This is a genomic window from Sphingomonas sp. Leaf208, assembly GCF_001421415.1.
In the GTDB taxonomy this organism is placed as follows: Bacteria; Pseudomonadota; Alphaproteobacteria; order Sphingomonadales; family Sphingomonadaceae; genus Sphingomonas.
Genome location: NZ_LMKH01000001.1, coordinates 556,617 through 612,052 on the forward strand (window position 1 = coordinate 556,617; position 55,436 = coordinate 612,052).

The following is a 55,436-nucleotide window of genomic DNA, read 5'->3' on the forward strand; positions in this document are numbered from 1 at the left end:
CTTCACCCGCGGCGACCGTCAGCACGAACATCGCGAACACCTGTCCGACGAGATCGTGGAGGAACGCCGAGAACGCGACGAGATTGATGTTCACTGCCAACAGGATCAGCTCGATCGCCATCAGGATGACGATGAGGTTCTTGCGGTTCAGGAAGATGCCGAGCACCCCCATCGTGAACAGGATCGCCGCGACGACCAGATAATGGACGAGACCGATCGTCACAGTTCGACTCCCTGCCCGACGACCGGGCTCGTGTTGCGCGTGGCATCCTGCGGACGACGCGCGTTCTGACGGCTGATGTTCTGCGCCTTGACGCCGCCACGCTGGCGGTGGGTCAGCACGATCGCCCCGATCATCGCGACCAGCAGCACCAGACCGGCACCCTCAAACACGAACAGATAGCGCGTGTAGAGCAGGTTACCGATCGCCTGGATGTTGGGCACGGTGTCATCGATCGGTGCGGCACGACGTGCGAGCTGGATCGGACCCGTGCTCCACGCGCCGATGGCGATCATCACTTCGGCGGCGAGCGCGACGGCCAATGCGAGACCGATCCCGAAATACCGGGCGACGCCCGCGCGAAGCTCGGTGAAGTCGATGTCGAGCATCATCACCACGAACAGGAACAGCACCGCGACCGCGCCGACATAGACGATGACGAGCAGCATCGCGATGAACTCGGCGCCGACCAGGATCATGAGACCCGCCGCGTTGAAGAACGCGAGGATCAGCCACATCACCGAATGGACCGGGTTGCGCGACGCGATCGTCAGCGCGCCCGACAGGACGACGACGAAGGCGAAGAGGTAGAAGGCTAAGGCCTGAATCACGATTGCGGCCCCTTAGACGCCCACGAGGAGAATGAGCGCGCCATTAACGGTACGGCGCATCGGCGGCAAGGTTCGCCGCGATCGCGCTTTCCCAACGGTCGCCATTATCGAGCAGCTTCGACTTGTCGTAGATCAGCTCTTCGCGCGTCTCGGTCGCGAACTCGTAGTTCGGCCCCTCGACGATCGCATCGACCGGGCACGCCTCGGCGCACAGGCCGCAATAGATGCACTTGGTCATGTCGATGTCGTAGCGCGTCGTACGGCGCGAACCGTCGTCGCGCGGCTCGGCCTCGATCGTTATCGCCTGCGCGGGACACACGGCCTCGCACAGCTTGCATGCGATGCACCGCTCTTCGCCGTTCGGATAGCGACGCAGCGCATGCTCGCCACGGAACCGCGGCGACACCGGATTGCGCTCGTACGGATAGTTGATCGTCGCCTTTTCCTTGAAGAAATAGCGAAGCGTCAACGCGTGCGCCTTCACGAATTCCCACAGGGTAAACGACTTGATGATCTGAGCGACGCTCATGAACCCACTCCAACGCGCGTCAGCATGAGATAGCCCGACACGAGGAAAACCCAGAACAGCGAGACGGGGAGGAAGACCTTCCAGCCGAGCCGCATCAGCTGATCGTAGCGATAGCGCGGCACGGTCGCCTTCACCCAGCTGAACAGGAAGAAGAAGAATAGGATCTTGGCGAACAGCCAGATAATCCCCGGCACGTAGTATAGCGGCGCCCAGTCGACCGGGGGCAGCCAGCCGCCCCAGAACAGCGTCGCGTTGAGCGCGCACATCAGCAGCACGTTGGCGTACTCGCCGAGCCAGAACAGCGCGAACGACATCGACGAATATTCGGTCTGGTACCCGGCGACGAGCTCGCTCTCCGCCTCGGTCAGATCGAACGGCGCACGCTGCGTCTCGGCCAGCGACGAGATGAAGAACATCACCGCCATCGGGAACATCAGCGGGTTGAGGATGTACCCGTTAAAGAACCAGACGTGCGACTTCTGCGCCATCACGATCGCCGACAGGTTGAAGCTGCCGGTCCACAGTACGACCGAAATCAGGATGAAGCCGATCGCGACTTCGTACGACACCATCTGCGCGGCCGCACGAAGCGCCGAGTAGAACGGGTATTTCGAGTTCGACGCCCAACCCGACAGGATGATCCCGTACACGCCGAGCGACGAGGCCGCGAGCACGTAGAGCAGCCCGACGTTGATGTCGGCGAGGACGACGCCGACCCCGAACGGCACTACCGCCCACACGATCAGCGCGACCGTGAAGGTGATGATCGGCGCCAGCAGGAACAGCGTGCGGTTGGCGGCTGCGGGGACGATCGTCTCCTGCAGGAACACCTTCAGGCCATCGGCAAAGCTCTGCAGCAGACCGAACGGCCCGACGACGTTGGGACCACGCCGCAACGCCATCGCCGCCCAGATCTTGCGGTCGGCATAGATGATCATCGCCACCGCCAGCATCAGCGGCAGCGCGATCACGAGGATGTCGATGATCGTCGCGAGGAAGAACGCCCAGTCGTAACCGAGCGAGGATTCGAACCAGGAGATCATTCGGCTGCCTCCGCGTAGTCTTCCCCGTGGAGAAGTTCGGCCGAGCAGCGCTGCATCGTCGGCGACGCACGGCAGATTGCGTTGGTCAGGTAGAAGTCCTTGATCGGATAGCCGGCGAGGACACCCTCACCTGCACCGTTGAGCGAAGGCGGGTTCCACTCGAACGTCGCGAGCGCCTGATGACGGAGCGCAGGAACATCCGCGTACATTTCCTCGCGCAGCCCCTCGAAGCTGTCGAACGGCAGCGTGTGGCCGAGCGTGTCTGACAGCGCGCGGAAGATCGACCAGTCGTCACGCGCGTCGCCCGGTGCGAATACCGCACGCTCGCCGCGCTGGACACGGCCCTCGAGATTGACCCACGTCCCAGACTTCTCGGCGTAAGTGACACCCGGCAGGATGACGTCGGCAGCCGCCGCACCCTTGTCGCCGTGATGCCCCACGAACACCTTGAAGCCTGCGAACTTCGAATAATCGACCTCGTCCGCGCCGAGGAAGAAGCCGAGCTTCGCCCCCATCACGTCGGCGATCCCGCCCTTCTGCGCGTAGCCGAGCATCAGCCCGCCCATCCGCGAGGCCGCCATGTGGACAACGTTGAAGCCGTTCCAGCCGTCCTTCACGAGACCCAGCGTATCGACGAGCTTCAGCGCAGCCGCATGGCCACCCTTCAGCGCGCCGCCACCGACGATCACCATCGGACGCTCAGCCTTGCCGAACGCCTCGGTCACCGCCTCAGGAAGAGCGCCGAGCATCGCGAGATCCTCGCCGAGCCACTCGACCTTGTACGTCAGGTCCGTCTCCGGCCCGATCGCAAAGACCTTCGCGCCCTTCTTGATGGCTTTCCGCACCCGCGTGTTCACCAGCGGCGCTTCCCAGCGCAGGTTGGTGCCCACCAGCAGGATCGCGTCGGCACGCTCGGTGCCGGCGATCGTCGTGTTGAAATTGACCGCGGCGATGCTCGTCGCGTCATAGTCCATGCCGGTCTGACGGCCTTCGAGCAGGCTCGAACCCATCTTCGCGAGCAGCGCCTTGGCGGCGTACATCGTCTCGCAATCGACCAGATCGCCAGCGACGGCCGCAACGCTCGACCCGGCGTTCACAGCCTTGATCGCCGCAAATGCTTCGTCCCACGTCGCGGGAACCAGCTTGCCGTTCACCCGGACATAAGGCTTGTCGAGACGACGACGCACGAGACCATCGATCGCATGGCGCGTCTTGTCGGTCGCCCACTCCTCGTTCACGTCCTCGTTGATCCGCGGCACGCAGCGCAGCACCTGACGACCACGGCTGTCGAGCCGGATGTTGGTGCCGACCGCGTCCATCACGTCGATCGTCAGCGTCTTGCGCAATTCCCAAGGACGCGCCTCGAACGCATACGGCTTCGACGTCAGCGCGCCGACCGGGCACAGATCGACGACGTTGCCAGAGAGCTCGCTCTTGACCGCATTCTCGAGATACGAGGTGATCTGCATGTCCTCGCCGCGGAAGATCGCACCGATCTCCTCGACGCCTGACACTTCCTCGGCGAACCGGATGCAGCGCGTGCACTGGATGCAGCGGGTCATGACCGTCTTGACGATCGGGCCCATATACTTCTCGGTGACCGCGCGCTTGTTCTCGTCGTAGCGCGAATGACCGCGACCGTACGCGACCGACTGGTCCTGAAGATCGCACTCGCCGCCCTGATCGCAGATCGGGCAATCGAGCGGATGGTTGATCAGCAGGAATTCCATGATGCCCTCGCGGGCATTCTTCACCATCGGCGAGTTAGTGAAGATCTCCTGCTTGTCCGCCGCCGGCAGCGCGCACGACGCCTGCGGCTTGGGCGGACCAGGCTTCACCTCGACCAGGCACATCCGGCAATTGCCGGCGATGCTCAGGCGCTCATGATAACAGAAACGCGGGATCTCCTTACCGGCAAGCTCGCACGCCTGCAGCACGGTGGCGCCCTGGGGCACCTCGATCTCTACGCCATCGACTTTGACTAAGGGCATTACTCTGCGGCTTCCATCATCGGCGGGGTGTCACCACCACGTTCGCGGATACGGCGTTCCATCTCTGGGCGGAAATGCTTGATCAGGCCCTGGATCGGCCATGCGGCTGCGTCACCGAGCGCGCAGATCGAGTGACCCTCGACCTGTTTAGTGACCTGCTGGAGCATGTCGATCTCGGACAGCTCGGCGTCGCCGGTGCGCATCCGCTCCATCACGCGCCACATCCAGCCGGTGCCCTCACGGCACGGCGTGCACTGGCCACAGCTCTCATGCTTGTAGAAGTAAGAGATGCGGCTGATCGCGCGGACGATGTCGGTCGACTTGTCCATGACGATGATCGCCGCGGTGCCGAGGCCCGAACCGACTGCCTTCAAGCCGTCGAAGTCCATCGCGCAGTCCATGATCTGCGCGGCGGGCACCAACGGCACCGAAGAGCCACCGGGGATCACGGCGAGCAGATTGTCCCAGCCGCCCCGGATACCGCCGCAATGCGTCTCGATCAGGTCGCGGAACGAGATGCTCATCTCCTCCTCGACCACGCAGGGCTTGTTCACATGGCCGCTGATCTGGAACAGCTTCGTGCCGCGGTTATTCTCCGCGCCGAAGCTGGAAAACCACGCCGCACCACGCCGTAGGATCGCCGGCGCGACCGCGATCGACTCGACGTTGTTGACCGTCGTCGGGCAGCCATAAAGGCCGGCGCCTGCCGGGAAAGGTGGCTTCAGCCTCGGCTGACCCTTCTTCCCCTCGAGGCTCTCGAGCATCGCGGTCTCTTCGCCGCAGATGTACGCGCCCGCGCCGCGGTGCACGAACACGTCGAAGTCGTAGCCCGACCCACACGCATTCTTGCCGATGAAGCCGCGATCGTACGCCTCTGCGACGGCTGCGAACAGTGTCTCGGCCTCGCGGATATATTCGCCGCGGATGTAGATGTACGCGGCGCGCGCGCGCATCGCGAACCCGGCGATCAGCGCACCCTCGATCAGCTTGTGCGGATCGTGGCGGATGATCTCGCGATCCTTGCAGCTGCCCGGCTCGGATTCATCGGCGTTGATGACGAGGAAGTTCGGCCGGTCCGGCTTCGGCTCCTTCGGCATGAACGACCATTTGGTGCCGGTTGGAAAACCCGCACCGCCACGGCCGCGTAGTCCCGACGCCTTCATCACGTCGATGATCGCGTCCTGGCCGAGCGCCATCAGGTCCTTGGTATTATCCCAATCGCCGCGCATGATCGCCGCGTCGATGTTCCACGGCTGGAAACCGTAGACGTTGGTAAAGATGCGGTCCTTGTCGGCGAGCATCAGGCCCACTCCCCCCGGTAATCGTGGTTCGCGTCGACCATCGCCTTAAGCGAGGTCGGGCCGCCTTCGGGGCAGCTCGCGCGGCGACCGAATTGCGGACCCGGCGTCGGGTGCCCGCCATTGGCCAGCGCCTCGAGGATCTCGGTCGTCTTGTCGTAATCGAGGTCTTCGAAGTTATCGTCGTTGATCTGCACCATCGGCGCATTCGCGCACGTGCCCAGACACTCGACCTCGGTCAGCGTGAACATGCCGTCCGGCGTCGTGCCACCCTTGACCAGCCCGCGGTTCTTGCACGCAGCCAAAACATCGTCCGACCCACGCAGCATGCACGGCGTGGTGCCGCAGACCTGGACGTGGAAGCGACCGACCGGCGCGAGATTGAACATCGTGTAGAAGGTCACGACCTCATACACACGCATGTACGGCACGCTGATCTGACGCGCGACGAACTCGATCACCGGTACCGGCAACCAGCCCTGCGTCTGCGTTTCCGCACCGACCTGGCGCTGCGCCAGATCAAGCAACGGGATCGATGCCGACTGTTCTCGACCCTTCGGATAGCGCCCGAGAATCTCGTTCGCCTTCACCTGGTTCCCGTCCGTCCACGCGAACGAGCCCCAGCGTGCGCGGGTCTCGGCCTCGTCGGGAATTTTGGGTGCTTCAGCCATCAGCCGTGATCCGTAAGTTCTAGGCGACGTTCGATCCGCTCGACACGATCGGACATACGATCGAGCCGCGAATTGACGCCGGAAATCGCGATGATCGAACTGCCGAGATGCTCCTCGACCATCGTCATCCGCGTCTTGAGATCGCGGACGTCGAATTTCATCTCGGACATATCGCCCTGCATCTTCTGCAGAACCGAATAGATCAGCTCGTTGGTGACTGCGCCGTTCTGTGCAGGGGTCATCGGTCGCACTCGCCGAACACGATATCCATCGCGCCGAGGATCGCGGTCGTATCCGCCAGCATGTGGCCCTTCGCCATGAAGTCCATGGCTTGCAAATGCGAGAACGCGGTCGGGCGGATCTTGCAGCGGTACGGCTTGTTCGAGCCATCGGCGACCAGATACACGCCGAACTCGCCCTTGGGGCTCTCGGTCGCGACATAGACGTCGCCGGCGGGGACGTGGAAGCCCTCGGTGTAAAGCTTGAAGTGATGGATCAGCGCTTCCATCGACTGCTTCATCTCAGCCCGCTTGGGCGGCACGACCTTGCGGTCGAGCGACGCGATCGGCCCCTCGGGCATGTCGCGCAGGCACTGCTTCATGATCCGAGCGGACTGACGCACTTCCTCGACGCGCACCATGAACCGGTCATAGCAATCACCGCGCGTGCCGACCGGCACCTCGAAGTCCATCTTGGCATAGGCGTCATAGGGCTGGGACTTGCGCAAATCCCAGGCGATACCCGAGCCGCGGATCATCGGACCCGAAAAGCCCCATTTGATCGCATCGTCGCGGCTGACCACGGCGATGTCGACGTTGCGCTGCTTGAAGATGCGATTGTCCGCGACCAGCGAGATCGCATCCTCGAACAGCCGCGGCAGGCGCGTGTCGAGCCAGTCGCCGATGTCGGCGAGCAGCTTCAACGGGGCATCCTGATGCACGCCACCGGGACGGAAATAGTTCGAATGCATGCGCGCGCCCGAGACGCGCTCGAAAAAGTTCATGCAGTCTTCGCGGATTTCGAACAGCCACAGGTTCGGCGTCATCGCGCCGACGTCCATGACGTGCGAACCCAGGTTGAGCATGTGGTTCGAGATGCGCGTCAATTCGGCAAAGAACACTCGCAGATACTGTGCGCGCTCGGGCACTTCGAGGTCGAGAAGCTTCTCCACCGCGAGCACCCAGCTATGCTCCATGCACAGCGGCGAGCAGTAATCGAGACGGTCGAAATACGGCAGCGCCTGCGTGTACGTCTTGTACTCGATCAGCTTTTCGGTGCCGCGGTGGAGCAGGCCGACATGCGGATCGACGCGCTCGACGATCTCGCCGTCGAGCTCCATGACGAGGCGCAACACGCCGTGCGCGGCCGGATGCTGCGGACCGAAGTTGATCGTGTAGTTCTGGATCGTGACGTCGCCGGTCGTCGGATCGGCTGCGTTGGCTTCACCCAGAAGCTCCTCTACGTAGAGACTCACTGGTTCTGTCCCCCGGTTCCGTTGACACCCTTGCTCGGGATCACATCCGACTCCACGGGCTTGTCCTGCTTCTGGTTGCCCGGATCAGGCTCGCCCGCACCGCTTTGACCGGAATGCTTGACGTCCTTCTTGCCATAAGGCTCGCTCGGCGCGGCAGGCGCCTGCGTCGGCGACTGCGCGGCGTCCGCCTTGACGATCGTGTCGGCCTTCAGCGGCGTCGGCGCACCCTTGGTCTCGGGCAACGCGCCCTTCTCGTCGCCGGGGAGCACGTAGTTAGCACCCTCCCATGGACTCATGAAATCGAACGTGCGGAAATCCTGCGCGAGCTGCACGGGCTCGTACACGACGCGCTTCGACTCTTCCGAGTAACGCAGCTCGACATACCCGGTCAGCGGGAAGTCTTTCCGCTGCGGGTGACCGCGAAAGCCGTAGTCGGTCAGGATGCGCCGCAGGTCCGGATTGCCACTGAACAGCACGCCGTACATGTCGTACACTTCGCGCTCGAGCCAGCCGGCGACCGGCCAGATGTCCGTCACCGACGGTACCGGCTTCTCCTCGTCGGTCGCGACATGCACGCGCAGGCGGTGGTTCCGCGTCAGCGACAGCATGCAATAGACGACCTCGAACCGCTCGGGCCGATCCGGATAGTCGACGCCGGCGATCTCCATGAGCTGCTGATAGGCCAGCCCTGGCGTGTCGCGCAGCGCGATCATCGCATCATACAGGTCCTCGCGACGAACATGCAAAGCGACTTCGCCGACATGCTCGACCGCGTCGAGCAGCATGCCGCCGAGCGCAGCGCGGGCGCTGTCGATGACGCCGTCATTCGACGTGTATGCTGGTGCGGGAGCCCTCAACGCTCGATGCTCCCGGACCGCCGGATCTTCCGCTGCAGCTGCATGATGCCGTACAGCAGCGCTTCAGCCGTCGGCGGGCACCCGGGGACGTAGATGTCCACCGGCACGATGCGGTCGCAGCCGCGTACGACGCTGTAGCTGTAATGATAATAGCCGCCGCCGTTCGCGCATGATCCCATCGAGATCACGTACTTAGGCTCGGACATCTGGTCGTAGACCTTGCGCAGCGCCGGGGCCATCTTGTTGCACAACGTGCCGGCGACGATCATCACGTCCGACTGGCGCGGGCTCGCGCGTGGTGCGGCGCCGAAGCGCTCCAGATCATAGCGTGGCATGTTGACGTGGATCATCTCGACCGCGCAGCATGCGAGCCCGAACGTCATCCACCACAGCGAGCCGGTTCGCGCCCACTGGAACAGCTCCTCGGTCGACGTGACCAGGAAACCCTTGTCCGTCAGCTCACCGTTCAATCCGTCGAAAAAGCCCTGATCGGGTGGCACCAGCGAACTGGGCGAACCGGGTGCGGGCTGAAGCTCTACTCCCAATCGAGTGCTCCCTTCTTCCATGCGTAGACGAGGCCGAGGGCCAATTCGCCGATAAAGATCATCATCGAAATCCACGCGGTCCAGCCGAGCGTGAAGACCGAGACGGCCCAGGGATACAGGAACGCGGCCTCAAGATCGAAGATGATGAAGAGGATGGCGATCAGGTAGAAGCGTACGTCGAACTGGCTCCGCGGATCCTCGAATGCGGGAAAGCCGCACTCGTATTCGCTGAGCTTCTCAGGCGTAGGCTTGTGTGACCCCGTGAGGCGCGAGACGGCCATCGGCAGGAACACGAACGTGCTCGACAATGCGATGGCGATCCCGAGGAACAGGAGGATCGGAAGATAGTGCGACAGGTCGACCAAATTGCTTCTCGCAAGTGCGAACGGAACGGGGCCGCTTTAGGCCGATGGGGGGTGATGGGCAAGGCGTGGAGGGTGTGAGAATCACTCGCAAGTGGAGGGGCCGAGGTGATGGGAAACATGCGTTACTTGGCGCGCCGGGATTCAGACGGGGGCTGCGAACTAGCGGCAACATCACCAAACCCACTCCGTCACCCCGGACGGGTTCCGGGGTCCACGGCGCCGCAAACCAACGGCGCGCGAGAATGCGGAACGGTGGATGCCGGAACGAGCCCGGCATGACGGGCTGGGGTAGAGTCCGCGCCTTAGGATCAGGCTCTTAGAACTTTCGCGGCCACCGCCTTCATCCGTCACCCCAGCGAAAGCTGGGGTATCATGGTTGGCGAGCGCGCCGGCTATCACGGGGATACCCCAGCTTTCGCTGGGGTGACGGATAGGACGTGAGTATCACCTTCACCAGCGTGAACGGATTGCTCTCCGACCTCACGATCCTCCCCCGCCAGGGGGAGGTGTCGCCGAAGGTGACGGAGGGGAGGACACGGAACAGAGGTCGCCCTGCCCTCCCCCTCCGTCAGGCAAACGCCTGCCACCTCCCCCTGGCGGGGGAGGATCGTTTGCAAGGCTTAGCGCAGCGCGCCGGCCACTAGCTTATGCAGCCGCGAATGCAGCGCGTCGTTCGCCGCAAGAAACTCGTTGCGCTCCATCGCACGGTCGCCACCGCGGAAGTCGGTGACAAAGCCGCCGGCTTCTTTCACCAGCAACATGCCCGCAGCAACATCCCAAGGCTTCAGGTTCGTTTCCCAGAAGCCATCGAAACGCCCCGCTGCAAGCCAAGCCAGATCCAACGCCGCTGCCCCAAGGCGACGAATACCCGCGACCTCAGGCGCAACCGCCCCGAAGATGCGACTCCACTGCGCGAAGTCGCCATGCCCCAGGAACGGAATCCCCGTCGCAATCAGCGATTCGGACAGATCGCGCCGCGACGACACGCGCAGGCGCTGGTCGGTGAGCCAAGCGCCCCGGCCCTTCTCGGCCCAGAAGCTTTCGTCGGTCAGCGGCTGATACACCAACGCCGTGGTGACCTCACGCTTGCCGTTCGGCATCGGCTCCTCGACCGCGATCGAGATGCAGAAATGCGGGATACCGTGGAGGAAGTTCGACGTCCCATCCAGCGGATCGACGATGAACCGCGGCTTGTTGGGATCGCCCTCGACCTCGCCGCGCTCCTCCATCAGCATGCCCCAATCGGGACGCGCGTGCGACAGCTCTTCGAAGATCGTCTGCTCGGCGCGCTGGTCAGCCTGGCTGACGAAGTCGGCGGGACCCTTGCGGCTCACCTGGAGCTGCTGGACCTCGTTGAAGTCGCGGCGCAGGCGCGGCGCGGCCTTGCGGGCGGCGCGCTCGATGACGGTCATGATGCCGGAATGGCTGGGCATTGTTTTTACCTTAAGCCCTCTCCCCTCCGGGGAGAGGGTTGGGAGAGGGGCTGTTCTGGGCGGTATTGTTTGGGGCCGCCCCTCACCCCGGCCCTCTCCCCGGAGGGAAGAGGGAGCAGAAATCAGTCCGCGCGGCGCACGTACGTCTGCTCGTACACATCGACGACGATCCGCGTTCCCGCGCCGATATGCGGCGGCACCATCACGCGCACGCCGTTCTCGAGCACGGCAGGCTTATACGAAGACGAAGCCGTCTGCCCCTTCACGACGGCATCCGCCTCGACGATCAGCGCCTCGATCGTGTCGGGCAGCTGGACCGAGATCGGCCGCTCTTCCCAGAGCTCCATCACGACGTCCATGCCGTCCTGCAGGAACGCCGCGGCGTCGCCCAGGATGTCGGCGTCGAGCGAGATCTGCTCGTAGTTGATCTTGTCCATGAAGGTGAGCATGTCGCCTTCGCGGAACAGGAACTGGAAGTCGACGGTCTCGAGCCGCACCTTCTCGACGCTCTCGGCGGAGCGGAAGCGGGTGTTGTTCTTGCGGCCGTCGATGAGGTTCTTCATCTCGACCTGCATATAGGCACCGCCCTTGCCGGGCTGGGTGTGCTGAATCTTGACGGCGCGCCAGATGCCGCCCTCATATTCAAGAATGTTGCCGGGACGAATCTCGACCGCGTTGATCTTCATGACCGATTCCTGCTGGAAAGAGCTAGGGGCCGTCCGCGAAGCATAACCCTGGGGGCGGGACTCTGCGGAAACCCGAAGCGGCGGGCTTTAGCGGGACGACCCCGTTCCGGCAAGCAGCGGGTACGGGTTCACGTTCTCGCCCTGCCACCAGCGCTCACCCGGCTGCATCTTGGTCAGCCCGAAATGCAGGTGATAATTGCCCGCCCCGGCGTCGCCGGTATCGCCGACATAGCCGAGCGTGTCGCCCGTCTTGACCGCCATCCCCTCGCGGATGCCGGCCGCGTACCCGGCAAGGTGCGCATAATAATAGGTCCAGCGCCGGTCGGGCGAACGCACGTACAGCGTGATCCCGCCAAGCCCACTCTGGAACAGTTTCTCGACCCACCCCGGCGCCGCCGCGACCACGGGCGTGCCACCCGGTGCCATGATATCCGTGCCATGATGGCCGCGCAGACCGCCGCCCCGCGCATCGTTCCAGCTATTCGCTATCGCCTTGCGTGGGACGCCCGCCACCGGGACAGCCAGTGCCCCCGGCGTCACGGTAACAGCAGCGACTTCTGCGGGAGGCACCGGCTTGCGCCAAGGCACCCGTCGCTCGAGGCCGCTGCCGCTGCTCCCGAACGACATCATCGACGCAAAGCCACCGACCACGACCACGATCAGCCCAAGAATGATCCAGAACGTCCGCGTCATCGCCTTACGCCTGGAAGACGGCCTTGGTCCCCGGCTTGATCATCATGGACAGCCGCGCCGCATCCCAGTTGGTCAGGCGGATGCAGCCATGGCTCTCCGCACGCCCGATCGTCTCGGGGTTGGGCGTGCCGTGGATGCCGTAATGCTCCTTCGACAGATCCATCCAGACGACGCCGACCGGACCATTCGGCCCCGGCGGCAGCATCTCCTTGGTCTGCCCCTTCTTCGCATCCCAGAACAGCGCCGGATTGAAGTGGAACTTCGGATTGTAGTCGGATCCCTTGATCGTCCACGTGCCGAGCGGCAGGGGATCGTGGCTCGACCCCATAGTTGCGGAGAATTGCGCGATCAGCTTGTCGTTCGCGTCCAGCACGCGGAGCACGCCGTCCGACTTGTCGACCACGACATGGTCCGCCTGCGGCTGCTTCGCATCGACGTTCAGCATCGTGAGCGTCGCGATCCAGTCCGGCTTCAACTTCGAATCATACGCGCGGGACGTCGGCAGCGCGTTCGGAAACACGACCTTGGTGCCCGGCGCCAGCTTCGTCGTCGGCGAGTTCAGCGCGACGATCACCGCCGGCGTCGTGTGGAACATCTCGCCAAGCTTCTCCATGACGGTCTTGTAACCCAGCGACGGGAGTTCGGCCTGCTTAGCCGGATCCTTGGGGAACGGATTGACGAACGGCCCCGCCAACATCTCGGGCGTCAGCGCGACCGTCACGGTCGGCCGAGCAGCGCGGTACGGATACAAAGCCTGCAACGTCCGCGCGTCAGACTTGCCGGTAATCGGCAGCCCCTTCGTCTCCTGAAACCCCTTCAGCGCGGCGACCAGCGACTGACCGCCGCGCCCGTCGAGCACGCCCGGCCCAAAGCCGAGATGATCGAGGATCACCTGCACGTGAAGCACATTGCGGTCGATTGGTACGGGCTTGGCCGGCGCTGTCTGCGCCAATGCGGGCGACGCGGCACCCAGCAGGCATGCCGCAAGAACCGAAGCCTTCATCGCAAATGCCGTCATGCCCATCATCCCAAATCGTTACGCTGCTGCATCAAACGGTCGGGACGACGGTTGTTTCCAACGGCTCAGCGCTTCGCAAGAACCTCGGCAAACGCCTTAACCGCGGCGACCTCATCGCCACCCCAAACGGCACCGGATACGGCAATGAAGTCCGCCCCGGCGGCAACCAGCGGCGCCGCATTCTCCGGCGTAATTCCGCCGATCGCGACGCACGGCATCTCGAACAGCGTCGACCACCACGACAGGATCACCGGCTCGGCCATATGCTCGACCGTCTTCGTCGTCGTTGGATAGAACGCCCCGAACGCGACGTAATCGGCCCCGGCCTCGCCCGCTTCCATCGCCAGATGGCGGCTGCCGTGACAGCTCACGCCGATCTGCGCATTGGGCCCGAGTTGCGCCCGCGCCTCGCGCGGATCGCCATCGTCCTGCCCGAGATGCACGCCGTCCGCGTCGAGACGCTTGGCCAGCCCAATATCGTCGTTGACGATGAACGCGACATCGCGCTCGGCGCAAATCGCGCGCAACGGCTCGCCGAGAGCAGATGCCGCGTGCTGGTCGATATCCTTCACGCGGAACTGGAACGCAGCCACGGGGCCAGCATCAAGCGCCCGAGCGAGACGCTCCGGGAAGTCGCCACCGACATCCAGCGGCGACACCAGGTAAAGCTGGCAAGCCGGCCGGCGCATGTCGCGGCGGAAATTCTCGGCGAAATTGGGATCGAGCGGGCCCAGCGGATCTTCGAATTCGGTCATGTCCGCCCCCTAGCCGCTCATACCCGCCACGTCACCCCGGCGCAGGACCGAGGCGACGTGCAGGCAAACCGAGGCTTATTCTTCGTTCTTGTAGATCCGGATGATCCGGTCGAGCATCGCCAGCGCCTCGTCGCGCGGACGCTGGAAGGTGTTGCGGCCGATGATCGAGCCGTTGCCGCCGCCGTCGCGGATGTCGCGCGCGTCCTGGAAGATCGCGTCCTCGCCCTTCGACGCGCCGCCCGAGAAGACGTTGATGCGACGTCCGGCAAAGCTCGACTGGACGACGTGCTTCACGCGATCGGACTGCTTCGACCAGTCGATGTTGGCGTAGAGCGGCTTGGCTTCCTTCTGCTCGATATGCGCGGTCGGCAGCTTGGTCTTGATGATGTGCGCGCCGAGCAGCGCCGCGATGTGCGCGGCATAGGCACCGACGTCCAAGGCAAGCTCGCCGTCCTTGGTGAGCTCGCCACCGCGCGGATACGACCAGATCACCGTTGCGATGCCCACCGACTTCGCCTCTTCGCTCAGCTCGCGGATTTCCTCGACGAGGTCGAAGAACTGGTCCGCGCCCGGATAGATCGTGAAGCCGATCGCCGCCGACCCGAGCCGCACCGCATCCGACACCGTCGCCGTCACCGCCTGGTCGATCGTCGTCGCCCAGCTGTTCGAGCTATTGCACTTCAGGATCGTCGGAATCTGCCCGGCAAACGTATCCGCCCCCGCTTCGAGCATCCCGAGCGGCGCGGCATAGGCACTGAGCCCTGCGTCGATCGCCAGCTGGTAATGGTAATGCGGGTCGTACGCCGCCGGATTGACCGAGAAGCTGCGCGCCGGGCCATGCTCGAACCCCTGGTCGACCGGCAGAATCAAAAGCTTGCCGGTGCCTCCAAGCTTGCCCTGCATCAGGATGCGCGCGAGGTTCGCCTTCACCGCCGAACTGGTGGCTTCGTATTTGTCGAGGATGGTTTTGACTTGCGGGGTGATCGTGGAAGTCATGCTGAAATCCTGTCTTAGAGTTCGAGCCAACGGCGCAGTGCGTCGTCCACTCGGGTCATGGTGGTGATGGGTATCGTACCGATAATCTTGACGATCTTGTTGCGGTCGAGCGTATCAACCTTGTCGATCTGGATCTCGCTATCGCGAAATAGGCCAGTTTCCGCCGATGCCTCGAGCGACACGCGAAACAGGTTCGTCCCGCTGATGACGCTGGTCAGCGGGCACAGCGAAATCGTCGCGTGATCTGCAAAAAGGTCTGATCGGACGATAAGAAAGGGGCGTGGCTTGCCAGAGAAATCGCCCTTGCCCGCTCCGACGACGATCATACCGCGGACGAATTTCATGCAGGGGGCGCCCCGATTAGTGCGTCCCAATCCTCTTCACCTGCCTGCCTATCGTGATCAGCCGCAGCGAGCGACTGACGCCGTGCCTCCGCAAGGAATGCCTCGTCGTGGCGTTCGACATAGCGTCGCACGGCTTCGCGTGCGATATCGCTCTTGCTGCGCCCTTGGGTGCGCGCAACCGCTGCAAGCCGCTCTTCGAGTTCGCTATCGAGCCTGACGCCGAGCATCCGAGTCTCCGTTTAACATGTTAAACATAGCTCGGATGCACACGTATTTCAACCGTGGAGCGCGGCGACCCCGGGAAGCGTCTTGCCTTCCATCCACTCGAGAAACGCGCCGCCTGCGGTCGAGACGAACGTGAACGCGTCCGCGACGCCAGCGTGATTGAGCGCCGCAACCGTGTCGCCACCGCCGGCGACCGAGACGAGCGATCCGCCTTCGGTGAGTGCCGCAGCGGTCTTGGCGAGCGCCACGGTCGCCTTGTCGAACGGCGGCGTCTCGAACGCGCCGAGCGGGCCGTTCCACACCAAGGTGCGGCAGTTCTTCAGCACGTCGCCGAGCGATTCGACCGCGGCCGGGCCGACGTCGAGGATCATCTCGTCGGCGGCGACTTCGTGGACGTTGACGGTGCGGGTGGCGGGGTTCGGCTTGAACTCCTTCGCGACCACCACGTCGTACGGCAGGTTGACCGTGCAGTTCGCCTTGTCCGCCGCTTCCATGATCTGTTCGCAAACGCTCGCAAGTTCATGCTCGCACAGGCTTTTGCCGACGTCGACGCCGCGCGCTGCGAGGAAGGTGTTGGCCATGCCGCCGCCGATGATCAGATGATCGACCTTGGTGACGAGATGCCGCAGCACGTCGAGCTTCGACGACACCTTGGCACCGCCGACGACCGCCGCGACCGGATGCTCGGGCTCGCCAAGCGCCTTCTGGAGCGCATCGAGTTCGGCTTCCATCGCGCGGCCGGCATAGGCGGGTAGTACGTGCGCAAGCCCCTCGGTCGAGGCGTGCGCGCGGTGTGCGGCGGAGAACGCGTCGTTGACGTAGAGATCACCGAGGCTCGCGAAACGCTTGACCACCGCTTCGTCGTTGGTCTCTTCGCCGCCGAAGAACCGGGTGTTCTCCAGCACTGCGATATCGCCGGGCTCCAGCGTTGCAACGGCGTCATCCGCCCCTTCCCAATCGATATAGCGGACTTCGCGACCGAGCACTTCGCTGTACGGCTTCACGACCTGCGACAGCGAGAACTCTGGGCTCGGCACGCCCTTGGGACGGCCGAAATGTGCGAGGACGAGGACGATCGCGCCCTTGTCGGCAAGCTCACCGACGGTCGCGACGGTGGCGCGAAGGCGGGTGTCGTCGGTGACGTGACCCTCGGCCATCGGCACGTTCAGATCCTCGCGGACGAGCACGCGTTTGCCCTGGATGTCGCCCATATCATCGAGCGTCTTGAATGGCTTGGTCATGGTTCTTCGATCCTGATCTCATCACCGACGGCAATTTTGCCGCCCATCAAAACTCGGGTACACGCCCCGCCCCGCCAGTCCGGCGTCAGCGCGGCGAACAATCCTGGCGCCAGCGCATCCATGCGGTCGCACGGATCGGTGTGGCGCGTCACCTCAAGCACTACGTCCGCGCCGATGCGGAGGCGCGTGCCCGGTATCTGGGGAAGGTCGAAGCCGTCGACCAACAAATTGGCGCGGCGGTCTTGCCAGGGGAGATCGGCACAGACCTCCGCCATCGCCGCAGCCCAGTCGCCGCGTTCGAGCAACGTGACCTGTCGCCGCCCCTTGCCGCCGGGCTTCACCCGACCGCGAAAGTCGCCGTCCAGCCCGGCCTCGACGGTGACGCCGACTTGGCCGAGGACCTCCATAGGCCCTTTCGCCCGGGAGTGACGGGCGATGCCGGCGATCATGCCAACAATTTTTACGGTGCCGGTCTGGGCCACCGCCACCTCCCCGTTCGTGTCGAGCGCAGTCGAGACACCATCTCTCACGGGAGACGACTTCTCGACTGCGCTCGAAGCGAACGGAACAGGGAACGCATAGATCGCGAGCTTAGATGAACTTCGCCATCGCAGTGGCCGTATCGACCATCCGGTTCGAGAAGCCCCATTCGTTGTCGTACCAGCTGACGACGCGAACCAGCTTGCCGTCGATCACCGCGGTCTCCAGGCTGTCGATCGTCGACGACGCCGGGGTATGCTGAAGATCGATCGAGACGAGCGGCTCGTCCGACCAGTCGAGCACGCCGACTAGCGGGCCGCTCTCGGAGGCCGCCTTCAGCACCGCATTCACCTCTTCACGCGTCGTATCGCGCGACGGGGTGAAGGTCAGGTCGATCAGCGAAACGTCCGGCACCGGCACGCGGATCGCTGAACCGTCGAGCTTGCCCTTCAGCTCCGGCAGCACTTCGGCAACCGCACGTGCGGCCCCCGTCGTGGTCGGGATCATCGACATCGCCGCAGCACGCGCACGACGCAGGTCGGGGTGGATCTGGTCGAGGATCTTCTGGTCATTGGTGTATGCATGGACGGTCGTCATCAGGCCACGCTCGATGCCGATCGCATCGTTCAGGACCTTGGCGACGGGCGCGAGGCAGTTGGTAGTGCACGACGCGTTCGAGACGATCGTGTGCTCGGCGGTCAACTTGTCGTGGTTGACGCCGTAGACGACGGTCAGGTCGACGTTCTTGCCCGGTGCCGAGATCAGCACCTTCTTCGCGCCGGCATCGAGATGCTTCTGGCAGCTCGCCTTGTCGGTGAAGAAGCCGGTGCATTCGAGGACGATGTCAACGCCCAGCTCGGCGTGCGGCAAGTTGGCGGGGTCGCGCTCGGCGGTGACGCGGATGCGCTTGCCGTCGACGACCAGCTCGTTGCCTTCGGCCGAAACCTCACCCGGATACTTGCCGTGCACGCTGTCACGCTTGAACAGCCAGGCGTTCGACTTGGCATCGCCGAGATCGTTGATCGCGACGAGTTCGAGTGCGCCGTTCGACTGTTCGAGTACCGCACGGGCGACGAGACGGCCGATGCGCCCGAAACCGTTGATCGCAACCTTGACCGTCATTGCTGTCTCTCCGCTACGCCCGCGAGTCCGTTCCGGGCGCGCAGCCTTTGCGGGGCGGTGGGGCGCCCTGTCAACACCGTGGATGGTGATGGGTTTCGCCTAAACCGACTTGTCGCACCCCCCGTCCATGCTATCTCGCATGGCATGTCAGAAACACTTCCCGACGGACCAACTGCCGTCGAACGGATCGACGCCGCGATCGCACGGATCGAATCCGCCATTGCAGCCCGCACCGAAGCCGGCGACGCGCTCGCCAAGCGCCACGCCGCCCTCAAGGCGCGGATGGCCGAAGCCGTCGCCGCGCTCGACGACGTCATTACGCGCGGGAGCCCCAACTGATGGCCCAGGTCATGCTCGATATCGGCGGTCGTCCCCACGCCGTCGCCTGCCGTGATGGCGAAGAGTCGCGCGTCCGTCTGCTGGGCGCGATGGTCGCCGAACGCTGGGCCACCGCGGACCGCGCGGCGGGCGGCCTCAGCGCCGAGCGCGCGATGCTGTTCGTCGCGCTGATGCTCGCCGACGACCTCGACGAAGCCGCGCATCGCCCGCCCGAAGGCTCGGCCGTGAGCGAGATCGCCCTCACCCGGATCGCCGATCGTCTTGAAGGGCTCGCGGAAGCCCTTGAGCTAAGCCCTCCGAACGCCTAGATTGGCTGTGGCGGGTTCTGCCCGGTACGAGCCTTTATTATCCCTGAGGCTATTCATCATCCATAGGGGGCTGTCCCTGTTAGGATCCTGGTCCGAAGCACATGGTCCCCACCTGACGTACCGTGCGTCAGTGGATAACCCGGCACACGGCCATGGTGGGCCCGCCACACCACCATTTTCCAAGGTCGCCGCATGACCGACAAGAGCGTGCTCAGAGCCTCGCTCCGCGCCGCGCGGGAAGCGCACCCGCTGGTCGAGCTTCCTGTGCCGTCGGCGTTTCTGGCACGGCTGAAACCCGGACTGACGGTCGCCTCCTACGTCCCGTTCGGGGGCGAAGCGGACCCCTCGCCCTTCGCGCGCGCCGCGGTCGATGCCGGATGCGTCATCGCCCTGCCCCATGTCGTCCGCCGTTCGCTGCCGATGCGCTTCCTGTCCTGGGCGACCGAAGCGGCGCTGATCGCCGGGCCATTCGGGCTGCACCAGCCCGCCGAGGACGCGGCCGAACTTGAACCCGACATCATCCTGACCCCGCTCGTCGGCTTCGATCGCAGCGGCAACCGGATCGGCCAGGGCGCCGGCTATTACGACCGCGCCTTCCTCGCGCACCCGAACGCGTGGCGCGTCGGGGTTGCGTTGTCGGTGCAGGAAGTCGACACGCTGACCCCAGACCCGTGGGACGTCCCGCTCCACGCCATCGCCACCGAAACAGACTGGATCACGCCATGACGCCAACCTGGCGCAAACCCGTCGGCATGCTCGGCATCGTGCTCCTGATCGTGGTGTGGTGCGTGGCCATCGTCAGCTTGTCGAACATCGTCGGCAGCTGGCACTGGCTGGGGCAGTTGGTATTCTACCTGTTTACCGGCCTGATCTGGATCGCGCCGCTGAAGCCGGTGCTGCGCTGGATGGAGCTCGGGCGGTAATCTTCGCAGCCGTTGCAACCCTCCAGCGGCCCTTCCCTCTCCCCCGTTCGTCCTGAGTAGCCAGCGAGTAGTCGCGCAGCGGCGTATCGAGGGGGCGTATCGAAGGACAGGTTGGCACGCGGAACCCATGCTTCGATACGAGCCCTCGATACGCTCCTGACGGAGCTACTCGGTCTCTACTCAGCACGAACGGAAAGGAGTTAGTGGCCCCGGTTGATCGACGAGACGGAATGCTCTCAGCATCCAAAATCTAAAAGGGTCTCGGCCACCCATCAGGGTGGCGCGAGTGACGGGACTCGAACCCGCGACCTCCGGCGTGACAGGCCGGCGCTCTAACCAACTGAGCTACACCCGCATTCCCAATGACGAACCCTAGCGTCCCAAGGGACACGCGGGAAGGCTCGTCAAAACCTTAACACTATCTCGAACCATCTACCCGGTCAGGGCAAACGATGGCGCGAGTGACGGGACTCGAACCCGCGACCTCCGGCGTGACAGGCCGGCGCTCTAACCAACTGAGCTACACCCGCTGAAACAGCGTGGAGGCGGCAACTAGGCGAGGGTTCGGATACCGTCAACCCAAATTATCCGCCAGTTTCACGTTGTGCCTCGGGCGGGTCCCCGCGCCGACGGTTCCGCCCGGTCTTGGGCTGCACCAGCGTCCCGTGCTCGAACAGGAAACCGGCGATATCGGGCTTGCCAGCGGCCTTCACGATCGTCTGGATGATGATCAGCAGCGGAACCGCGAGCAACGCCCCCGACGTGCCCCACACCCATCCCCAGAAGCTCAGCGAGATCAGGATCAGCAACGGGCTGATCGTCAGCCGATGCCCGACCACGAACGGCGTGATCGCGTTCGCCTCGACCAGGTGCAGCCCGTACATCAGCGCCGGCGGCAGCATCGCCATCCAGATGTCGGAGAACGTCATCAGCCCGCCCAACGCGAGCAAGAACGCACCGATCACGGGCCCGAAATACGGGATGTAATTGAGCAGCGCGACGATCCCGCCCCACATCGCCGGATACGGCATGCCGATGAACCACAGCGCCACCCCGGTAATGATCCCGAGCACGATGTTGATCAGCGTGATCGTCCCCAGATACGCGGACACATCGTCGACAATGTCCTGGATCACGCGAGCGGTTGCCATGGCCCCGTCGAAGCTGGTCCGCCCGGTGATCGTCTGCCGCCGCATGCGCGTCCAGCCCGAGAGGAAGAAGAACACGATCAGGACACCGAACAGGAACTGCACGATCACGGCTGGCGCCGACGTCGCAGCAAGTTCGAGGATCGACCCTGGTGCCGCAACCCCCGCGGTCGCCGGCTGCTTGATCGGCGTCGACGCGACCTGCCGTAGCGTCTTGTTTACGTATTTCTCGAGGCTCGAATACAGGTCGAGCAACGGTGCGAGATTGTTCTGAATTCGGTCCAATCGCGTCGGCAGCAACCGGAAGAAATCGGTCGCCGGTACGAGTATCGCGGCGATCGCGATGTTCGCCGCGATGAGGAAGACGAGAATGCAAAGGATCGCGGCAAGCGGCGAAGGAACATGCCGCCGCTCGAGCCATTCAAGCACCGGCACCAAGGCCACTGAAATCACCAGCGCGATCGTGAGCGGAAGGAAGAACTCCGCTCCGGATTTCAACGCGAACGGCGTCGCGAGTATGAGCCCGACACCCGCGGTCAGTGTCAGCGCCGCCAGCAACCGATCGCGACGCTGCGCGATTCGCATCGCATCCTCGACCCCGACCGCGATCGGCAGCCCGAACGCACTCTCGGCCGGCGGACCTTCGGTAACGGCGCTGTCCCCGCCTTGCGGCTGGTTCTTTTCGTGGCGAAGGCCCTCGTCCGTCATGGCATTTTCCTTTGTTTCCCCATCCCGTAATCGTGGCTAGCATTCAAGCATGCCGAACGACGCCAACGATCTAATTCTCGTCATCGACGAGGGCACCACCTCCACCCGCGCCATGCTGTTTGCGACCGACGGCCGCTGCATCGCCAGCGAAGCCCGCGCGCTCGACCAGACATACCCACGCGCCGGATGGGTAGAGCATGATGCCGCCGAGATCTGGCGCAAGACGCTGCGGGTGACCGCGGCGATGGTCGCCCAGGCAGGCGGCGCGCGCCGGATCGCGGGGATTGGGATCACCAACCAGCGGGAGACGATCGTCTTCTGGGACCGCGAGACCGGCGAACCGCTCGCGCCCGCGATCGTCTGGCAGGACCGGCGTACCGCCGCGACCTGCCGAGACCTGCGCGAACAGGGCCATGAAGCCGAGGTTCAGGCCAAGACCGGCCTGTTGCTCGACCCGTATTTCTCCGCCTCGAAGATCGGCTGGGCCATGTGCGAATGGCCCCAACTCGCGAACGCCGGCGCGCGCCTCGCGATCGGCACGGTCGACAGCTGGCTGATCTGGAAACTGACCGGCGGGTTGCACGTGACCGACGCGACCAACGCCTCGCGCACCGCCCTGATGGACGTGCACACCGGCAGCTGGGACGACGGACTCTGCGCGCTGTTCGGCGTGCCCCGCGGGGCATTGCCGGCGATCGTCGATTGCGCCGGACGATTCGGCGAGACGACGGCGTTCGGTGCGGCGATCCCGATCTGCGGCATCGCCGGCGACCAGCAGGCAGCCGCGATCGGCCAGGCCTGCCTCGCACCCGGCCAGACGAAGGCGACGTTCGGCACGGGCGCGTTCATCCTCACGCATGCCGGCGCGACGCCGCCGACATCGGGGCACCGGATGCTCTCGACCGTCGCGTGGCAACTCGGAGGTCAGCGCGCCTATGCGCTCGAGGGATCGGTGTTCGTTGCCGGCAGCCTCGTCCAGTGGCTCCGCGACACGCTAGGCCTGATCGGCACGGCTGCCGAAACCGAAGCGCTGGCCCGCAGCGTGCCCGACACCGGCGGCGTTTACTTGGTGCCAGCGCTCAGCGGCCTCGGCGCGCCATGGTGGGAACCGGACGCCCGCGCGAGCATCTCAGGACTGAGCTTCGCCACCGGCAAGGCGCACGTGGCTCGCGCGGCCCTGGAGGCGATGGCGTACCAGGCGCACGACCTGAAGACCGCCTTCGCCGCTGATGGGATCGACTGGCAGTCCTTGCGGATCGACGGCGGCATGGTCGCCAACGACTGGATGGCGCAGGACATGGCGGACCTGCTCGGAATCGGGGTCGAACGGCCGAGGTTTGCGGAGACGACCGCATTGGGCGCGGCGATGCTGGCTGGGGTGGGTGCGGGGCTGTTCGGAGGGCTGGAGGAGGCGACGGCGATGCGTGGCGAGGTCGAGACATTCACGCCGTTGCTGGGGGAGGACGAGCGGCAGGCGCGACTGGCGGGATGGAAGGCTGCGGTCGATGCGGTCGTCGCAGGGTCGAAGCGCTAGAACCGATCGCGCGCCGCAACCCCAACCACCACCCCGCCGGAGGCCGGGGCCTAGTTGGGGAACGTCGCTAACGTAGGGCAACGCGTCGTTACCACGGCCTTCCCGACTGGACCCCGGCCTCCGCCGGGGAGGCGCGCCTGAGCAGGCATGCTGCGGCTAAGCCACCACCCCCACCCGATCCGCAAACAACACCTGCAGGTCCTTCTTCAAGATCTTCCCATTCGCATTCCGCGGCAAAGTCTCATGCACGAAGCGCACGGCGACCGGCGTCTTGAACGCTGCGAGATGTTGCCGCACCCAGCTCTGCAATTCCGCCTCGGTTGTCACCGCACCCGGCGCGAGGTGCACCACCGCTGCGGGCTCCTCCCCCAAAATACGATGTGGAATACCAATCAGCGCCGCGTCGGTCACCGCGGGGTGCGCGTAGAGGACGTTCTCGACCTCGCTGGAGTATATGTTCTCGCCGCCACGAATGATCATGTCCTTCGCGCGGTCTACTATGTAGCAAAATCCCTCGTCATCCAGCCGCGCCAAGTCTCCGGTGCGGACCCAGCCGTCGACGAAGGTCGATGCGGTCGCGTCTGACTTATTCCAATAGCCTTTCACGATCATCGGGCCGCGCGCCCATAGCTCGCCGACCTCGCCCAGAGGCACATCCGTCACGCCGTCGTCCGCCACGATCTTCAGGTCGGCGACAGCCACTGGCGGCCCCGCGCTGGTCGGGCGGTTGAGATAGTCCTCTCCCCCATGATGCGTGACCGTCGCCATCGTCTCGGTCATGCCCCAGCCATTGCCGGGCATTGCGCCGAACTCGGCATGGATGCGCTTCACCAGTTCTGGGGCAGCGGGCGCGCCGCCATAGGCGATCGATTCGAGCGACGAGAGGTCGTATTTCTCGCGATCGGGATGCTCCAGCAACTGCCACGCGATCGTCGGTACGCCACCGGTGATGTTGACCTTCTCGCGCTCGATGATCTCCATCGCCCGGATCGTATCCCATTTCCGCATGAAGATCATCGTGCTGCCGGTCGCGATCACCCCCATCATCCCCGCCGAGCAGGCGGTGACGTGGAACAGCGGTATCACCGTCAGCGTGACGCGCGGCGTCGGCTCGGGCGGTGCCTCGCCGCGGCGCAGGAACGAGCGGGCGGAGGAATAGCCGCCGGACATGATGTTCGACATCATGTTGCGGTGCGTGCCGAGTGCCCCCTTGGGCGCGCCGGTGGTCCCGCTGGTGTAGAAGATCGTCGCATCGTCGTCGGGCGCAATGGTCGCCCCGGGCAGGCCTACATCGGGCAGCGCAGCCCAGTCGTGCGGGGTGCCGATCACGTCCTCCAGCCGCGTTACGATCCCCGTCAGCGGCTCCGCGGCGCGCGCGACGAACACGTGCTCCAGCGCCGGCAGCGTCGCGTAGGCCGCCTCCAGCCGGTGATGACGCTCGTCGTCGGTGATCAGCACGCGCGCGCCCGAATCGGCTAGGCCGTATTCCATCTCCGCACCGGTCCACCACGCGTTGAGCGGCACCATGATCGCGCCGATGCTCGCGCCCGAAAAGAACGCGACCGGCCATTCGGGCAGGTTGCGCATCGCCAGCGCGACGCGGTCGCCGGGACCGATCCCCATCTCGCGCAACCGGTGCGCCAGTACCGCGATCGCGCGAAAGTTCGCCTCGTAGGTGACGCGCTCGTCCTCGTATGCGGTGAAGACCCGCTCGCCATGCGCGCGCGCCGCCTCGGCCAGCCAGCGCAGCGACGGCGGCGCGTTCTTCCATATGCGCGTCTCGATGCCGTCGATCGTCAGCATCTCCATCTCGAACTTCGCGCCGGGCGCGGTCAGCATTCGCTCGGCATCGGCGAGCGATATCGCCGGCCAGGAGGGATCGAGTGCGATGATCGGTTCGCTTGCCAAGACCGGTTGACTCCAGAGTTGAATTTCGGGTTTGGCTTATCGCCTGTTCGAAGACAGGTTATAGTTGATTCCTGCCGCACTCAAGGCAATAGAGGCACCAAGTTCGAACTAGGGGTATGGAGCGGGTCATGGCACGGACGGTCGAATCGTGAAAATCGCTGAACCTGCCGCGCACGGCTTCGATGCGAGCCGGTTGGCGGCGATCGATACGCTGCTCCGGACGCGCTATATCGATTCGGGCAAGCTGCCGAACGCGCAATTGCTGATCGCGCGCGACGGCGAGATCGTCCATTTCTCGAACGCGGGCGCGGCGCGCGAAGGCGGCAAGAGCGTCGACGAAGGATCGCTGTTCCGGATCGCGTCGATGACCAAGCCGATCACCTCGGTCGCGTTCATGATGCTGGTCGAGCAGGGCCTCGTCGCGGTCGATACACCGGTCCACCACGTGCTGCCCGAGTTCAAGGATATCGGCGTCTATGATGGCGGTGGGGGCGGCGTGCCGTTCGTGACCAGGCCGACCGCGGAGCCGATGCGGATGGTCGACCTTCTCCGCCACACCTCGGGGCTGACCTATAGTTTCCAGAACCGCTCGAACGTCGATGCCGCTTACCGCGACGGCAAGATCGAGGGCTGGCATGGCGGGTATGACCTCGACGGCTTCATCGGCGCGCTGGCCAAGATCCCGCTCGAATTCTCGCCCGGCACCGCGTGGAATTATTCGGTCGCGACCGACGTGGTCGGCGCGGTCGTGCAGCGCGTGTCGGGCCTGCCGCTCGACCAGTTCTTCCGGGAGCGCATCTTCGCGCCGCTCAAGATGGACGACACCTTCTTCCAGGTCCCCGCCGACAAGCTCGATCGTCTGACGGACTGCTACACGCTCGCGCCGGGCAAGGGCCGCGTGATGTACGATCGCGGGACTGAGAGTGCGTGGAGCCGGCAGCCGAAGCTAGTTTCCGGCGGCGGCGGGCTCGTCTCGACCGCGCTCGATTATCACCGGTTCAACACGATGCTGCTGAACGGGGGCGAACTCGACGGCGCGCGCATTCTCGGGCGCAAGACGCTGGACCTGATGACGCAGAACCACCTGCCCGGAAAATCCGATCTCGCGGCGATGTCGAAGTCGCTGTTCAGCGAGGCATCGAACGCGGGTACCGGCTTCGGGCTCGGGTTCGCGATCACCGACGACGTCGCGAAGACGATGGTGCCAGGGTCGAAGGGCGAATTCTACTGGGGCGGGATGTTCTCGACCGCGTTCTTCGTCGATCCCGTCGAGCGCCTGTCGATGGTGTTCATGACGCAGCTTTCGCCGAGCAGTTTCTATCCCATCCGCCGCGAACTGAAGACGATGATCTACGCGGCGATGACCTGAGTTTCCGTTCTCCTGCGCACGCAGGAGTCCAGTATCACACAGGGCTGCCGATGTGGCCCTGGGCTCCTGCTTTCGCAGGAGAACAAGGAGAATATGATGACCTCGTCGACGAATACTGGCCCGATCCGCACCGAACGCCATGACGACGTGCTCGTCATCATCTCGAACAATCCTCCCGTCAACGCGCTCGGCGCCGCGGTCCGGCAGGGCCTCGAAGCCGCGATCAAGGACGGCGTTAACGACGACAGCATCACCGCGATGGTGATCCGCTGCGACGGCCGCACGTTCTTTGCAGGCGCCGACATCACCGAGTTCGGCAAGGAAATGGTCGAGCCCGGCCTGCCCACCGTCGTCGACATGATCGAAGCCTCGTCGAAGCCCGTCGTCGCGGCGATCCACGGCACCGCGCTGGGCGGCGGGTGCGAAGTCACGCTCGGCTGCCATTACCGCGTCGCCGTTCCCTCGGCGAAGATCGGTACGCCTGAAGTGAAGCTTGGCCTGCTGCCCGGCGCTGGCGGCACGCAACGCATTCCGCGCATCGCCGGCGTGAAGCTCGCGCTGGAGATGACCGCGAAGGGCGACCCAATCTCGGCGAAGAAGGCGCTCGACGCCGGGCTGATCGACAAGATCGTCGGCGAGGATTCACTTGAAGCCGACGCCGTCGCCTTCGCGCGCGAGATCGCGAGCAAGCGCCCCCTGCCCCGCGCATCGGCGAAAACCGCTCGGGCCGATCCCGATGCCGTCGCTGCGTTCAAGAAGGAGAACGCCCGTCGTTTCCGTAACTTCGACGCGCCGGCCGCCAACATCGCCTGTGTCGAGAAGGCTGCGGACGGCTCCAGTTTCGAAGAGGGCATCGCGTTCGAACGCCAGGAGTTCATGAAGCTCATGATGGGCGTGCAGTCGGCCGCACAGCGCCACATCTTCTTCGCCGAGCGTCAGGCCGCCAAGATCGACGACGTCCCCGCCGACACCAAGCTCCGCGAAATCAAGCGCGTCGGCGTGATCGGTGCGGGCACGATGGGCGGCGGCATCTCGATGAACTTCCTGTCGGCGGGCATCCCCGTGACGATCGTCGAGATGCAGCAGGAAGCGCTCGACCGCGGCACCGGCGTCGTGCGGAAAAACTACGAGGCAACCGCCGCGAAGGGCCGGATGAAGCCCGAGCAGGTCGAGCAGGCGATGGGCGCGCTGAAGCCGACGCTCGACTTCGCCGATCTCGCCGAATGCGACCTGATCATCGAGGCGGTGTACGAGACGATGGAGGTGAAGAAGGAAATCTTCACCAAGCTCGATGCGATCGCCAAGCCGGGTGCGATCCTGGCGTCGAACACGTCGTATCTCGACATCGACGCGATCGCGGCCTGCACGAAGCGGCCGCAGGACGTGGTCGGGATGCACTTCTTCTCGCCGGCCAACGTGATGAAATTGCTCGAAGTCGTACGCGGCGACAAGACCGCGGACGACGTGCTGGCGACCGTCATGGCGCTCGCGAAGAAGATCAAGAAGGTGGCCGTGGTGGCGGGCGTCACCTACGGGTTCATCGGCAACCGCATGCTGATGCCGCGGCAGGTCGAGGCGACCAAGCTGCTGCTGGAAGGCGCGAGCCCGGAGCAGATCGACAAGGTCCATGTCGCGTTCGGGATGCCGATGGGGCCGTTCCAGATGAGCGACCTGGCGGGCGTCGACATCGGCTGGCACCGCGATCCGAGCCGGATCGAGAATATCCGCGATGCGCTGGCGGCGGAAAACCGCTGGGGCCAGAAGACCAAGGCGGGCTTCTACGATTACGACGAGAAGCGGACGCCGTCGAACTCTGCGCGGGTTACCGAGATCATCGACGATTTCCGCAAGAAGTCGGGCGTGACGCCGCGCGAGATCAGCGACGAGGAGATCGTCGTGCGAACGCTCTACACGATGGTCAACGAAGGCGCGCTGATCCTCGAGGAGGGCAAGGCGCAGCGCGCGTCGGACGTCGATGTGGTGTGGATCTACGGATACGGGTGGCCGGTGTACCGCGGCGGGCCGATGTTCTGGGCGCAGTCCGAGGGGTTGCCGAAGGTCGTCGCGGGGCTGGAGAAATACGGGTTCCCGGTGGCGAAGTCGCTGAAGGATGCCGCGGCATCGGGCGGTCGGCTGAAGTGATCGGTCGTGGTCGTTTCTTGCCGGTAGTCGATCGCTGATGGAGCGGTCTGCGCTCCAGACGGCGGCGGCGATCCGTGCTGGCGAGACGACCGCGCTCGCCGAGTGCGATGCGGCGATCGCGCGGATCGAGGCGCGCGACGGTGCGATAAACGCCGTCGTCCTGCGCGATTTCGTGCGGGCGCGGGAGGCGGCGCGGGCGCTCGATGCGGAGGGTCCGGACGACCGGCTGCTGTTCGGCGTGCCGATGACGGTGAAGGAATCGTTCGACGTCGCCGGCTTGCCGACTAGCTGGGGCGTCGGGATCCACCGCGACAACATCGTCGACCGCGATGCCATCGCCGTCACCCGGCTGAAGGCGGCGGGCGCGGTGATCCTCGGCAAGACCAACGTGCCGGTGCGGTTGAGCGACTGGCGGGCGGACAACCCGATCCATGGCCGGACGAATCATCCCATCGATCCGACGCTGACGCCCGGCGGATCGTCGGGTGGTGCCGCGGCGGCGCTCGCGTCGGGGATGGTACCGCTCGAGCTCGGCTCCGATATCGGCGGCTCGATCCGCGTGCCGGCCGCGTTCTGTGGCGTCTGGGGGCACAAGCCTACTTATGGCGCCTTGTCCGATCTCGGCCACCGCGTGCCCGGCACCGATGGGGCGAGCGCGGTTCTCGGCGTCATTGGTCCGCTCGCGCGTAATCCCGAGGATCTGGCCGTTGCGCTCGACATCCTCGCCGACATCCCCTTGCCGCGCGCGACCGTCGACTTAGCCCGACCACGCATCCTGCTGCTCACTGCGCATCCCTCGGCACGCATCGATTCGTCGATCGTCGGCGCGATCGAGCGCGTCGGTGAAGCCCTCGCCGCGGCCGGCGCCATCATTTCAAGCGCACCCCCGCCGATCGACCTCGCTGCTCAGCATGCCGACTATATGCGGATGCTCGGCATCGCGATGACCCGCGGCGGACCCGCGCGCGATGGCAAGGTCGCGACGCTGTCGCACTGGTTCGACCTGCTCGATTCGCAGGCGCGGTTGCAGCGCGCTTGGGGTGCACTGTTCGAAGAGTTCGACGCGGTGATCGCGCCGGCGAGCGGCGTAAACGCCTTCCCGCACATCGCCGAGCGCAACGTCGCGCGGCGCACGCTGTCGATCGACGGAGAGGATACCCCGTTCGGCGTCCAGTTCGCCTGGGCGGGGCTCGCCACCTTCCCCAATCTGCCCGCGACCAGCGTGCCCGTCGGGATCGACCCGCGCGGCCTGCCGATCGGCGTGCAGGTCATCACCAACCGTTACCGCGACCACGACGCGATCGCCGTCGCCGCGCTGTGCAATCGACTAAGCAGGAGCTGATCCGATGTCCGACCTCGACACTTTCCGGTCCGAAACGCGTGCGTGGCTCGCGGAAAACTGCCCCCCCGAGATGCGCAAACCAGTGCGCTCGGAGGACGACGTCTGCTGGGGCGGGCGCCAGTTCAAGCCGTCGTCGCTGGCGCAGAAGGAGTGGCTCGACAAGATGGCCGCCAAGGGCTGGACCGTGCCCGACTGGCCCAAGGCGTATGGCGGCGGCGGGTTGTCGCCTGCCGAAACCAAGATCCTGCGCGAAGAGATGGCGGCAATAAAGGCGCGCAACCCGCTCAATTCGTTCGGGATCTCGATGCTCGGGCCGGCATTGCTCAAATACGGGACCGAGGAGCAGAAGCTCGATCACCTGACCAAGATCGCGCGCGGTGAAATCCGCTGGTGCCAGGGGTATTCGGAGCCGAATGCGGGGTCCGACCTTGCCGGGCTTGCGACCTCGGCGGAGGACAAGGGCGACCATTATCTCGTCAACGGGCAGAAGGTGTGGACGTCCTACGCCGACAAGGCCGACTGGATCTTCTGCCTCGTCCGCACCGACAAGACGTCGAAGCAGGGCGGGATCAGCTTCGTGCTGTTCGACATGGCCTCGCCCGGCGTGTCGACCAAGCCGATCCTGCTGATCAGCGGCAATTCGCCGTTCTGCGAGACGTTCTTCGACAATGTCGAGGTGCCCAAGGTCAACCGCGTCTACGAGGAGAACAAGGGCTGGGACGTCGCGAAGTATTTGCTCGGGCATGAGCGCGAGATGATCTCGGGCATGGGGCTGGCGTCGAGCGGTGGCAATCCGCTGATCGACGGCGCGATCGCGACCGTGGGTCTCGGGCATGACGGGCGGCTGGCCGATCCGCTGTTGCGCGCGTCGATCGCGTTGTTCGAGGTGCGCGCGAAGGCGTTCGGGGCGATGTCCGAGCGGTTCATCGACGAGCTGAAGGCGGGCAAGGCGCACCCGGCCCAGCCGAGCATGATGAAGTATTACGGGACCGAGCTGAACAAGGGCCGGTACGAACTGATGATGGCGGCGGGCGGCTCGGATGCGCTCGAATGGGACAGCGATCGGTCGCGCGGCGGAGCGATCCCGCGGTCCTGGCTGCGGACCAAGGCGAACTCGATCGAGGGCGGGACGAGCGAGATCCAGCTCAACATCATCGCCAAGCGGATTTTGGAATTGCCTGCGTAATTCCCTCGCCCCTTCGGGGAGAGGGTGTCGCAGCGAAGCGTAGGCGGGAGAGGGGCAGTGAGGCTCGGACGATCCGACCCAACAGCCCCTCTCCCCGACCCTCTCCCCGAAGGGGCGAGGGAGCAGAAGGACGAAGACATGCCACTGTATCTAGACGACGACCAGACCGTCCTTCAGGACACCATTCGCGATTTCGTGGCCGAGCACGCGCCCGTGAGCCACATGCGGGCCTTGCGCGATGCCGACGACGCGGCCGGCTTCTCGCGCGACCTGTGGAAGCAGTTTGCGGAGATGGGCTTTACCGGCATCCTGATCGGCGAGCACCAGGGCGGGCTCGGGCTCGGGCATGTCGAGGCTGGCGTGGTGCTGGAGGAGATCGGGCGCAACCTTTCCCCCTCCCCGTTCCTGACCACCGCCGTCGCAGCGGTCGAGGCCTTGAAGGGCACGGGGCAGGCCGAGCGCTGGTTCCCGGGGATCATCGCCGGCGAGACCGTCGCGGCGCTGGCGATCGACGAGGGCGCCAAGCACCGCGACACCGTGGCGATGACCGCCGAACGCTCGGGCAACGGCTTCAAGCTGACCGGCGCCAAGCGGTTCGTCACGCATGGCCACACCGCCGACTTGATCATCGTCGCTGCGCGCACCGGTGGCAGCGCCGACGACAAGGACGGCATCACGCTGTTCGCAGTGCCGAAGGATGCCGCTGGGCTGACCGCGAACGCCGAGCGTCTGGCTGATTCGAGCTTGGCCGCGCGGCTGGAGTTCGAGGGCGTCGAGGTCGATGCGGATGCGGTAATCGGCGAGGTCGACGCTGGGCGCACGCCGCTCGATCGCCTGTTGCGCGCGGGGCGGACCGGCGCTTCGGCGGAGCTGCTCGGCGTTGGCGGCGGGGCGATGGACATGACGATCGGCTACATGAAAGAGCGCAAGCAGTTCGGGACGCTGATCGGCAGCTTCCAGGCGCTCCAGCACCGTGCCGCGCATCTGTACTCGGAGATGGAGGTGGCGCGGGCCGCCGTTCTCAAGGCGCAGCAATTGCTCGACCAGGGCAGCGATCGCGCGGACGAGGCGGTGTCGGTGGCCAAGGCGATGACGGCGCTGGCGACGACGCTCAGCGTGCAGGAGGGCGTGCAGATGCATGGCGGGATCGGCATGACCGACGAATACGACATCGGCTTCTACATGAAGCGGGCGCGGGTGCTGGCGGAGATGTTCGGCGATGCGAACTTCCATGCGGATCGGTTGGCCGTAGCGGCGGGGTATTGACCCGAACCTGTCCCCCCGCGAAGGCGGGGGCCCAGTCTGGGCACCCGCCTTCGCGGGTGAACACGGAGGTCAGATGAGCTTGGATACTGCCGATACGTCGCCCGAAGCACTCGCGCAGGGGCTCGTCGATCTGCTCGAAATCGAGGAGGTCGATACCGATCTCTACGTCGGCAAACGCCAGCCGGGCGGGGTCGGTCGCGTGTTCGGGGGGCAGGTGATCGCGCAGGCGCTGCAGGCCGCGCAACGCTCGACCGAGGCGCCGAAGGCGGCACATTCGCTTCACGCGTATTTCATGCGGCCGGGCAACGAGGATTATCCGATCGTCTTCCGAGTGGTCCGTGACTTCGAGGGGCGGAGTTTCGCTACCCGGCGCGTGATCGCGATGCAAAAGGGGCAGCCGATCCTCAACATGGCGGCGTCGTTCCAGACGCCCGAGGATGGACTCCATCATCAGGATGCGATGCCCGATGTCGCCCCGCCCGAAGACCTGCGCTCCGATCGCGAACTGCGGCTGGAGAGCATCGACGGCATCCCCGAGAAGTTCCGCGCGCACATGCTCCGCCAGCGCCCGATCGAGATCCGTCCGGTCAACCCGCGCAGCTGGATCGAGCCCGTTCCGCAACCCGCGGCCCATGCCAACTGGTTCCGCCTGGTCGCACCGATCGGCGACGATCCGGCGATGCACCGCGCGATCCTGTCCTATGCATCGGACATGGCGTTGCTCGGTACCGCGCTGCTGCCCCACGGCGTCAACTGGATCACGCCGGGGCTGCAGACCGCGAGCCTCGACCATTCGCTGTGGCTGCACGAGGATTTCCGCGCCGACGACTGGCTGCTCTATGCCTGCGACGCACCGTGGTCCGGACATGCCCGCGGGTTCAACCGCGGGCGCATCTTCTCGCGCGACGGCCGGCTCGTCGCCAGCGTCGCGCAGGAGGGGTTGATCAGGATGCGCCAGTAACCCTCGCGGTTACTTGCGCACCCAGACCTTCTCCCCGCCGATCCACGTCTCGCTGACCTTCGTCGCGCGCAGGTCGGTCGGCGAGGCCATCGTCGGATCGCGGTCGACAACGATAAAGTCCGCACGTTGGCCGGGCGCGAGCGCACCGAACTGCTTCTCGGCGAACCCGGCATAGGCGGCCGCACCGGTCATCGCCCACCACGCCTGTTCGCGCGTGACCAGTTCCTGCGGCTGCCACCCACCCTGCGGCTGCCCGTCAGCATCCTGACGCGTGAAGGCTGCCGCCCAGGTCGCGAACGGATCGGGCTTCTCGACCGGAAAGTCGGTCCCGAAGGCGAGCTTCGCGCCGTTGGTCAGCATCGATTTCCATGCATAGGCGCCCGCCAGCCGGTTCGGCCCCAGCCGCGCCTCGGCCATCGTCCGGTCGCTCGTTTCGTGCGTGGGCTGCATCGACGCGATCGTGCCGAACTTGCCGAAGCGCGGCAGGTCGGTCGGATCGACGATCTGCGCATGCTCGATTCGCCAGCGGCGATCGCCGGTATAGGTCTCGCTCTCGACCTGGATCGCGTCGAGCACTTCCCGGTTCGCCTTGTCGCCGATCGCATGGACCGCGACCTGGAACCCGTCCATCGCCGCGCGGCTCATCTGATTCTGGAGCTGGTCGTCGGTCAGGAAGCCGAGCCCCGACTGGCCGGGCGCATCGGCATAGGGCTTCAGCAACCACGCACCGCGTGAGCCGAGCGCGCCGTCGGCGTAGAGCTTCACGCCACCCATCCGCAGGTGATCATTGTACAGCCACGGCGTCGGCCCCTTGCCGCCGATCCGGCTCGCGGTCTCGACGCCCATCGCATAGCTCATGATGCGAACACGAAGCCCGCCGATGTCCGCCATCCGGCGATAGGTCAGCCAATCGTCCAGCGTCGTGCCCATGTCGGCGACCGCGGTGACGCCGTAGCCGAGCAGGATGCGCTGCGCGGTGAGGAACGCGGCATCGCGCTCCTTGGGAAGCGGCTGCGGCACGACCTTCTCGATCAATCCTTGCGCGCCGTCGACGAACACGCCCGCAGGCGCGCCGCCGGTCTTCTCGATCCGCCCGCCCGCCGGGGATAAGGTCGAGCCGGTGACGCCTGCCTCGCGCATGGCCTCGCGGTTCGCCCAGCCGGCATGCCCGTCGGCGCGCGACAGCCAGATCGGGTGGCCGCCGGAAACCGACTCCAGGTCGGCGGCGGTCGGGAAGCGACCCAGCCCCCACGCCTCCTGGTTCCAGCCGCGGCCCAGCACCCATTTGCGATCGGGATTGCCCGCAATGTAGGCGGCGATCCGCGACTTCGCCTCGTCGAGCGACTTGGCCATCGACAGGTCGAGCGACAGCGCGCCGAAGCCCATTTCGAGGACATGGCCGTGCGCGTCGATGAAGCCCGGCAACACCGTCTTGCCGCCCATGTCGACGCGCCAGTCGTAGAGCGGCTTGCCGGCGTTCTTCTTGAGTTCCTTGCGGCTGAGCTTGGGGGCCTCCTCGCCGGGGGGGACGAGACGCGTGACGCGACCATCCTTGTCTACGAGGATCGCCTTGAAGTGGATAACGCGTCCGCCGTCATCAATGGTGACACCGTTGACGTTGTCGACGATCCCGTCGGCAAGCGCGGGGGTCGGAAGGAGCAATGCCAAGACCAGCGCCGCTCTTGCCCCCCTCCCTGGAAGGGAGGGGTTGGGGGTGGGTCGGCTGGTTGGGGCAGCCTGGTGCCTGGACAACGGGCCAACCCACCCCCGGCCCCTCCCTTCCAGGGAGGGGAGCAGAGTCGTCGTAATGCACTTGATCACTTCGGCAATCTCCGTACCAGCGCGCTCGTATCCTGGCGGGCGCCGCCCATCGCCTGAACATCGGCGTAGAATTGATCGACCAGCGCCGCGACGGGCAGCACCGCACCGTTGCGTCGTGCTTCGTCGAGCGCGAGACCCAGATCCTTGCGCATCCAGTCGACCGCGAAGCCGAAGTCGAACTCTTCCTTCGCCATCGTCGGCCAGCGATTGACCATCTGCCAGCTTTGCGCCGCGCCGCCAGAGATCGCCTCGAACACCTTGTCGAGATCGAGCCCGGAGTTTTGTGCGAACCGCAGCGATTCGGCGACGCCCTGGATCACGCCGGCGATCGCGATCTGGTTGCACATCTTGGTCGTCTGGCCCGCGCCCGCCTCGCCGACATGGACGATCCGTGCGGCATATACCTGCATGAACGGTTCGGCCTTCGCCATCGCTTCGGCAGAGCCGCCGCACATGATCGAGAGCTTGCCGTTCTCCGCGCCGGCCTGTCCGCCCGACACCGGTGCGTCGACTACCAGCGTGCGCTCGCCCGCGAGGCGTCGCGCGATCGAGGCCGAGACGGTGGTGTGATCGACGAACACCGCGTCGTCGCGCATCGCCGCAAACGCGCCGTCATCGCCTAAAGTGACCGAGGCCAGATCGTCGTCGTTGCCGACGCAGGCGAACACCGCATCGGCGTCCTTCACCGCTGCCGCGGGCGTGTCGGCGACCTTGCCGCCATATTTATCGGCCCATGCCAACGCCTTGGTCTGAGTCCGATTATAGACGGTGACGTCGTGCCTTGCCGCGGCAAGGTGTCCCGCCATCGGCGCGCCCATGACGCCGGTTCCGATGAATGCCAGTTTTGCCATAGCGTCCGCGCATAAGCGGTGTTTCCCATGCGCGCCAGATGGTCTAGCGGGTCGGGCATGGCTACCCACGCTGCCGTAGCGGCACCCACCCTCCCCGTCTCGATCGACGACGTCCGCGTCGCGCATGACCGGATCCGCGACTCGATCGTCCGCACGCCGACGCTGATCAGCAAGACGCTGAGCAAGATGACCGGCGCGACGGTGTATCTGAAGTTCGAAAACCTCCAGTTCACTGCGGCGTACAAGGAGCGCGGTGCGCTCAACACGCTGTTGCAGCTGTCGGCGGAAGCGCGCGCCAAGGGCGTCATCGCCGCGTCGGCGGGCAACCATGCGCAGGGCCTCGCCTATCACGCCAACCGGCTCGGCATTCCGACGACGATCGTGATGCCGACCAACACACCGACCGTGAAGGTCATGCAGACCGAGGGTCACGGCGCCAATGTCGTGCTGCACGGCGAGACGTTCGACGCGGCCTATGCCCACGCCCGTATCCTGGAGGGCGAGTGCGGCTTCACCTTCGTCCACCCGTTCGACGATCCGCGCGTCATCGCAGGGCAAGGCACCGTCGCGATCGAGATGCTGGAGGACGTGCCGCAGCTCGATACTCTGGTCATCCCGATCGGCGGCGGCGGGCTGATCTCGGGCATGTCGACGGTCGCGCGCGCGTTGAGCGAAGCGCCAGGCGGTCATCCGATCGAGGTCGTCGGCGTGCAGGCCGAGCTGTTCCCGTCGATGTACAACCGGATCAACGGCACCGACATGGCGTGCGCGGGCGATACGCTGGCCGAAGGCATCGCGGTCAAGGAGCCGGGGGCGATCACCTCGAAGATCGTCGCCGAACTGGTCGATGACATCGTCCTCGTCAGCGAGCGCAGCCTCGAGGAATCGGTCAGCCTGCTGCTGCAGATCGAGAAGACGGTGGTCGAGGGCGCAGGGGCTGCCGGGCTCGCCGCGCTGCTGTCGCATCCCGAACGGTTCGCGGGGAAGACGGTCGGCATCGTGCTGTGCGGTGGTAATATCGATACGCGGTTGCTCGCCAACGTGCTGTTGCGCGATCTGGCGCGGTCGGGTCGGCTGGCTCGGTTGCGGATCCGGTTGCAGGACAAGCCGGGTGCGCTGTTCCATGTCGCGCGGATCTTCGACCAGGAACGCGTCAACATCATCGAAATCTATCACCAGCGCGTCTTCACGACGTTACCGGCAAAGGGGCTCATCACCGACATCGAATGCGAGCTCCGCGACCGATCGCATCTCGATCGGTTGATCGGTGCGTTGCGCGCTGGCGGGTACGAGACGTCGACCGTCGAACTGGCGTAATCCCATTCTGATACGGTGATTTAGCGCGTTAACCGTCATTCGTGGTAAACCGATTGTACGTTTGCGCTGGGCGGCCATATACGAGGCGACGCGGCTAATCGCGCCTGCCTGAAGGACTTTTCGCTCGGTGACTGCGCCTTTCCGTTTCCCGCGCTTTTTCGTCACCAGCCCTGCGCCGTGCCCGTATCTGCCGGATCGTCAGGAGCGCAAGGTGTTCACCGAACTGACCGGTCCACATGCGAACGAGTTGAACGATGCGCTCGGGCGGATCGGCTTTCGCCGCAGCCAGGGCGTCGCGTATCGGCCATCTTGTGCCGGGTGCATAGCGTGCGTCTCGGTCCGCGTGGTGACCGACGAGTTCGTGCCCAACGCGACGCAGCGAAAGTTGCTGAAGCGGCTCGGCGATATCGAGGTTACCGCGTGCAAGGCGTGGGCGACCGACGAGCAGTTCCAGCTTCTGCGCCGTTACCTCGGGACGCGTCATCCGGGCGGCGGCATGGCGGGTATGGACGAGGACGACTATGCCGACATGATCGAGCATTCGCCGGTCAATTCGGTGATCGTCGAGTATCGCGAACCGTCGGTCGACGGCGTGCCGGGAGCGCTGATCGGTGCGTGCCTGACCGATCGGCAGGCGGATGGGCTGTCGATGGTCTACAGTTTCTTCGCGGCGGACGACACGGCGCGACCGGGGTTCGGTAATTTCATCATCATGGACCACATCCTGCGCGCGCGAGATGCCGGGCTGCCGTATGTGTATCTCGGCTACTGGGTGAAGGGCTCGCCGCGGATGGAATATAAGACGCGGTACCGGCCGCTGGAGGTGCTGGGGCCGGCGGGGTGGCGGCGGCTGGAGGATGCGGATCTGGCGACGCCGCCGGCGCGGGTTGCGGCGTTGGTCTGATTTGCGGCGGAGGTGGCTGCCTAGCCTGTTAGCTCACTTCAAGCCCCCCCCCCGGCGAAGGCCGGGGTCCAATTGGGAAACACCGCTAATTGAATGCAGCGCTCCATTTCGACCACCTTGCCAATCGGGCCCCGGCCTTCGCCGGGGTGGCACCCTCGAGAACTCCTGCCCCTTGTTCTCCCGCGGAGGCGGGAGCCCAGCCTGGATCCCCGCCTTCGCGGGGAAACAGTCTTAGTCCTCGCGCTGCACGACGACATCGACGTCGAGTTCCTCGCCACCTTCGCCCAACCTCGAGCCCGCCACCGGCGCAGCGCCAGCCGCATCGAGCGCCATCGCGACGCGCACGTAATGCTCCTCGGGCGACATCCCCGTGCAGGGATCGAACCCGACCCAGCCGAGCCCGTCGACGAAGGCCTCTGCCCAGCCGTGTGGCGTCGGCAGATGCACGACCTCGTGATCGTTGTGATGATAGCCCGACACGTACCGCGCCGGCGCGCCGAGCGATCGCGCGGCAACGGCGAACATCTGCGCCATGTCGCGCGGCGTGGCGCTGTCCATGCGGAACGCTGCGGCAGCCGTCCGACCGGGTTCGGGACGTCCGGCGTCGAATGCGAAGCGCTTATGGAACGCTCGGTTCAAACGGTGCAACGCGCCGATCCGATCGCGTGCGCCCTCGGCCGCATTGACCGCGAACTTGGCGATTGCCGTGTCGAGGACGGTCGCCTCAGTGGATCGCAGGTACAGCGCTGGTGGAAGCGTTTCGTGGACGCCGTGCAGGACGCCGTCGGAATGGCTGGTCAGCACCTCGCCCTTGACGGTGATCTCGATCCCGTCGACCGGCCCTTCGGCGTAGAGCATCGTCACCGCGTTGCCGAAACCGTCGCGACCGGGTCGCAGCCGCGCATCGCAATCGACGTCGATCCGCCACGACGCGACCGTCTGATCATGCGTGTTCTCGGGTGTTAGCCGGAGCATCTGCACCAAGCGACCCTGCGGCTGCGCGAAGCGGTAGATCGTGTGGTGGTCGATCGAGAGCCGCATCAGAGAAACTTGAACTGGCGGCCGATCGCGCCGTGCAGCAACGCGTTCTCGGCGATGAACGCCTGGAGATACTGGTGCAACCCGGAGGCGATGACCTCGCCCGATCGCGTCTTCGCCATCCGCGACGCACGCATCCGTGCCATCCGGTCCGCCTCGCCGTGGTTGCCGGTGCGCTTGGCGAGCAGGTTGAGTACGTCGACCGTCTCCTCGACCGACGCAGCGAGACTGCGCGGCAGTTCGGACCGCGCAAGAAGCAGGTCGATGACGTCGGCGGGACGCAAGCCGTCATTGTAGAGCCAGCGATAGGCGGTGACGGCGGACACGGTCTGAAGGATCGTCGTCCACTGATCGCGGTCGATCGCGCCGCCGAGCCGTTCACCCTCGGGCAGCAGGATGTGATATTTGACGTCGAGCAGACGCGCGGTGTTGTCCGCGCGCTCGACTGCCTGGCCGAGCCGGATGAACCACGTCGTCTGGTTGCGGAGCATGCGGTGGACCGCGCCCTCGAACCCGCGCGTCTCGTTCTTGACCGCCTCGACGAGGTTCAACTGCGAAGTCGTGCTGCCGGGCGTCGCGCGGTTCTCGAACAACAGCCATGCGCGGTTGATCGCGGTCCACGCCTCGCGGGTCAGCGCGGTGCGCACCGCCTTGGCATTGTTGCGCGCCATGTCGAGGCAGCGGACGATCGATCCTGGATGGCTTGAATCCAGCGTCAGGAACCGGACGACGTCGCGCTGCCCGATCTCGACGCCGGTCGCGGCGAAGGCCTCGTCGGTTTCGGTGACGGCCAAAGCGGATGCCCAGGCGGCGTCGCCCGAGGGTTGCGACGAGAGCACGTCGAGGCGGACGGTGGCTTCGACCAGCCGGGCGATGAAGTCGGCCCGCTCGAAATAGCGGCCGAGCCAGTAGAGCGAGGATGCGGTGCGCGACAGCATCAGGCGGTCCCGCCGGACGTCTGCGCGCCGAGGGTTTGCGTCATGCCACCCATCGTCTGGCTCATGCCGCCGGCGTTCATTCGTTGCGACTGGTCGGCCATCAAGACGAAGCTGTCCTTGGTGCCGCCGCCCTGGCTGGAATTGACCACCAGCGATCCTTCCTTGAGCGCGACGCGGGTGAGGCCGCCGGGGACGACCTGCACGCCCTTCGCGCCGCTCAGCACGAAGGGGCGGAAGTCGACGTGGCGGGGGCTGAGACCGCCTTGTGCCATCGTCGGGACGGTCGACAGGGCAAGTGTCGGTTGCGCAATGTAGCGGTGTGGCTCCGCAATGAGCGCGGCGCGAAAATCCTCGATCTCCTGTTTCGAGGCGGTCGGGCCGACCAGCATGCCGTAGCCGCCCGAACCGTCGACCAGCTTGACGACGACGTCTTCGAGGTTGTCGAGGACGAACTTCAGCGCCTGCGGTTCCCGGCAGCGCCAGGTCTCGACGTTACGCAGCTTGCACTCGCCGCCCGAGTAGAACTTCACGATGTCGGGCATGTAGCTGTAGATCGCCTTGTCGTCGGCGATGCCGTTGCCCGGCGCGTTCATGATCGCGACGTTGCCGGCGGCGTAGGCTGCGATCAGACCGGGCACGCCCAGCGCGGAGTCCGGACGGAACACGAGCGGATCGAGATAATCATCGTCGATCCGGCGATAGATCACGTCGACCTTAACCCGCCCCGCGATCGTCCGCATCCAGACGATGTCGTCGTCGACCACCAGATCGGCCGCCTCGACGAGTTCGATCCCCATCGAGTCCGCGAGGAAGCTGTGTTCGTAATAGGCGGAGTTGTAGTGGCCGGGGGTCAGCAGCACGCACGTCGGGTTGGAGCCCGTGCCATGTGGCGCGACCGACTTCATGGTCTCGAGCAGGAGGTCTGGATAGCTGTCGACTGCCGCGACCCGGAACTCGCGGAAGAGTTCGGGGCAAAGACGGAGCATCGCCTCGCGGTTTTCAAGCATGTAGCTGACGCCCGACGGCGTACGCGCATTGTCCTCGAGCACGAAGAAATCGTCGGGGCCGGTGCGGACGAGATCGATGCCGCAGATATGCGCCCATACGCCGTGCGGCGGACGGATACCGGCGATCTCGGGCCGAAACTGCGCGTTGCCGAGCACGAGGTCTTCGGGGAGGATGCCCTCCTTCAGGATGCGTCGTTCGCCGTAGATATCGTCGAGGAACGCGTTGATCGCCTCGACGCGCTGGACGAGGCCTTCGGACAACCGCGTCCATTCGTCATGCAGGAATACGCGCGGGACGATGTCGAACGGGATGATCCGCTCGGCCGCTTCATTCTCGCCGTAGACCGCGAAGGTTATGCCGAGTTGCCGGAACGTCGTCTCGGCGGCTTCCTGCCGGCGTCGCAGTTCGGCGTTGGGCGTATCCTCGATCCACTTGCCGAGAGCCGCCAGTTCGCGCCGGGCGGTCGTGTCGCCCGGTGTGCCCATGATCTCGTCGAACGCTTGTTTCCCCATCGAAACGGTCAATTCCCCATCAAGCGTTGCGGTTCCATGCTGCAACGCATCGCTGCGCTGCACAAGGTCTGAATGTGTATTTGCCCCCCTCCCTGGAAGGGAGGGGCTGGGGGTGTCGGCGTGAGGCAGGTGCTGCGCCAGCCAATGGGCCTACCCACCCCTAACCCCTCCCTTCCAGGGAGGGGAATCCTCTTAGGCTCCCAACCCTTCGAGCAGACCTGGCGTGAGAACCTGTGGGAGGACCATCGGTTCGGCGGCACTTGGTGCGTAGTAGAGATACAGCGGCACACCGGCGCGGTTGTGGGCCTGGATGAAGCGGCCCATTACCGGGTCGCCGTCGGTCCAGTCGCCGATCAGCGCGGCGACGTTGTGTTTGGCAAAGGCGTCGCGGACGCCGGTGGTGTCGATCGCCGCCTTCTCGTTGACCTTGCACGTCAGGCACCAATCGGCGGTGAAGTAGACGAACACCGGGCGCTTTTCGGCACGCAGCGAGGCGAGCTTGGCCTCGGTGAACGCCTCGTCGCCGGCGGTCGCGGTTTTGGCGGCGACCGGCGGCGCGCGCGAGATCAATACTGCGCTGCCGACGAAGATCCCCAGCAACAGCACCTGCGCGACGATGCCGAACGACTTGCCCTTGCGCTGGCGCGAGCCGCCAATCCACAGCACCGCGCCGACCGCCAGCACCGCGACCAGCGCGAGCGTCAGCGTATCCACGCCGGTCTGTCGCCCGAGCACCCAGCCGAGCGCGATCGCGGTGAGGAACATCGGCACCGACAGGATGTGGCGGAACGTCTCCATCCAGGCGCCGGGCTTTGGCAACCACCGTCGCCACGATGGGATGAACCCGATCGCGAGGAAGGGAAGCGACAAGCCGATCCCGAGCCCGCCGAACACTGCGAGTGCCGCCGGCCACGGTAACACCAGCGCCGCACCGAGTGCTGCGCCCATGAACGGCCCTGTGCACGGCGTCGCGATGAACGCGGCGAGTGCGCCCGTCGCGAACGCACCGCTTGCGCCACTCTCACCGGCAAAGCGGGGTGTCGGGACCTCGAACAGTCCGGCGAGGTTGAAGGCGATCGCAGTGCTCAGCAGCAGCAGTGCGACGATCGCGCCGGGATGCTGCAACTGGAACGCCCAGCCGACTGCGGACCCGCCGGCGCGCAACGCGAGGATCGCGCCGCCGAGACCGAGGCAGACCAGCACGACGCCCGCGGTGTAGGCCAGAGCCTCGCCGCGCGCGTCCTTCTCGCTCGCGCCACCGCGGGCGAGGCTGAGCGCCTTGAGGCTGAGGATCGGGAAGACGCAGGGCATGATGTTGAGGATCAGGCCGCCGAGCACTGCGCCGGCGAACGCGATCAGCGCGGTCAGCCAGAGGCTCTCGCCGTTCGCGCTCGTCGCGTCGCCGCCGGCCGCTTCGGCCACCGCGCCGGGCGTCGCCTTGACGCCTAGCCCCTGCCCGTCGCCGAGCCGCAGAACGCCCTCGATCGGTCCGCCAGCTTTGGCATTCGCCGCGACCTTGGTGCTGATCGTCAGGCGGTCGCCGTCACGCGTGACCGTCTGCGCCGCGCCGTTCTCGATCGCGCCGGTGGTGACCGGGAAGAAATACGCCTTTTCGATCTTCGCGCCTGCGGGGAACGGCACGGCGATCCGCATCGTCCCGTTGCTCGCCGCATAGCTCGCGCCGGCATCGAGCGGCTTGGGGATCGCCTGACGCCAGCCCGCGAACGCGGCGGCCTGCGATGGCGCGCCGTCACCGATCGTGAGGTCGAGCGACAGTGCCTTCTCTTCGGGTACGCAGATCGTCGCCGAGCAGACGAGGTAGCTCGTCTTCAGGCGGATCGGGAATTTCGTCCCTGCCGCCAGTCCCGCCGGGACCTGGATCGTCACAAGCGGCGCATACGGCGCCTCGTAGACATAGTTCATCAGCCCAGCGATCAGCAGCGTCGTTGGCACCGGCCATTCGGGCTCGTCGGCCTTCGCGCCCGGCGGCAAGGTCCAGTCGAACGTCGCCGGAAAACCCGCGTCGCCGGGATTGCGCCAATAGCCGTGCCAGCCGGCTTCGGGCGTCGTCGCCAGCGCGATCGTCAGCGGGGCGCCGGCTTTCGGGTGATCGCTCTCGGCGACCAGCTTCATCATCAGATGCTGGCTGGAGCCATTCAGCGATTCCGCAAGCGCGGGCGTGCTCGCCAGCCCGCAGATGGCCAGCAAGACCGTCATGAGGACGCAACGTAATCCGCGCATGGCAATCCTTGTTTCGTTCATCGCGCAAAGCCATAGCGGTGACCTTGTCGTATTGCACTTCAAAGCGACGGCCTCGCTCGAGGGATGTTGCTGGCTAAAGGACTGTTCGTGAAAGCACTTATCGCCGCGCTCCTGCTAACTTCGGCTTCTTCGGTCTCTGCCCAGACGGCGGCGCCCCCCGCGGCGACCCCGACGACTCCGCCGAAACTGATCGTCGCGATCTCGGTCGACCAGTTCGCCGCCGACCTGTTCCAGCAATATCGCAACCATTATACCGGCGGCTTCACGCGGCTGCTGAACGGCGCGGTGTTCCCGAGCGGGTATCAGAGCCACGCAGCAACCGAGACGTGCCCCGGCCACTCGACGATCCTGACGGGCATGCGCCCCGCGCATACCGGGATCATCGCCAACAACTGGATCGACCAGCGCGCCGGGCGGCCGGACAAGGTTGTCTATTGTTCGGAAGACGAGCGCGTCACCGGCAGCACGCACGACAGCTATACCGTGTCGGACATGCATCTGAAGGTGCCGACGCTCGGCGAGATGATGAAGGCACGCGATCCGCGGACACGCTCGGTGTCGGTCGCGGGGAAGGATCGCGCGGCGGTGATGATGGGCGGCCACAAGGTCGACGAGCTCTGGTGGTGGGACGGCAAGACCTATGCCTCCTATGCCGGCCGAGCGGTGCCGCCGGCGGTGCAGCGCACGCGCGACGCGGTCGCCGCGCTGATCGCCAAGCCGCAGGTCGCACTCCCGCTGCCCGGCTATTGCGCGGGCGTGGATCATCCGATCGTGATCGCCGGCAAGACCTATGGCCAGGGGCGCTTCGAGCGCGAGGCGGGCGATGCCAAGGGCTTCCGCGTATCGCCCGCCTCCGACGCCGCGGTGTTCGCGATGGCGGCGGCGCTGGTGCAGGACATGAAGCTCGGCAAGGGTCCGCAGACCGACATCATCGATATCGGCGCGTCGGCGACCGATTATGTCGGGCATACCTATGGCACGCAGGGCACCGAGATGTGCATCCAGATGGCGCAGCTCGACAAGACGCTCGGTGATTTCTTCGCGGTGATGGACGAGACCGGCGTCGACTACGAGGTCGTGCTGACCGCGGATCACGGCGCGCACGACGCGACCGAACGCCAGCAACAGCGCGCGATGCCGATGGAGGCGCACATGGACGAGAACGTGCTCGCCAAGCAGGTCGGCACCGCGATCGCCAAGGACATGGGGCTGCCGGGTAGTGTGCTGCTCGGGACCGAAGGCGACGTCTATATCGACGACACGCTGCCGGCGAAGACGCAAGCGAAGGTGCTTGCCGAGGCGCTGCGCCGGTATCGGGCGATGCCGCAGATTGCGGGTGCGTACTCCGCCGCCGAGATCATGGCGACGCCGATGGCGAAGTCTCCGCCCGAGACGTGGACGCTGATCGAGCGGGCGCGGGCGTCGTTCTATCCCGAGCGGTCGGGGCAGATGGTGGTGCTGCTGAAGCCGCGCGTGACGACGATCGTGTCGCCGGCGGGGGGCTATGTAGAGACGCACGGGTCGCCGTGGGATTACGACCGCCGCGTGCCGATCCTGTTCTGGCGCAAGGGGATGACCGGGTTCGAGCAGCCGCTGTCCGTGGAGACGGTGGATATCGTGCCGACCTTGGCGGCGACGATCGGGTTGCCGGTTAGCGGGTTGGACGGGCGGTGCCTGGATCTCGATCCGGGGGCTGCGAGCACCTGCGCTAACTGAGCGCCGCGCACCTTCATTGCAAAGCATGTTCTCCCGCGAAGGCGGGAGTCCAGTCTGGGCTCCCGCCTTCGCGGGAGAACAAGCTTTTTGGGGCGTACTACCTCGAACGATCGCTCCGACCAGCGTGCAAGCTACCGCGTCTCGAACGCCCGTAACCCGGTGCCCAGCCGGTTCGCGCCCAGCGCGAGCTTGTCGTGGCTGTAGTCCGCTAGGAACGCCGGGTTGCTGCCATCCCCAGGCGACAGTCGTGCGTCGTTCCCCTCGACCCGCAACCCGGTCGAGGGGTACGTCTGCGCCTCCGCCGCGACGACAATCAGACCGGTGTGGTTCTCCTTGTTGCGCCCCTGCACGAAGGTGTTGCGCGCGATCAGGCCGGTGGCGCCTTCGGGGAGGTCGATCATGTAGTTGGTCTTCTTTCCCGCGGTATCGTCGAAGCTGTTGTCGGTGATCGACACGGTGGGCACGCGGAGCTTGACGTAATGGCCGCCGGTACCGCGCTCGAACCGCGAGTTGGTGATCGTCACGCTGCCCTTGTTGGCGAGGTAGATCGCGTGCGAACAGCCCGGCGATTCGTCGCACTGGCCGAGCCCGGCGAAGGTGGAATGGTCGATCAGGATCTTCTGCGCAGTCGGTTCGCCGCCGAGGATACCTTCCTGGCTGTCGAGGAACATCGCGTTGGTGACGGTCAGGTCGCCCATCTCGGTGCGGATGCCGGCGCCGTTGCCGTCCGACACGCGGTAGCCGCGGAAGACGAGGCCATCAACGACCGAGCCCTGCCCGCGCAGGACCAGCGCGGCCTTGTCCTCGCAGGCGACCTTCTCGAAGATCGCGGTGCCGGGCTTGACCGCCTTGAAGGTGATGTGGCCGCCGGCCTGCACCGCGCATTGCCGGTAGGTGCCGGGCGCGATCAGGATCGTCGCGGTGCCCAGCCGGATCGACGAGACCGCCTCCTGCAGCGTCGCGAACCCCTGCCCGTTGACGGTGAACGGCGCCGAGCTCAGCGCGAACGCGGGAGCGGCGAACAGCGCGAGGGCGAGCAACGATCGTTTCATCCGAGATCCTCTTCGTTCCGCAGCGGTGGCCCGCCGGCGATATCGGTTTCCTGATCGCACGGAACGTCGCGCCTCGACCAGTCTGTCCGCCGCGCTTTGTCGACACCTGTCCCGTTATGAAGCATTGGAAAGAATGAACCGGGATGGGTCGATCCCGATGTCCGCATATTGCCGTGCCCGCGCTGAACGCATAATACCGCTACCGTAACAAAGCCGGCGGGGGGAACCGATCGGCGCGGGGGATTCACATGCACGCCATGACGCCGACGGAGGTCTTCCTCCTCGCGATACTCATCATCTTCACCGTGCCGTATCTGGTGTGGCGGCTCGGGCGGACGGATTACTGGGCGCCGCTGGTGGTGGTGCAGATCTTCGGCGGCATCCTGCTCGGGCCGGGCGTGCTCGGCGCAGCATATCCCGACTATTACGCGACCGTTTTCACGCCCGCGACCTTGGGCTCGCTGAACGGCATCGCCTGGTGGGCGGTGATGATGTTCGTGTGGGTCGCCGGTATCGAACTCGATCTCGGCGAGGCCTGGAAGCGGCGCGGCGAGACCGGCGTGACGGCGGGCCTCGCGCTCGCGGTGCCGCTCATTACCGGCAGCATCGCGGCGGTGTTGATGTTGCGCTACCCAGGGTGGCGTGGGCCGGACGGTGCGACGTGGCAGGTCGTGCTAGGCATCGGCATGGCTTGCGCGGTCACCGCGCTGCCGATCCTTGTGCTGTTCCTCGAAAAGCTCGACGTGCTGCGCGAGCCGATCGGGCAGCGGATCCTGCGTTATGCGAGCCTCGACGACATCGCGATCTGGGGCGTGCTGGCGCTGATCCTGCTCGATTGGGAGCGGGTCGGGCGGCAGGGTGGTTTCCTGGTCGGGTTTGCGGTCGCGACGCTGATCGTGCGCAAACTGATGGCGCGGATCGAGGAGCGCGATCGCTGGTATGTCAGCCTGATCTGGCTCGCGGGCTGCGGGTTCGCAGCGGATTGGGCGGGGCTGCACTTCATGGTCGGTGCGTTCCTGTCGGGCGCGGTGCTCGATTCGAAATGGTTCACGACCGCGAAGATGGACCAGTTCCGTCACTTCGTGCTGCTCGCGGTGATGCCGGTGTTCTTCCTGTCGACCGGGCTGAAGACGCAGTGGGCGGTCGGCGGTTACGCGGTGTTCGGTGCGGCGGCGTTGTTGCTGGTCGCCTCGGTAGGCGGCAAGCTGGCCGGGGTCCACGCCGCCGGGCGGATCCTGAAGTGGCGGCCGGGCGAGGCTTCGGCGATCGGATGGCTGTTGCAGACCAAGGCGCTAATCATGATCATCTTCGTCAACATCCTGCTGGATAAGAAGATCATTACGAATGAGACGTTCACTGCGCTGCTGCTGATGGCGCTGGCGAGCACGATGCTGACGGTGCCGGTGGTTGCGCCGAAGTTGAAGAAGCTGGTGGGGTTGGTGGGGAAGAGCGGGTGACGCTTTTCTTCCCCCCTCCCTGGAAGGGAGGGGTTGGGGGTGGGTCGGCCTGCTCGTGCCGCCGACTTTGCCCGATGCGGAAGCCTACCCACCCCCGGCCCCTCCCTTTCAGGGAGGGGGGAAGAAGGCTTAGCCGCCCGCGTTAAGCAGGTCGTGGCGTTTCAGGGCGTGGCGAAGTTGGTCGTAGCTCAGGCCTAGCGCCTCGGCAGTGGCGCGCTGGTTGAAGCGGTGTTCCGACAGCGCTCGGGAGAGCAGGTCGCGTTCGAAGCGGGATACGCGGGACTTGAAGTCCGAGGGGCCTTCTTCGCACGCGACGACCGGGTCCTCGCCTTCATCCGGTTCGGCCGCGCGCGGAGCCACCACGATAGGCTTTGGCGCGGTCGACGCGCCCGGCCGGTGTGGCGACTGGAACGGGTCGATCTCGATCGCATCGATTGGCCCCGCTTGTTCCCAACGATACACCGCCCGCTCGACGACGTTGCGGAGCTCGCGGACGTTGCCCGGCCAGCGATAGGCGATGAGTGCGTCCATCGCCGCCGGGCCGAAACCCTCCCAGCGTTCGCGACCCAGTTCCGACGCCATCCGCCGGCCGAAATGCTCTGCCAGCACCACCACGTCCCCGGTCCGCGCGCGCAGAGGCGGCAACGTCACCACCTCGAACGACAACCGGTCGAGCAGATCGGCGCGGAACTCGTGGCGGTCGACCTTGTCGGGGAGATGCTCGTTGGTCGCAGCGACGATCCGCACGTCGACGCGCATCGGCCGCGACGAGCCGATCCTGGTGATTTCGCCATATTCGACTGCGCGCAGCAGGCGGTCCTGCGCGGCCATCGACAGCGTGCCGAGTTCGTCGAGGAACAGCGTGCCGCCATCGGCCTCCTCGAACCGCCCTACCCGCGCCTTGGTCGCGCCGGTGAACGCGCCAGCCTCATGCCCGAACAATTCCGCCTCGATCAGCGTCTCGGGCAGCGCCGCGCAGTTCATGATGACCAAAGGCTGATCCCACCGCGGCGACAGGCGGTGGAGGCGTTCGGCGACCAGTTCCTTGCCCGTGCCGCGCTCGCCGATTACCAGTACCGGACGGTCAAGCGCCGCCGCCCGCGATGCGCGTTCGAGCGCGGCCATGAACGTGCCGGACTCGCCGATGACCTGGGTTGTTCGCTCCATGACGAAGATGTGGCGCGAATTCCCAACTCTTGGCAAGCTTCCGCCACGCCCCGAACACCTGAAATCGCGCAAACCCCTGCAATTCCGCCATTTTCGAAACTGGCACGAGAGATGCAATGCTTCAGGCAACCCGCCGAATAGCGGAACCAACCATCCTTAAAGGGGACCCACCATGTTCAACACCAACATCGCCCGCACCGTCGCCGCTACCCTCTGCACCATCGTTGTCAGCGCAACCTGCGTCCTCGGCGCAGTCGGCCCAGCGATCGCAACCAACGTAACGCCCATCGCGGTCCATACCGCACTCGTGGCATAAGACCCCGACGGACTCGCTAAGAGCCTCGGGCCGACCCCTGGAGTAGGATTTACATGGGCATCTTTTCCCGCACCCGCGACATCGTCGCCGCCAACTTCGCCGATCTCATCGAGAAGGCCGAAGACCCGTCGAAGATGATCCGCATGATCATCCTCGAGATGGAGGAAACGCTGGTCGAGGTTCGCGCCTCCGCTGCGCGCACCATCGCCGACCAGAAGGAGATGCGCCGCCATATCTCGAAGCTGGAGCAGCTTCAGGACAACTGGACCGAGAAGGCCGAGCTGGCGCTGAGCAAGGACCGCGAGGACCTCGCCAAGGCCGCCCTGGTCGAGCGCCAGAAGGCGTTCGACATGGCCGAGCAGTTGAAGGCCGAGGTCGGCGTGCTCGACGACGCACTTCGCGCTTCGGAAGAGGACATCGCCAAGCTCCAGACCAAGCTCCGGGAGGCGCGCACCAAGCAGAACGCGGTGCAGACCCGGCTGGAGAGCGCGAACAATCGCACCCGGCTGCGCGAGATGTACAACGGGCCGAAGACGCACGAGGCGTTCAGCCGCTTCGACATCCTCGACCGCCGCGTCGACGAGGCCGAGGGCCGCGCGGACGCGATGGGGCTCGGGGTCGTCAAGACGCTCGAAGAGGAGATCGCCGAGCTGCGCAGCGACGACAAGGTCAACGCCCAGCTCGCCGCGCTCAAGGCGCGCATGAAGAAGGACGACTGAGATGGATGACCTGACCCCCGTTCTCGTCTGCGCGGTCCTCTTCATTGGGCTGCCGTGGGTGATCCTGCACTACATCACCAAGTGGAAGCAGGCGCCGCGGATCACCGAGGAAGACGAAAAGCTGCTGGACGAGATGCAGGCCTTGGCCCGCCGCCTCGAGGACCGCGTGATGACCGTCGAACGGATCATCGCCGCCGACAATCCCGACTGGAAGCCGGGTCTCGGTACCACGCAATCGCCGTATCTATCGGACCTTCAGTCCGACCGCACTTCTGATCGGAGGAACTGAGATGTCCGGCAGCCGCACACAGTTTTACCTCGATAAGCAGAACGCCAAGTGGAAGGGCGTCTGCGCCGGGATCGCCGACTATACCGGCGTCGACGCGCTCTTCGTCCGTGTCGGCATGGTCGTCCTGACGCTAGCTGGGGGCTTTCCCTGGACGCTGCTGGCCTATTGGATGGTCGCCTGGATGGGTCATGCCAAGCCGATCGGCCTGTACGAGACGCCCGACGACGCGAAGTTCTGGCAGGGCGTCCGCTCGAACCCGAAGCGCTCGACCGCCGAGGTCCGCAGCAAGTTCCGCGACATCGACCGCCGCCTCGCCGACATCGAGACGCACTATACCAGCCGCTCAAGCAACAGCCTCGCGGCAGAGATCGACAGCCTGCGCTGAGACGCTGCGTCGATCCAAAAGGGGGAAATACCATGCCACCAGAAGCAGCACTGATACTGGGTATCATAGTTGGCACGCTGGCAACGCTGACGATCCAGGCATTTGGTCGGCGCAAGGCGCGGATCGCGGTCAAGGCCGCGAACCGGGATGCGGAACGCAGCATCGCGCTGCTCGACAGCGAGAACGAGCGCCGCACCGGCCAGATCGACCGCTTGCAGGAGCGGATCCAGGTCCTCGAACGGATCACCACCGATCCCGCCGAGCGCACCGCCCGCGAAATCGAGGCGCTTCGCCTCCAGCCGAACTGAGGGGATACGATATGAATTGGGCAGGACCTGGGTTCGTGATCGCGATCATCGCCATCACCACCATCGGCTGGATCGCGAACAACTGGATCCGTACCAAGCACGGCTATCCGCCGAGCGACGACTGGGGCAACTCGATGAGCTGGGGCGGCGGGCACAAGCAGGACCCGGCGGGTGATCGCAAGGTTGAACTGCTCAGCAGCGAGAATGAGCGCCTCACCGGTCAGGTTTCCCGCCTCGAGGAGCGGATCGCGGTCCTCGAACGCATCGCTACCGATCCCGCCGAGCGCACCGCTCGCGAGATCGACGCCCTCCGCGACCGCTGAGGACGGGGATCATGAACAATTTCACGATCTTCCTGCTCGTCTTCATCGTGATCGGCCTTCCGGTCATCCTCGGGATTGCCAGCAGCGTCTTCAAGGACTGGATAAAGCACAAAGAGCGGATGGCGACCGCGCTCAATGCGCAGACCGCCGAAAAGTCCGCGCAATATGCGGCGCACACCGAACGCCTGGAACAGCGGGTACGGGTGTTGGAACGGATCGTCACCGACCGGGGCATCGCGCTCTCGACCGAGATCGAGCAGCTCCGCGACCAACGCTTACTCAATCAGACTATATCGCAGGAGACAGGATCATGAATGGTGGACAGGTGATGGTCGTGATGATCGTCCTGATCGTGATGATCGCTGGCATCGTCAAATCGCGGCACAAGAGCGGGCGACGTGCCGAGGGCACGTCATTGATGAACGATCCCGAGGCGGCGCGGCTGCGCGACGAGGTGCAGCAGATGAAGGAGCGCATCCAGGTGCTGGAGCGCGTGATCACCGACAACCACAAGAGCGTCGATCTCGACCGAGAGATCGAACGGCTCCGCGACCGCTAGGAGGCGGACATGATCGAACCGAACGTCTACATCACCCTGGCGCTGGCGAGCCTTGCAGGGCTGGCGATGATCGTCGCCGGTGGATTAGCCGGATGGCGCGGATGGCTCTCGCTGCGGCGGATGGAGCTGGATCACATGCAGGACGGCCGCATGCCGGTCGCGGTGTCGACCGGATCGCGGATCGAGATCGCGGATCTGAAGGAGCGGATCAAGAAGCTTGAGGCGATCGCCGCCGGGGTGGATCTTTAGGGCTTTTGAGGGGCGAACCACCCCGGCGGAGGCCGGGGCCCAGTTGAAAAGGTGGCTATAACGGAGGACCGCACTTCGCCATCGCCGTCCCTCAACTGGGCCCCGGCCTTCGCCGGGGTGGTGGTATTCGAGGATACGCGCTCCTGTTTTGTCCCCCCGGTGTTGAAGCGCCTACGCCGAACCGCTACCGACCGGCCCATGGCCACTCTCACCGACATTCGCGAGGAATACGACTTCCTCGAACCCGACGATCGTTACCGTCTTTTGATCGACCTCGGCAAAGAGCTCGAACCGATGCCGGATGCGCTGAAGACCGATGCGACATTGGTGCGGGGATGTTCGGCTTCGGTGTGGGTGTATCCGACCACGACCGATGACGGCCGGCTTCATTTCCTAGCGGATTCGAATGCGGCAATTACCAAGGGGATCATCGCTCTGGTTCTGCTGACGGTGCAGGACCAGGCTCCCGGCCAGATCGTCGCGACGGATATCAACGCGGAACTGGCGCCGTTCGATTTGAGCAAGCAGTTAAGCTCGAACCGGACTCAAGGGATCCCGAACATGATTGCGCTGATCCGGGAGACAGCCGAGCGGTACGCTTAAAACCGTGCCCTCACCCTTCCCACGGCCAAGTGGCCGCGGGCCCCTTCCCTCTCCCCTGAGGGGAGAGGGAGAGACGACGGAGGCGGCGAGGGTGAGGGCACGCTGGCGGGTTCGCTGAGCGTAGCGACAACCTCGTCGGCATCGGCACCCGCAGGCACAAGCATCCACCGGTCCGGCCGAGCCCCGTCGACCATCACCACCGCGTTCTTCGGGCACACGCCAAGACACTTCACCTCGACCACGCCGCGATCCGACTTGCGGTCCTTCTTGACGCCAAGTGCCTGACGCAACAGCTTCACCAGCGGCGTCCGGCCCTTTTCGCCAAACCCACCATCGAGCTTCTTCGAACACTTGCCGCAGACCAGAACGCTTCCCTGCCAGCGACTGGCGAGGACCCGGATCACGCCGGTTTCCACGTCCGCTGGTCTTCGGCCATCTTCAGAACCTCGTACGCTGCCTGCACGCCCTGGAACCGCTTCGCCGCGTCCTTATCGTTCGGGCGCACATCCGGATGATTCGCCTTCGCCATCCGCCGCCACGCCGCGCGGACGTCCTCGAACGTCGCGTCGGGCTCCAGATCGAGCACTTCCAGCGCGCGCATCTCGTCGCGCGATCGGCTGCCGTCGCCAGAGCCGGCCCAGGCGTAATGTTTGGGATCGGTATAGCCGTCCGCGGTGCGCGTCTCAGCCGCTTCGCGCTCGGCCGCTTCCTCGGCGCTCAGGCCTTCGAAATAATTCCAGCCGCGATTATATTCGCCGGCATGGTTCATGCAGAAATACCAGCGGTCGGGGCTGTTCGGCGATTTCGGCGCCGGGCAGTTGCCGGGCTCGTTGCAGCCATGCCGATCGCACAGCCGGACGGTCACCGCCTCGGTGCTCGCGCCATATTCGCGCCAGCGCGGAAAACCCCAGTCTGAAGATCGTGTCGTGCTTCGAGCCATAGCGGTCCGAGATAGGCGTCCCCACGGACAACGCAACCGCACGTAGCGGTCGCGACGTAAACTTGCCCGATCCGACAATCTTCCGCGTCGCAACATTCCAACTTGAGTCAGACACCGTTCATCGATTACTAAACATGAATTATTTGTCATGTGGCATGGATAGATGCGTCCGGTGCGGACGTATTCCCGGCCGACACCTTAAGGACAGGAGCCCTGGTGCCGACTCTCATTCCAAAGCTTACCACATGGCGTGCGGATCTTCCCGCCTCCATCGTCGTCGCGCTCGTCGCGCTGCCCCTCTGTCTCGGCGTCGCGCTCGCCTCCGGGGCGCCACTGTTCGCCGGCATCATATCGGGCATCGTCGGCGGTATCGCGGTCGGCCTGTTCTCCAAATCGCCGCTGTCGGTCAGCGGCCCCGCCGCCGGCCTGACGGTGATCGTGCTGACCGCGATCGAGAGCATGCCGAGCTACCAGATGTTCCTGATGGCGGTCGTCCTCGCGGGCGTTCTGCAGATCTGCTTCTCACTGACCCGCGCCGGCATCCTCAGCGAATTCGTGCCGTCGTCGGTCATCACCGGCATGCTCGCGGCGATTGGCCTAATCCTCATCCTCAAGCAGATCCCCCACGCCGTCGGCTTCGACCGCGAGGCCGAGGGCATCTTCGAATTCACCACCGCGAACGGCATCAACACCTTCTCGCGGATTCTCGACAGCCTCGGTGCAGCCGTGACTCCCGGCGCGATCCTGATCGCCTCGGTCAGCCTTGCCTTCCTATTCTGGTGGGACGGCGCCAAGCCGAAGGACGGCCCGTTGCGCTTCGTCCCCGGCCCGCTGGTGGTCGTGCTGATCGGCATCTTCGGCAACATGCTGCTCGGCGTCGTGAAGCCGGACTGGCAGTTGCAGGCGACGCACCTTGTCCAGGTGCCGATCACGCAGACATTGTCGCAATTCCCGTCGCTGTTCACCTTTCC

General features: G+C 65.3%; 61 protein-coding genes and 2 tRNA genes (2 of these 63 cut by a window edge). 26 read left to right on the top strand and 37 right to left on the bottom strand.

The genetic code is table 11. The annotated features are described in order from the left end of the window. From nuoK to gap, 23 genes are all read right to left on the bottom strand, one after another. Positions 1-223, bottom strand: partial view of an NADH-quinone oxidoreductase subunit NuoK gene (gene nuoK / locus ASE69_RS02250; protein WP_082441002.1) — the 5' portion only. 86 nt of this gene lie to the left of the window's left edge; 223 of the gene's 309 nt are visible here — the first part of the coding sequence; the start codon lies at positions 221-223; its stop codon lies beyond the left edge, outside the window. Then, a complete protein-coding gene (locus ASE69_RS02255) occupies positions 220-831 on the bottom strand; it encodes an NADH-quinone oxidoreductase subunit J (RefSeq protein ID WP_056048540.1) in 612 nt (203 codons plus the stop codon). Before ASE69_RS02255 ends, nuoK begins: the two co-directional genes overlap by 4 nt. Before the next feature lie 43 nt (positions 832-874). Continuing rightward, positions 875-1,360 (bottom strand): NADH-quinone oxidoreductase subunit NuoI, encoded by a 486-nt coding sequence (gene nuoI, locus ASE69_RS02260; RefSeq protein WP_055877898.1) that lies wholly within the window; start codon positions 1,358-1,360, stop codon positions 875-877. Further along, the gene (gene nuoH, locus ASE69_RS02265) at positions 1,357-2,403 is read right to left on the bottom strand and encodes an NADH-quinone oxidoreductase subunit NuoH (protein WP_056058320.1); all 1,047 of its coding nucleotides are present in this window, start codon (positions 2,401-2,403) and stop codon (positions 1,357-1,359) included. The genes nuoI and nuoH overlap by 4 nt, the downstream gene beginning before the upstream one ends. Then, positions 2,400-4,394 (bottom strand): NADH-quinone oxidoreductase subunit NuoG, encoded by a 1,995-nt coding sequence (gene nuoG, locus ASE69_RS02270; protein ID WP_056482255.1) that lies wholly within the window; start codon positions 4,392-4,394, stop codon positions 2,400-2,402. Before nuoG ends, nuoH begins: the two co-directional genes overlap by 4 nt. Next, positions 4,394-5,695, bottom strand: a complete 1,302-nt coding sequence (gene nuoF, locus ASE69_RS02275) for an NADH-quinone oxidoreductase subunit NuoF (RefSeq protein ID WP_056483022.1) — start codon at positions 5,693-5,695, stop codon at positions 4,394-4,396. Before nuoF ends, nuoG begins: the two co-directional genes overlap by 1 nt. Next, complete coding sequence (locus ASE69_RS02280) at positions 5,695-6,363, bottom strand: complex I 24 kDa subunit family protein (RefSeq protein WP_056482258.1); 669 nt, start codon at positions 6,361-6,363, stop codon at positions 5,695-5,697. Before ASE69_RS02280 ends, nuoF begins: the two co-directional genes overlap by 1 nt. Continuing rightward, positions 6,363-6,605: a hypothetical protein gene (locus tag ASE69_RS02285; RefSeq protein WP_056482261.1), complete on the bottom strand. Its 243-nt coding sequence runs from the start codon at positions 6,603-6,605 to the stop codon at positions 6,363-6,365. Before ASE69_RS02285 ends, ASE69_RS02280 begins: the two co-directional genes overlap by 1 nt. Then, positions 6,602-7,813 (bottom strand): NADH-quinone oxidoreductase subunit D, encoded by a 1,212-nt coding sequence (locus tag ASE69_RS02290; protein ID WP_414882905.1) that lies wholly within the window; start codon positions 7,811-7,813, stop codon positions 6,602-6,604. Before ASE69_RS02290 ends, ASE69_RS02285 begins: the two co-directional genes overlap by 4 nt. A gap of 20 nt (positions 7,814-7,833) precedes the next feature. Next, complete coding sequence (locus ASE69_RS02295) at positions 7,834-8,694, bottom strand: NADH-quinone oxidoreductase subunit C (protein WP_056482267.1); 861 nt, start codon at positions 8,692-8,694, stop codon at positions 7,834-7,836. Next, a complete protein-coding gene (locus ASE69_RS02300) occupies positions 8,691-9,239 on the bottom strand; it encodes a NuoB/complex I 20 kDa subunit family protein (RefSeq protein ID WP_056058310.1) in 549 nt (182 codons plus the stop codon). Before ASE69_RS02300 ends, ASE69_RS02295 begins: the two co-directional genes overlap by 4 nt. Beyond that, positions 9,230-9,604 (bottom strand): NADH-quinone oxidoreductase subunit A, encoded by a 375-nt coding sequence (locus tag ASE69_RS02305; RefSeq protein WP_056048518.1) that lies wholly within the window; start codon positions 9,602-9,604, stop codon positions 9,230-9,232. Before ASE69_RS02305 ends, ASE69_RS02300 begins: the two co-directional genes overlap by 10 nt. Before the next feature lie 620 nt (positions 9,605-10,224). Further along, on the bottom strand, positions 10,225-11,037 hold the full coding sequence (locus tag ASE69_RS02315; protein WP_056482273.1) for an inositol monophosphatase family protein: 813 nt from the start codon (positions 11,035-11,037) through the stop codon (positions 10,225-10,227). Between the two features lie 122 nt (positions 11,038-11,159). Next, positions 11,160-11,723, bottom strand: a complete 564-nt coding sequence (gene efp / locus ASE69_RS02320) for an elongation factor P (protein ID WP_056482276.1) — start codon at positions 11,721-11,723, stop codon at positions 11,160-11,162. Positions 11,724-11,810: 87 nt separating this feature from the next. Further along, positions 11,811-12,416: a M23 family metallopeptidase gene (locus ASE69_RS02325; RefSeq protein WP_056482279.1), complete on the bottom strand. Its 606-nt coding sequence runs from the start codon at positions 12,414-12,416 to the stop codon at positions 11,811-11,813. 4 nt (positions 12,417-12,420) lie between these two features. Continuing rightward, the gene (locus ASE69_RS02330) at positions 12,421-13,434 is read right to left on the bottom strand and encodes a L,D-transpeptidase family protein (protein WP_235517929.1); all 1,014 of its coding nucleotides are present in this window, start codon (positions 13,432-13,434) and stop codon (positions 12,421-12,423) included. Positions 13,435-13,499: 65 nt separating this feature from the next. Beyond that, entirely contained in the window at positions 13,500-14,189 is a 690-nt protein-coding gene (thiE, locus tag ASE69_RS02335; RefSeq protein ID WP_056482282.1) for a thiamine phosphate synthase, read from the bottom strand. Between the two features lie 75 nt (positions 14,190-14,264). Next, positions 14,265-15,185, bottom strand: coding sequence for a class I fructose-bisphosphate aldolase (locus ASE69_RS02340; RefSeq protein WP_056482285.1), 921 nt, complete (start codon positions 15,183-15,185; stop codon positions 14,265-14,267). Positions 15,186-15,199: 14 nt separating this feature from the next. Beyond that, the gene (locus ASE69_RS02345; protein WP_156362089.1) at positions 15,200-15,511 is read right to left on the bottom strand and encodes a type II toxin-antitoxin system PemK/MazF family toxin; all 312 of its coding nucleotides are present in this window, start codon (positions 15,509-15,511) and stop codon (positions 15,200-15,202) included. A 14-nt stretch (positions 15,512-15,525) separates the two neighbouring features. Continuing rightward, positions 15,526-15,756 (bottom strand): ribbon-helix-helix protein, CopG family, encoded by a 231-nt coding sequence (locus ASE69_RS02350; RefSeq protein ID WP_056482291.1) that lies wholly within the window; start codon positions 15,754-15,756, stop codon positions 15,526-15,528. 48 nt (positions 15,757-15,804) lie between these two features. Further along, positions 15,805-16,995, bottom strand: a complete 1,191-nt coding sequence (locus ASE69_RS02355) for a phosphoglycerate kinase (RefSeq protein WP_056482294.1) — start codon at positions 16,993-16,995, stop codon at positions 15,805-15,807. Continuing rightward, entirely contained in the window at positions 16,992-17,525 is a 534-nt protein-coding gene (locus ASE69_RS02360; protein ID WP_414882836.1) for an MOSC domain-containing protein, read from the bottom strand. The genes ASE69_RS02355 and ASE69_RS02360 overlap by 4 nt, the downstream gene beginning before the upstream one ends. 61 nt (positions 17,526-17,586) lie before the next feature. After that, on the bottom strand, positions 17,587-18,597 hold the full coding sequence (gene gap / locus ASE69_RS02365) for a type I glyceraldehyde-3-phosphate dehydrogenase (protein WP_056048489.1): 1,011 nt from the start codon (positions 18,595-18,597) through the stop codon (positions 17,587-17,589). A 144-nt stretch (positions 18,598-18,741) separates the two neighbouring features. Between gap and ASE69_RS02370 the strand changes: the two genes are divergently transcribed. The 4 genes from ASE69_RS02370 to ASE69_RS02385 all read left to right on the top strand — a co-directional run bounded on the left by ASE69_RS02370 (position 18,742) and on the right by ASE69_RS02385 (position 20,167). Further along, complete coding sequence (locus ASE69_RS02370) at positions 18,742-18,936, top strand: hypothetical protein (protein ID WP_181321090.1); 195 nt, start codon at positions 18,742-18,744, stop codon at positions 18,934-18,936. Further along, the gene (locus ASE69_RS02375; protein ID WP_056482297.1) at positions 18,936-19,244 is read left to right on the top strand and encodes a cell division protein ZapA; all 309 of its coding nucleotides are present in this window, start codon (positions 18,936-18,938) and stop codon (positions 19,242-19,244) included. Before ASE69_RS02370 ends, ASE69_RS02375 begins: the two co-directional genes overlap by 1 nt. Before the next feature lie 192 nt (positions 19,245-19,436). Next, the gene (locus ASE69_RS02380; RefSeq protein ID WP_056482300.1) at positions 19,437-19,970 is read left to right on the top strand and encodes a 5-formyltetrahydrofolate cyclo-ligase; all 534 of its coding nucleotides are present in this window, start codon (positions 19,437-19,439) and stop codon (positions 19,968-19,970) included. Further along, positions 19,967-20,167, top strand: coding sequence for a DUF2842 domain-containing protein (locus ASE69_RS02385; protein ID WP_056482303.1), 201 nt, complete (start codon positions 19,967-19,969; stop codon positions 20,165-20,167). The genes ASE69_RS02380 and ASE69_RS02385 overlap by 4 nt, the downstream gene beginning before the upstream one ends. 278 nt (positions 20,168-20,445) lie before the next feature. Here the strand turns inward: ASE69_RS02385 and ASE69_RS02390 are convergent. From ASE69_RS02390 to ASE69_RS02400, 3 genes are all read right to left on the bottom strand, one after another. Further along, positions 20,446-20,522, bottom strand: a tRNA-Asp gene (locus ASE69_RS02390). A 98-nt stretch (positions 20,523-20,620) separates the two neighbouring features. Further along, positions 20,621-20,697, bottom strand: a tRNA-Asp gene (locus ASE69_RS02395). Positions 20,698-20,751: 54 nt separating this feature from the next. Then, on the bottom strand, positions 20,752-21,900 hold the full coding sequence (locus ASE69_RS02400) for an AI-2E family transporter (protein WP_133019951.1): 1,149 nt from the start codon (positions 21,898-21,900) through the stop codon (positions 20,752-20,754). 172 nt (positions 21,901-22,072) lie between these two features. Here ASE69_RS02400 and glpK point away from each other — a divergent pair, with 172 nt between their 5' ends. Continuing rightward, a complete protein-coding gene (gene glpK / locus ASE69_RS02405) occupies positions 22,073-23,557 on the top strand; it encodes a glycerol kinase GlpK (protein WP_056482306.1) in 1,485 nt (494 codons plus the stop codon). A 156-nt stretch (positions 23,558-23,713) separates the two neighbouring features. On the opposite strand, the gene ASE69_RS02410 is transcribed toward glpK, so the two are convergent. Continuing rightward, entirely contained in the window at positions 23,714-25,465 is a 1,752-nt protein-coding gene (locus ASE69_RS02410) for a class I adenylate-forming enzyme family protein (protein ID WP_235517934.1), read from the bottom strand. A 148-nt stretch (positions 25,466-25,613) separates the two neighbouring features. On the opposite strand from ASE69_RS02410, the gene ASE69_RS02415 reads away from it, so the two are divergent. From ASE69_RS02415 to ASE69_RS02440, 6 genes are all read left to right on the top strand, one after another. Continuing rightward, the gene (locus tag ASE69_RS02415) at positions 25,614-26,834 is read left to right on the top strand and encodes a serine hydrolase domain-containing protein (protein ID WP_056482311.1); all 1,221 of its coding nucleotides are present in this window, start codon (positions 25,614-25,616) and stop codon (positions 26,832-26,834) included. Between the two features lie 96 nt (positions 26,835-26,930). Further along, the gene (locus ASE69_RS02420) at positions 26,931-28,976 is read left to right on the top strand and encodes a 3-hydroxyacyl-CoA dehydrogenase NAD-binding domain-containing protein (RefSeq protein ID WP_056483034.1); all 2,046 of its coding nucleotides are present in this window, start codon (positions 26,931-26,933) and stop codon (positions 28,974-28,976) included. Between the two features lie 37 nt (positions 28,977-29,013). After that, positions 29,014-30,318: an amidase family protein gene (locus ASE69_RS02425; protein ID WP_056482313.1), complete on the top strand. Its 1,305-nt coding sequence runs from the start codon at positions 29,014-29,016 to the stop codon at positions 30,316-30,318. Between the two features lie 4 nt (positions 30,319-30,322). After that, the gene (locus tag ASE69_RS02430; RefSeq protein ID WP_056482315.1) at positions 30,323-31,504 is read left to right on the top strand and encodes an acyl-CoA dehydrogenase family protein; all 1,182 of its coding nucleotides are present in this window, start codon (positions 30,323-30,325) and stop codon (positions 31,502-31,504) included. 138 nt (positions 31,505-31,642) lie between these two features. After that, positions 31,643-32,770 (top strand): acyl-CoA dehydrogenase family protein, encoded by a 1,128-nt coding sequence (locus ASE69_RS02435; RefSeq protein WP_056482318.1) that lies wholly within the window; start codon positions 31,643-31,645, stop codon positions 32,768-32,770. Between the two features lie 73 nt (positions 32,771-32,843). After that, positions 32,844-33,731 (top strand): acyl-CoA thioesterase, encoded by an 888-nt coding sequence (locus tag ASE69_RS02440; RefSeq protein ID WP_056482322.1) that lies wholly within the window; start codon positions 32,844-32,846, stop codon positions 33,729-33,731. A gap of 9 nt (positions 33,732-33,740) precedes the next feature. Here the strand turns inward: ASE69_RS02440 and ASE69_RS02445 are convergent, their stop codons facing one another. Both ASE69_RS02445 and ASE69_RS02450 read right to left on the bottom strand, forming a co-directional pair. Further along, positions 33,741-35,399 carry an amidohydrolase gene (locus ASE69_RS02445; RefSeq protein WP_235517936.1) on the bottom strand — a complete coding sequence of 553 codons (1,659 nt, stop codon included), beginning with the start codon at positions 35,397-35,399 and terminating at the stop codon, positions 33,741-33,743. Positions 35,400-35,548: 149 nt separating this feature from the next. Beyond that, complete coding sequence (locus ASE69_RS02450) at positions 35,549-36,403, bottom strand: NAD(P)-dependent oxidoreductase (RefSeq protein WP_056482325.1); 855 nt, start codon at positions 36,401-36,403, stop codon at positions 35,549-35,551. A 57-nt stretch (positions 36,404-36,460) separates the two neighbouring features. On the opposite strand from ASE69_RS02450, the gene ASE69_RS02455 reads away from it, so the two are divergent. Both ASE69_RS02455 and ASE69_RS02460 read left to right on the top strand, forming a co-directional pair. Continuing rightward, positions 36,461-37,720: a threonine ammonia-lyase gene (locus ASE69_RS02455; RefSeq protein WP_056482327.1), complete on the top strand. Its 1,260-nt coding sequence runs from the start codon at positions 36,461-36,463 to the stop codon at positions 37,718-37,720. Positions 37,721-37,847: 127 nt separating this feature from the next. Next, positions 37,848-38,624, top strand: a complete 777-nt coding sequence (locus ASE69_RS02460) for an arginyltransferase (RefSeq protein WP_056482329.1) — start codon at positions 37,848-37,850, stop codon at positions 38,622-38,624. A 231-nt stretch (positions 38,625-38,855) separates the two neighbouring features. Here the strand turns inward: ASE69_RS02460 and ASE69_RS02465 are convergent, their stop codons facing one another. The 4 genes from ASE69_RS02465 to ASE69_RS02480 form a co-directional block, all read right to left on the bottom strand. Further along, positions 38,856-39,665 carry a transglutaminase family protein gene (locus ASE69_RS02465; RefSeq protein ID WP_056482330.1) on the bottom strand — a complete coding sequence of 270 codons (810 nt, stop codon included), beginning with the start codon at positions 39,663-39,665 and terminating at the stop codon, positions 38,856-38,858. Further along, on the bottom strand, positions 39,665-40,600 hold the full coding sequence (locus ASE69_RS02470; RefSeq protein WP_056048449.1) for an alpha-E domain-containing protein: 936 nt from the start codon (positions 40,598-40,600) through the stop codon (positions 39,665-39,667). The genes ASE69_RS02465 and ASE69_RS02470 overlap by 1 nt, the downstream gene beginning before the upstream one ends. Then, complete coding sequence (locus tag ASE69_RS02475) at positions 40,600-42,120, bottom strand: circularly permuted type 2 ATP-grasp protein (protein ID WP_056483040.1); 1,521 nt, start codon at positions 42,118-42,120, stop codon at positions 40,600-40,602. Before ASE69_RS02475 ends, ASE69_RS02470 begins: the two co-directional genes overlap by 1 nt. 192 nt (positions 42,121-42,312) lie before the next feature. Next, positions 42,313-44,361: a protein-disulfide reductase DsbD family protein gene (locus ASE69_RS02480; RefSeq protein WP_200924091.1), complete on the bottom strand. Its 2,049-nt coding sequence runs from the start codon at positions 44,359-44,361 to the stop codon at positions 42,313-42,315. Positions 44,362-44,445: 84 nt separating this feature from the next. On the opposite strand from ASE69_RS02480, the gene ASE69_RS02485 reads away from it, so the two are divergent. Further along, positions 44,446-46,098, top strand: coding sequence for an alkaline phosphatase family protein (locus ASE69_RS02485; protein ID WP_056482334.1), 1,653 nt, complete (start codon positions 44,446-44,448; stop codon positions 46,096-46,098). Positions 46,099-46,229: 131 nt separating this feature from the next. Here ASE69_RS02485 and ASE69_RS02490 read toward each other — a convergent pair whose 3' ends face one another. Continuing rightward, entirely contained in the window at positions 46,230-47,150 is a 921-nt protein-coding gene (locus ASE69_RS02490; protein WP_056482339.1) for a right-handed parallel beta-helix repeat-containing protein, read from the bottom strand. 248 nt (positions 47,151-47,398) lie between these two features. Here ASE69_RS02490 and ASE69_RS02495 point away from each other — a divergent pair, with 248 nt between their 5' ends. Then, the gene (locus ASE69_RS02495) at positions 47,399-48,607 is read left to right on the top strand and encodes a cation:proton antiporter (protein WP_056482342.1); all 1,209 of its coding nucleotides are present in this window, start codon (positions 47,399-47,401) and stop codon (positions 48,605-48,607) included. 129 nt (positions 48,608-48,736) lie between these two features. Here the strand turns inward: ASE69_RS02495 and pspF are convergent, their stop codons facing one another. Next, positions 48,737-49,774: a phage shock protein operon transcriptional activator gene (gene pspF, locus ASE69_RS02500; RefSeq protein WP_056482345.1), complete on the bottom strand. Its 1,038-nt coding sequence runs from the start codon at positions 49,772-49,774 to the stop codon at positions 48,737-48,739. 172 nt (positions 49,775-49,946) lie between these two features. Here pspF and ASE69_RS22480 point away from each other — a divergent pair, with 172 nt between their 5' ends. The 10 genes from ASE69_RS22480 to ASE69_RS02545 all read left to right on the top strand — a co-directional run bounded on the left by ASE69_RS22480 (position 49,947) and on the right by ASE69_RS02545 (position 53,525). Beyond that, positions 49,947-50,090 (top strand): hypothetical protein, encoded by a 144-nt coding sequence (locus ASE69_RS22480; protein ID WP_200924092.1) that lies wholly within the window; start codon positions 49,947-49,949, stop codon positions 50,088-50,090. Positions 50,091-50,143: 53 nt separating this feature from the next. Beyond that, a complete protein-coding gene (gene pspA / locus ASE69_RS02505) occupies positions 50,144-50,809 on the top strand; it encodes a phage shock protein PspA (RefSeq protein ID WP_056482347.1) in 666 nt (221 codons plus the stop codon). 1 nt (position 50,810) lies between these two features. Continuing rightward, positions 50,811-51,098, top strand: coding sequence for an envelope stress response membrane protein PspB (gene pspB / locus ASE69_RS02510; protein WP_056482350.1), 288 nt, complete (start codon positions 50,811-50,813; stop codon positions 51,096-51,098). A 1-nt stretch (position 51,099) separates the two neighbouring features. After that, positions 51,100-51,483 carry an envelope stress response membrane protein PspC gene (gene pspC, locus ASE69_RS02515; protein ID WP_056482352.1) on the top strand — a complete coding sequence of 128 codons (384 nt, stop codon included), beginning with the start codon at positions 51,100-51,102 and terminating at the stop codon, positions 51,481-51,483. 32 nt (positions 51,484-51,515) lie between these two features. After that, a complete protein-coding gene (locus ASE69_RS02520; RefSeq protein WP_056482354.1) occupies positions 51,516-51,791 on the top strand; it encodes a hypothetical protein in 276 nt (91 codons plus the stop codon). Positions 51,792-51,802: 11 nt separating this feature from the next. Beyond that, on the top strand, positions 51,803-52,114 hold the full coding sequence (locus ASE69_RS02525; RefSeq protein ID WP_056482356.1) for a hypothetical protein: 312 nt from the start codon (positions 51,803-51,805) through the stop codon (positions 52,112-52,114). An 11-nt stretch (positions 52,115-52,125) separates the two neighbouring features. After that, complete coding sequence (locus tag ASE69_RS02530) at positions 52,126-52,428, top strand: hypothetical protein (protein WP_056482358.1); 303 nt, start codon at positions 52,126-52,128, stop codon at positions 52,426-52,428. Further along, positions 52,425-52,673: a hypothetical protein gene (locus ASE69_RS02535; RefSeq protein ID WP_056482361.1), complete on the top strand. Its 249-nt coding sequence runs from the start codon at positions 52,425-52,427 to the stop codon at positions 52,671-52,673. The genes ASE69_RS02530 and ASE69_RS02535 overlap by 4 nt, the downstream gene beginning before the upstream one ends. Before the next feature lie 9 nt (positions 52,674-52,682). After that, positions 52,683-52,922, top strand: a complete 240-nt coding sequence (locus ASE69_RS02540; protein WP_056482364.1) for a hypothetical protein — start codon at positions 52,683-52,685, stop codon at positions 52,920-52,922. A gap of 198 nt (positions 52,923-53,120) precedes the next feature. Beyond that, a complete protein-coding gene (locus tag ASE69_RS02545) occupies positions 53,121-53,525 on the top strand; it encodes a SufE family protein (protein WP_056482366.1) in 405 nt (134 codons plus the stop codon). Here the strand turns inward: ASE69_RS02545 and ASE69_RS02550 are convergent. Both ASE69_RS02550 and ASE69_RS02555 read right to left on the bottom strand, forming a co-directional pair. Continuing rightward, positions 53,522-53,929: a (2Fe-2S) ferredoxin domain-containing protein gene (locus ASE69_RS02550; RefSeq protein ID WP_321163560.1), complete on the bottom strand. Its 408-nt coding sequence runs from the start codon at positions 53,927-53,929 to the stop codon at positions 53,522-53,524. The genes ASE69_RS02545 and ASE69_RS02550 overlap by 4 nt on opposite strands. Then, complete coding sequence (locus ASE69_RS02555; RefSeq protein WP_056482372.1) at positions 53,926-54,465, bottom strand: J domain-containing protein; 540 nt, start codon at positions 54,463-54,465, stop codon at positions 53,926-53,928. Before ASE69_RS02555 ends, ASE69_RS02550 begins: the two co-directional genes overlap by 4 nt. A 216-nt stretch (positions 54,466-54,681) precedes the next feature. Between ASE69_RS02555 and ASE69_RS02560 the strand changes: the two genes are divergently transcribed. Then, positions 54,682-55,436, top strand: the beginning of a protein-coding gene (locus ASE69_RS02560) for a SulP family inorganic anion transporter (RefSeq protein WP_082452774.1). 826 nt of this gene lie beyond the right edge of the window; only the first 755 of its 1,581 coding nucleotides appear in the window; it begins with the start codon at positions 54,682-54,684; the stop codon falls past the right edge of the window.

Excerpts from the sequence above, each read along its gene's own strand:
- nuoI (WP_055877898.1), bottom strand. The coding sequence starts at position 1,360 with ATGAGCGTCGCTCAGATCATCAAGTCGTTTACCCTGTGGGAATTCGTG.
- nuoH (WP_056058320.1), bottom strand. The coding sequence starts at position 2,403 with ATGATCTCCTGGTTCGAATCCTCGCTCGGTTACGACTGGGCGTTCTTC.
- nuoG (WP_056482255.1), bottom strand. The coding sequence starts at position 4,394 with ATGCCCTTAGTCAAAGTCGATGGCGTAGAGATCGAGGTGCCCCAGGGC.
- nuoF (WP_056483022.1), bottom strand. The coding sequence starts at position 5,695 with ATGCTCGCCGACAAGGACCGCATCTTTACCAACGTCTACGGTTTCCAG.
- ASE69_RS02280 (WP_056482258.1), bottom strand. The coding sequence starts at position 6,363 with ATGGCTGAAGCACCCAAAATTCCCGACGAGGCCGAGACCCGCGCACGC.
- ASE69_RS02285 (WP_056482261.1), bottom strand. The coding sequence starts at position 6,605 with ATGACCCCTGCACAGAACGGCGCAGTCACCAACGAGCTGATCTATTCG.
- ASE69_RS02315 (WP_056482273.1), bottom strand. The coding sequence starts at position 11,037 with ATGCCCAGCCATTCCGGCATCATGACCGTCATCGAGCGCGCCGCCCGC.
- efp (WP_056482276.1), bottom strand. The coding sequence starts at position 11,723 with ATGAAGATCAACGCGGTCGAGATTCGTCCCGGCAACATTCTTGAATAT.
- ASE69_RS02325 (WP_056482279.1), bottom strand. The coding sequence starts at position 12,416 with ATGACGCGGACGTTCTGGATCATTCTTGGGCTGATCGTGGTCGTGGTC.
- ASE69_RS02330 (WP_235517929.1), bottom strand. The coding sequence starts at position 13,434 with ATGACGGCATTTGCGATGAAGGCTTCGGTTCTTGCGGCATGCCTGCTG.
- thiE (WP_056482282.1), bottom strand. The coding sequence starts at position 14,189 with ATGACCGAATTCGAAGATCCGCTGGGCCCGCTCGATCCCAATTTCGCC.
- ASE69_RS02340 (WP_056482285.1), bottom strand. The coding sequence starts at position 15,185 with ATGACTTCCACGATCACCCCGCAAGTCAAAACCATCCTCGACAAATAC.
- ASE69_RS02345 (WP_156362089.1), bottom strand. The coding sequence starts at position 15,511 with ATGATCGTCGTCGGAGCGGGCAAGGGCGATTTCTCTGGCAAGCCACGC.
- ASE69_RS02350 (WP_056482291.1), bottom strand. The coding sequence starts at position 15,756 with ATGCTCGGCGTCAGGCTCGATAGCGAACTCGAAGAGCGGCTTGCAGCG.
- ASE69_RS02355 (WP_056482294.1), bottom strand. The coding sequence starts at position 16,995 with ATGACCAAGCCATTCAAGACGCTCGATGATATGGGCGACATCCAGGGC.
- gap (WP_056048489.1), bottom strand. The coding sequence starts at position 18,597 with ATGACGGTCAAGGTTGCGATCAACGGTTTCGGGCGCATCGGCCGTCTC.
- ASE69_RS02370 (WP_181321090.1), top strand. The coding sequence starts at position 18,742 with ATGTCAGAAACACTTCCCGACGGACCAACTGCCGTCGAACGGATCGAC.
- ASE69_RS02375 (WP_056482297.1), top strand. The coding sequence starts at position 18,936 with ATGGCCCAGGTCATGCTCGATATCGGCGGTCGTCCCCACGCCGTCGCC.
- ASE69_RS02380 (WP_056482300.1), top strand. The coding sequence starts at position 19,437 with ATGACCGACAAGAGCGTGCTCAGAGCCTCGCTCCGCGCCGCGCGGGAA.
- ASE69_RS02385 (WP_056482303.1), top strand. The coding sequence starts at position 19,967 with ATGACGCCAACCTGGCGCAAACCCGTCGGCATGCTCGGCATCGTGCTC.
- ASE69_RS02400 (WP_133019951.1), bottom strand. The coding sequence starts at position 21,900 with ATGCGAATCGCGCAGCGTCGCGATCGGTTGCTGGCGGCGCTGACACTG.
- glpK (WP_056482306.1), top strand. The coding sequence starts at position 22,073 with ATGCCGAACGACGCCAACGATCTAATTCTCGTCATCGACGAGGGCACC.
- ASE69_RS02420 (WP_056483034.1), top strand. The coding sequence starts at position 26,931 with ATGACCTCGTCGACGAATACTGGCCCGATCCGCACCGAACGCCATGAC.
- ASE69_RS02425 (WP_056482313.1), top strand. The coding sequence starts at position 29,014 with ATGGAGCGGTCTGCGCTCCAGACGGCGGCGGCGATCCGTGCTGGCGAG.
- ASE69_RS02430 (WP_056482315.1), top strand. The coding sequence starts at position 30,323 with ATGTCCGACCTCGACACTTTCCGGTCCGAAACGCGTGCGTGGCTCGCG.
- ASE69_RS02435 (WP_056482318.1), top strand. The coding sequence starts at position 31,643 with ATGCCACTGTATCTAGACGACGACCAGACCGTCCTTCAGGACACCATT.
- ASE69_RS02440 (WP_056482322.1), top strand. The coding sequence starts at position 32,844 with ATGAGCTTGGATACTGCCGATACGTCGCCCGAAGCACTCGCGCAGGGG.
- ASE69_RS02450 (WP_056482325.1), bottom strand. The coding sequence starts at position 36,403 with ATGGCAAAACTGGCATTCATCGGAACCGGCGTCATGGGCGCGCCGATG.
- ASE69_RS02455 (WP_056482327.1), top strand. The coding sequence starts at position 36,461 with ATGGCTACCCACGCTGCCGTAGCGGCACCCACCCTCCCCGTCTCGATC.
- ASE69_RS02465 (WP_056482330.1), bottom strand. The coding sequence starts at position 39,665 with ATGCGGCTCTCGATCGACCACCACACGATCTACCGCTTCGCGCAGCCG.
- ASE69_RS02470 (WP_056048449.1), bottom strand. The coding sequence starts at position 40,600 with ATGCTGTCGCGCACCGCATCCTCGCTCTACTGGCTCGGCCGCTATTTC.
- ASE69_RS02475 (WP_056483040.1), bottom strand. The coding sequence starts at position 42,120 with ATGGGGAAACAAGCGTTCGACGAGATCATGGGCACACCGGGCGACACG.
- ASE69_RS02480 (WP_200924091.1), bottom strand. The coding sequence starts at position 44,361 with ATGCGCGGATTACGTTGCGTCCTCATGACGGTCTTGCTGGCCATCTGC.
- ASE69_RS02485 (WP_056482334.1), top strand. The coding sequence starts at position 44,446 with ATGTTGCTGGCTAAAGGACTGTTCGTGAAAGCACTTATCGCCGCGCTC.
- ASE69_RS02490 (WP_056482339.1), bottom strand. The coding sequence starts at position 47,150 with ATGAAACGATCGTTGCTCGCCCTCGCGCTGTTCGCCGCTCCCGCGTTC.
- ASE69_RS02495 (WP_056482342.1), top strand. The coding sequence starts at position 47,399 with ATGCACGCCATGACGCCGACGGAGGTCTTCCTCCTCGCGATACTCATC.
- pspF (WP_056482345.1), bottom strand. The coding sequence starts at position 49,774 with ATGGAGCGAACAACCCAGGTCATCGGCGAGTCCGGCACGTTCATGGCC.
- ASE69_RS22480 (WP_200924092.1), top strand. The coding sequence starts at position 49,947 with ATGTTCAACACCAACATCGCCCGCACCGTCGCCGCTACCCTCTGCACC.
- pspA (WP_056482347.1), top strand. The coding sequence starts at position 50,144 with ATGGGCATCTTTTCCCGCACCCGCGACATCGTCGCCGCCAACTTCGCC.
- pspB (WP_056482350.1), top strand. The coding sequence starts at position 50,811 with ATGGATGACCTGACCCCCGTTCTCGTCTGCGCGGTCCTCTTCATTGGG.
- pspC (WP_056482352.1), top strand. The coding sequence starts at position 51,100 with ATGTCCGGCAGCCGCACACAGTTTTACCTCGATAAGCAGAACGCCAAG.
- ASE69_RS02520 (WP_056482354.1), top strand. The coding sequence starts at position 51,516 with ATGCCACCAGAAGCAGCACTGATACTGGGTATCATAGTTGGCACGCTG.
- ASE69_RS02525 (WP_056482356.1), top strand. The coding sequence starts at position 51,803 with ATGAATTGGGCAGGACCTGGGTTCGTGATCGCGATCATCGCCATCACC.
- ASE69_RS02530 (WP_056482358.1), top strand. The coding sequence starts at position 52,126 with ATGAACAATTTCACGATCTTCCTGCTCGTCTTCATCGTGATCGGCCTT.
- ASE69_RS02535 (WP_056482361.1), top strand. The coding sequence starts at position 52,425 with ATGAATGGTGGACAGGTGATGGTCGTGATGATCGTCCTGATCGTGATG.
- ASE69_RS02540 (WP_056482364.1), top strand. The coding sequence starts at position 52,683 with ATGATCGAACCGAACGTCTACATCACCCTGGCGCTGGCGAGCCTTGCA.
- ASE69_RS02545 (WP_056482366.1), top strand. The coding sequence starts at position 53,121 with ATGGCCACTCTCACCGACATTCGCGAGGAATACGACTTCCTCGAACCC.
- ASE69_RS02555 (WP_056482372.1), bottom strand. The coding sequence starts at position 54,465 with ATGGCTCGAAGCACGACACGATCTTCAGACTGGGGTTTTCCGCGCTGG.